The 57,671-nt window shown below is 36.8% G+C and carries 37 protein-coding genes (2 of these 37 only partly in view); 11 read left to right on the top strand and 26 right to left on the bottom strand.

All coding sequences use genetic code 11. The features are described 5' to 3' along the window. The 3 genes in view from FHR29_RS01440 to FHR29_RS01430 are tightly spaced (at most 34 nt apart) and all read left to right on the top strand, a layout consistent with a single transcriptional unit that may run on beyond the window. Positions 1 to 2,928, top strand: partial view of a TonB-dependent receptor gene (locus FHR29_RS01440; protein ID WP_183911956.1) — the 3' portion only. It extends 147 nt beyond the left edge of the window; the window shows 2,928 of its 3,075 coding nt (coding positions 148-3,075); its start codon lies off the left edge, out of view; the stop codon is at positions 2,926 to 2,928. A 19-nt stretch (positions 2,929 to 2,947) separates the two neighbouring features. Then, positions 2,948 to 4,870 carry a RagB/SusD family nutrient uptake outer membrane protein gene (locus tag FHR29_RS01435; RefSeq protein WP_183911954.1) on the top strand — a complete coding sequence of 641 codons (1,923 nt, stop codon included), beginning with the start codon at positions 2,948 to 2,950 and terminating at the stop codon, positions 4,868 to 4,870. Between the two features lie 34 nt (positions 4,871 to 4,904). Continuing rightward, the gene (locus FHR29_RS01430) at positions 4,905 to 5,747 is read left to right on the top strand and encodes a BT_3044 domain-containing protein (protein ID WP_183911952.1); all 843 of its coding nucleotides are present in this window, start codon (positions 4,905 to 4,907) and stop codon (positions 5,745 to 5,747) included. Between the two features lie 393 nt (positions 5,748 to 6,140). Here FHR29_RS01430 and FHR29_RS01425 read toward each other — a convergent pair whose 3' ends face one another. From FHR29_RS01425 to FHR29_RS01400, 6 genes are all read right to left on the bottom strand, one after another. Further along, positions 6,141 to 6,686 (bottom strand): DUF5018-related domain-containing protein, encoded by a 546-nt coding sequence (locus FHR29_RS01425; protein ID WP_183911951.1) that lies wholly within the window; start codon positions 6,684 to 6,686, stop codon positions 6,141 to 6,143. 24 nt (positions 6,687 to 6,710) lie between these two features. Beyond that, on the bottom strand, positions 6,711 to 8,573 hold the full coding sequence (locus FHR29_RS01420; RefSeq protein WP_183911949.1) for a RagB/SusD family nutrient uptake outer membrane protein: 1,863 nt from the start codon (positions 8,571 to 8,573) through the stop codon (positions 6,711 to 6,713). Positions 8,574 to 8,590: 17 nt separating this feature from the next. Then, positions 8,591 to 11,773 carry a TonB-dependent receptor gene (locus tag FHR29_RS01415; protein ID WP_183911947.1) on the bottom strand — a complete coding sequence of 1,061 codons (3,183 nt, stop codon included), beginning with the start codon at positions 11,771 to 11,773 and terminating at the stop codon, positions 8,591 to 8,593. 659 nt (positions 11,774 to 12,432) lie between these two features. Next, on the bottom strand, positions 12,433 to 15,348 hold the full coding sequence (locus tag FHR29_RS01410) for a glycoside hydrolase family 2 TIM barrel-domain containing protein (protein WP_183911945.1): 2,916 nt from the start codon (positions 15,346 to 15,348) through the stop codon (positions 12,433 to 12,435). Between the two features lie 427 nt (positions 15,349 to 15,775). Then, a complete protein-coding gene (locus FHR29_RS26790; RefSeq protein ID WP_183916473.1) occupies positions 15,776 to 16,156 on the bottom strand; it encodes a TlpA disulfide reductase family protein in 381 nt (126 codons plus the stop codon). Between the two features lie 18 nt (positions 16,157 to 16,174). Next, a complete protein-coding gene (locus FHR29_RS01400) occupies positions 16,175 to 17,257 on the bottom strand; it encodes a hypothetical protein (protein ID WP_183911944.1) in 1,083 nt (360 codons plus the stop codon). Between the two features lie 610 nt (positions 17,258 to 17,867). Between FHR29_RS01400 and FHR29_RS01395 the strand changes: the two genes are divergently transcribed. Next, positions 17,868 to 18,221 (top strand): DUF4372 domain-containing protein, encoded by a 354-nt coding sequence (locus FHR29_RS01395; RefSeq protein WP_409321883.1) that lies wholly within the window; start codon positions 17,868 to 17,870, stop codon positions 18,219 to 18,221. A 441-nt stretch (positions 18,222 to 18,662) separates the two neighbouring features. Here the strand turns inward: FHR29_RS01395 and FHR29_RS01390 are convergent, their stop codons facing one another. Further along, on the bottom strand, positions 18,663 to 19,286 hold the full coding sequence (locus tag FHR29_RS01390) for a hypothetical protein (protein WP_183911942.1): 624 nt from the start codon (positions 19,284 to 19,286) through the stop codon (positions 18,663 to 18,665). A gap of 223 nt (positions 19,287 to 19,509) precedes the next feature. Between FHR29_RS01390 and FHR29_RS01385 the strand changes: the two genes are divergently transcribed. The 4 genes from FHR29_RS01385 to FHR29_RS01370 are packed head-to-tail and all read left to right on the top strand — an operon-like array spanning position 19,510 to position 24,348. Continuing rightward, positions 19,510 to 20,052, top strand: a complete 543-nt coding sequence (locus tag FHR29_RS01385) for an RNA polymerase sigma-70 factor (protein WP_132842088.1) — start codon at positions 19,510 to 19,512, stop codon at positions 20,050 to 20,052. A 46-nt stretch (positions 20,053 to 20,098) separates the two neighbouring features. Beyond that, complete coding sequence (locus tag FHR29_RS01380) at positions 20,099 to 21,040, top strand: FecR family protein (protein ID WP_183911940.1); 942 nt, start codon at positions 20,099 to 20,101, stop codon at positions 21,038 to 21,040. Beyond that, on the top strand, positions 21,033 to 23,519 hold the full coding sequence (locus tag FHR29_RS01375) for a TonB-dependent receptor (RefSeq protein WP_183911938.1): 2,487 nt from the start codon (positions 21,033 to 21,035) through the stop codon (positions 23,517 to 23,519). The genes FHR29_RS01380 and FHR29_RS01375 overlap by 8 nt, the downstream gene beginning before the upstream one ends. A gap of 25 nt (positions 23,520 to 23,544) precedes the next feature. After that, positions 23,545 to 24,348: a hypothetical protein gene (locus tag FHR29_RS01370; protein ID WP_183911936.1), complete on the top strand. Its 804-nt coding sequence runs from the start codon at positions 23,545 to 23,547 to the stop codon at positions 24,346 to 24,348. A gap of 82 nt (positions 24,349 to 24,430) precedes the next feature. Here FHR29_RS01370 and FHR29_RS01365 read toward each other — a convergent pair whose 3' ends face one another. The 5 genes from FHR29_RS01365 to FHR29_RS01345 all read right to left on the bottom strand — a co-directional run bounded on the left by FHR29_RS01365 (position 24,431) and on the right by FHR29_RS01345 (position 29,552). Next, complete coding sequence (locus tag FHR29_RS01365; protein WP_183911934.1) at positions 24,431 to 25,192, bottom strand: HpcH/HpaI aldolase/citrate lyase family protein; 762 nt, start codon at positions 25,190 to 25,192, stop codon at positions 24,431 to 24,433. 18 nt (positions 25,193 to 25,210) lie between these two features. Beyond that, entirely contained in the window at positions 25,211 to 26,359 is a 1,149-nt protein-coding gene (gene dgoD, locus FHR29_RS01360) for a galactonate dehydratase (protein ID WP_183911932.1), read from the bottom strand. A gap of 3 nt (positions 26,360 to 26,362) precedes the next feature. Beyond that, complete coding sequence (locus FHR29_RS01355; RefSeq protein WP_183911930.1) at positions 26,363 to 27,151, bottom strand: SDR family NAD(P)-dependent oxidoreductase; 789 nt, start codon at positions 27,149 to 27,151, stop codon at positions 26,363 to 26,365. 115 nt (positions 27,152 to 27,266) lie between these two features. After that, the gene (locus tag FHR29_RS01350) at positions 27,267 to 28,577 is read right to left on the bottom strand and encodes a sugar porter family MFS transporter (RefSeq protein WP_183911928.1); all 1,311 of its coding nucleotides are present in this window, start codon (positions 28,575 to 28,577) and stop codon (positions 27,267 to 27,269) included. Between the two features lie 66 nt (positions 28,578 to 28,643). After that, on the bottom strand, positions 28,644 to 29,552 hold the full coding sequence (locus tag FHR29_RS01345) for an AraC family transcriptional regulator (RefSeq protein WP_168127411.1): 909 nt from the start codon (positions 29,550 to 29,552) through the stop codon (positions 28,644 to 28,646). Positions 29,553 to 29,843: 291 nt separating this feature from the next. Here FHR29_RS01345 and FHR29_RS01340 point away from each other — a divergent pair, with 291 nt between their 5' ends. Continuing rightward, on the top strand, positions 29,844 to 30,755 hold the full coding sequence (locus tag FHR29_RS01340) for an AraC family transcriptional regulator (RefSeq protein WP_168127410.1): 912 nt from the start codon (positions 29,844 to 29,846) through the stop codon (positions 30,753 to 30,755). Between the two features lie 70 nt (positions 30,756 to 30,825). Here FHR29_RS01340 and FHR29_RS01335 read toward each other — a convergent pair whose 3' ends face one another. From FHR29_RS01335 to FHR29_RS01305, 7 genes are all read right to left on the bottom strand, one after another. Then, positions 30,826 to 31,665 carry an SMP-30/gluconolactonase/LRE family protein gene (locus FHR29_RS01335; protein WP_183911926.1) on the bottom strand — a complete coding sequence of 280 codons (840 nt, stop codon included), beginning with the start codon at positions 31,663 to 31,665 and terminating at the stop codon, positions 30,826 to 30,828. Between the two features lie 179 nt (positions 31,666 to 31,844). Continuing rightward, on the bottom strand, positions 31,845 to 32,633 hold the full coding sequence (locus FHR29_RS01330) for an SDR family NAD(P)-dependent oxidoreductase (protein WP_183911924.1): 789 nt from the start codon (positions 32,631 to 32,633) through the stop codon (positions 31,845 to 31,847). A gap of 8 nt (positions 32,634 to 32,641) precedes the next feature. Next, on the bottom strand, positions 32,642 to 33,808 hold the full coding sequence (locus tag FHR29_RS01325; protein WP_132770210.1) for a mandelate racemase/muconate lactonizing enzyme family protein: 1,167 nt from the start codon (positions 33,806 to 33,808) through the stop codon (positions 32,642 to 32,644). A gap of 161 nt (positions 33,809 to 33,969) precedes the next feature. Next, the gene (locus tag FHR29_RS01320; RefSeq protein ID WP_183911922.1) at positions 33,970 to 36,870 is read right to left on the bottom strand and encodes a glycoside hydrolase family 2 protein; all 2,901 of its coding nucleotides are present in this window, start codon (positions 36,868 to 36,870) and stop codon (positions 33,970 to 33,972) included. Positions 36,871 to 36,956: 86 nt separating this feature from the next. After that, on the bottom strand, positions 36,957 to 37,664 hold the full coding sequence (locus FHR29_RS01315) for an RraA family protein (RefSeq protein ID WP_132770214.1): 708 nt from the start codon (positions 37,662 to 37,664) through the stop codon (positions 36,957 to 36,959). A gap of 32 nt (positions 37,665 to 37,696) precedes the next feature. Continuing rightward, on the bottom strand, positions 37,697 to 39,328 hold the full coding sequence (locus tag FHR29_RS01310; RefSeq protein WP_132770216.1) for a sodium:solute symporter family transporter: 1,632 nt from the start codon (positions 39,326 to 39,328) through the stop codon (positions 37,697 to 37,699). 18 nt (positions 39,329 to 39,346) lie between these two features. After that, the gene (locus FHR29_RS01305) at positions 39,347 to 42,310 is read right to left on the bottom strand and encodes a glycoside hydrolase family 2 TIM barrel-domain containing protein (RefSeq protein WP_221197780.1); all 2,964 of its coding nucleotides are present in this window, start codon (positions 42,308 to 42,310) and stop codon (positions 39,347 to 39,349) included. A 244-nt stretch (positions 42,311 to 42,554) separates the two neighbouring features. Here FHR29_RS01305 and FHR29_RS01300 point away from each other — a divergent pair, with 244 nt between their 5' ends. Together FHR29_RS01300 and FHR29_RS01295 are read left to right on the top strand one after the other, a co-directional pair. Beyond that, a complete protein-coding gene (locus FHR29_RS01300) occupies positions 42,555 to 43,421 on the top strand; it encodes an AraC family transcriptional regulator (RefSeq protein ID WP_132770220.1) in 867 nt (288 codons plus the stop codon). Positions 43,422 to 43,551: 130 nt separating this feature from the next. Beyond that, the gene (locus FHR29_RS01295; protein ID WP_183911918.1) at positions 43,552 to 45,795 is read left to right on the top strand and encodes a glycosyl hydrolase family 95 catalytic domain-containing protein; all 2,244 of its coding nucleotides are present in this window, start codon (positions 43,552 to 43,554) and stop codon (positions 45,793 to 45,795) included. A gap of 167 nt (positions 45,796 to 45,962) precedes the next feature. On the opposite strand, the gene FHR29_RS01290 is transcribed toward FHR29_RS01295, so the two are convergent. The 7 genes from FHR29_RS01290 to FHR29_RS01260 form a co-directional block, all read right to left on the bottom strand. Continuing rightward, positions 45,963 to 48,038: a GDSL-type esterase/lipase family protein gene (locus FHR29_RS01290; RefSeq protein WP_183911916.1), complete on the bottom strand. Its 2,076-nt coding sequence runs from the start codon at positions 48,036 to 48,038 to the stop codon at positions 45,963 to 45,965. Between the two features lie 336 nt (positions 48,039 to 48,374). Then, positions 48,375 to 49,349 (bottom strand): hypothetical protein, encoded by a 975-nt coding sequence (locus FHR29_RS01285; RefSeq protein WP_183911914.1) that lies wholly within the window; start codon positions 49,347 to 49,349, stop codon positions 48,375 to 48,377. Between the two features lie 54 nt (positions 49,350 to 49,403). Continuing rightward, on the bottom strand, positions 49,404 to 50,513 hold the full coding sequence (locus FHR29_RS01280; protein WP_183911912.1) for a DUF4998 domain-containing protein: 1,110 nt from the start codon (positions 50,511 to 50,513) through the stop codon (positions 49,404 to 49,406). 72 nt (positions 50,514 to 50,585) lie between these two features. Continuing rightward, positions 50,586 to 51,767, bottom strand: coding sequence for a DUF5000 domain-containing lipoprotein (locus tag FHR29_RS01275; RefSeq protein WP_183911910.1), 1,182 nt, complete (start codon positions 51,765 to 51,767; stop codon positions 50,586 to 50,588). A 14-nt stretch (positions 51,768 to 51,781) separates the two neighbouring features. Further along, positions 51,782 to 53,692: a RagB/SusD family nutrient uptake outer membrane protein gene (locus tag FHR29_RS01270; protein ID WP_183911908.1), complete on the bottom strand. Its 1,911-nt coding sequence runs from the start codon at positions 53,690 to 53,692 to the stop codon at positions 51,782 to 51,784. A 4-nt stretch (positions 53,693 to 53,696) separates the two neighbouring features. Continuing rightward, the gene (locus FHR29_RS01265) at positions 53,697 to 57,191 is read right to left on the bottom strand and encodes a TonB-dependent receptor (protein ID WP_183911906.1); all 3,495 of its coding nucleotides are present in this window, start codon (positions 57,189 to 57,191) and stop codon (positions 53,697 to 53,699) included. A 99-nt stretch (positions 57,192 to 57,290) separates the two neighbouring features. Further along, positions 57,291 to 57,671: the 3' end of a FecR family protein gene (locus FHR29_RS01260; protein ID WP_183911904.1), read on the bottom strand. The gene runs 741 nt beyond the window's last position; only the last 381 of its 1,122 coding nucleotides appear in the window; its start codon lies off the right edge, out of view — the gene reads right to left on this strand; the stop codon is at positions 57,291 to 57,293.

Here is a 57,671-nt window from a genome sequence, read left to right as displayed (position 1 = left end):
CCCGGCTTTGGTTCTACGTCGAATGACAAAGGAAACTATCAAATAGACCTATCTAAAAATGATATTTTGATATTTTCTTCTGTCGGATTTCAAACGAAAGAGGTTTTTTTTAGCGGAGATAGCACAGTCATCAACGTTACACTTAATAAATCCAGTGCTAGTGACTTAGATGAAGTGGTTGTCGTAGGTTTTGGAACACAAAAAAAACTAAGTCTTGTAGGCGCAGTAACCACTGTTACGCCAGAACAATTGAGGACACCGACTTCATCGATTACCAATGCCCTGGGAGGACAAGTTGCCGGTATTATTACCCAGCAACAATCTGGTGAACCAGGGTATAGTAATTCTAACTTCTGGATCAGAGGAATCAATACATTTGGAGCTAACCAAAGTGCCTTAGTACTCGTGGATGGTATTGACCGAGGAAGTATCAATGATATCAGTCCCGATGATATTGAATCCTTTACCATCCTAAAGGATGCCTCAGCCACCGCGGTGTATGGTGTACGAGGTGCCAACGGGGTTATCCTCATCACAACAAAAAAAGGAAAAGCAGGGATGCCTACATTTAATAGCCGCATAGAGAGAGGGTATCTTACTCCAGCACGTCTTCAAAAATTTGAAAATGCATACAATTATGCAAAATTAGCTAATGAAGCAAGAGCTGTACGAGAACTGACTTCTCTTTATAGTCCCGAAGAACTGGACATCATCAGATATGGTCTTGATCCGGATATTTATCCCGATATCAACTGGAGAGATTATACCATGCGTAAGTCTACCAGTAATACCAATTTTAACGTCAGTACAAGTGGTGGTGGTGAAACTGCAAGATATTATGTTTCCACAGCATACTACAATGAATCTGGTCTTTACAAATTTGATGATCTGAATAAATACAATACCAATGTCAATCTCCAACGTTACAGCTTCCGCTCTAATGTGGATATCAATATTACAAAATATACGATTGCCCAGGTTGGCGTAGGTGGCTATATATCAGACGTTAATTTCCCAGGAGTAGGTTCATCAAATATATGGGGTTCCTTGGCTAATCTAACCCCATTAACTGTCCCTGTACGTTATTCAACTGGTGAAATGGCTTCATATGGAACTGGAAATGCCGCAAATCCCTACGTCTTATTGTCCCAAACAGGTTTCATTAAAAACTGGACAAATAAAATCGAATCTAACCTTCGTATCAATCAAGATCTATCTATGCTTTTAAAAGGTCTAAAAGCACATGTGCTCTATTCTTTCGATGCCAATAATTATCATAACATGAACCGCACGAAATTTCCGGAACTATATCGTGCTTCTCGTGAAAGAGACCGCAACGGAAACTTGCAACTTCGAAAAGTAACTGAACAAACCCCCTTGGCATTTAGTAAAGATGCCTTTGGAAATCGTAGAAATTATCTTGAAACAGCCATCAACTATGCGAATACTTTTGGAGATCATAGTGTGTCAGGTTTAATCCTTTACAATCAATCTGATTTAATGAATAGCGGTGCTGCTAATGAAATCGCCTCTATACCATATCGCATGCAAGGATTAGCGGGTCGGACTACCTATGGATACAAATCAAAATATCTATTGGAATTAAACTTTGGGTACAATGGATCTGAAAATTTTGAAAAGAAAAGTCAATACGGTTTTTTCCCTTCTGTAGGTGCTGGATGGTTAATCTCGGAAGAGAACTTTGTAAAAAATCACTTTCCATTTGTCAACCTACTCAAGATCAGAGGATCATATGGTGAAGTAGGAAACGACAAAATCGGTCAGGATAAACGTTTCCCCTACATCACATTTGTCAATCTAAATGCTCCTAATGGTGGTTCATTTGGAGATTATGGAAATAATAATTTCGATGGGCTGGCAGAAGGAGAACTGGGAGCCGACAACTTAACGTGGGAAGTGGCGAAAAAGTCTAATTTGGGTATTGATATCGATCTATTTGACAGTAAATTTTCGACCCAGATCGATATTTTCAAAGAAAGAAGATCAGGTATATTTATGCAACGTACCACCCTTCCCGATATTGTCGGTGTCACAACAAGTCCTTGGGGTAATGTGGGTATTATGGCGAACAAGGGGATTGATGCATCAGCCACATTTAAACAACAATTGGGCAATCTTTTCATAACACTAAGAGGAAACTTTACGTACAATAAGGGTGAAATCATAAGTTTTGACGAACCAGAACCAAGATTTTCTTACCAAGGATCAAAAGGTCAGCGGTACGGTCAATTAAAAGGATTGGTATCATTAGGACTTTTCAGAGATTCATTAGATATTATCAGTAGTCCAAAACATTTCGGAGAAGTAAGACCAGGTGATATTAAATACAAGGACATCAATGCAGACGGAAAAATTGATGATGATGATATTGTTCCTATAGGAAAGAGCGCTGTACCGGGTATTATTTATGGATTTGGTTCTGAGTTACAATGGAAATCCATTTCCTTTGCCTTCCGTTTTCAAGGAGCTGGTGATGCAAATTTTTTCTTAGGCGGTCCGGGTATGTATCCTTTTGCCGGAGGTGAAACAGGGAATATTCTTAAAATTGTAAATGACCAAACAAATAGATGGACGCCGTCTTGGTATTCTGGAGATCCAAATACAGAAAATCCTAATGCTAAATTTCCACGTTTAGATTATGGAAACAATCTGAATAACAACAGAAATTCAACCTTTTGGCTTGCCAACTCACGTTATCTGCGACTTAAAGAAATACAATTGGGTTATACGTTACCACGTGAACTGACAAAAAGAATGCGCATGAGCCATTGCAGAATCTATGCTACAGGCTTCAACTTATGGGTTTGGGATGCTATCAAACTATGGGATCCTGAACAGGCAAACAGCAACGGAACAGCATATCCTATATCGCGAACCTTTAACCTAGGTTTAGAAGTCAGATTTTAACCGATTAACACATAAGAAAATGAAAAAAATTTTGCTTTTTATTATAACCTTCGTAGTTATACTATGGGGGAGCTCCTGTAAGAAATTTCTTGATGTAGATCCTTACATTAACGATATGTTCAACTTAGACACCGTTTTCTCAAAAAAAACGTTTGCAGAACGATATCTCTATACCATATACTCCACAATACCAGATGATGGGGATTACATGACCTCAGGAGGTGTCCCTTGGGTAGGTGCATCTGATGAAGCAGTATGGAAATGGACCCGCGGAGATATACCGGCGAATTATTATGCATCTGGTGATTATGATCCTTCTCTTCCATATTACAATAATTGGAAAAACCTTTACCAAGGGATCCGATCGACCAACGTTTTTTTAAGTCGAGTTGATGAAGTTAAAGACATGAACCAAAGTGAGAAACAACAATTGAAAACCCAAGCCCGATTTTTACGCGCATACTTCTATTTCTATCTTGTTCAACAATATGGTCCGGCAATCTTGCTTCCAGAAAAACCCTTAGAATTTGATAAAGAACTGGATGAACTATTGCTTCCTAGAAATACTTATGATGAGTGTGTCAATTATATTGTAGACGAACTAAGCGCTGTCGCACAAGAATTACCCCTTACACAAGATCCAAATTGGATTGGGAGACCGACAAAAGGTGCCGCATTAGCAGTTAAATCTAGATTATTGTTATATGCTGCAAGTCCCCTATTCAATGGCAACACGCAGTACGCTGACTTTGTCAACAAAGACGGATTGCCAATGATCAATCAACAGTATCAAGAAGAAAAATGGGCTAAAGCTGCTGCCGCGGCAAAAGAGGTCATAGACTTAGGTATTTATCAATTGTACACCGCACCAAAAACTGCACAAACAGCTTTACTACCTGCGAATGTTTCGTCATTAAGTTTTCCAGAAGGTGCTGGAGATATTGATCCCTTTAAATCTTACCGTGATATGTTCGCTGGTGGAACAGTGCTGACCAGTATGAATACAGAAGCGATCTTCGTTCGTTCGCAAACCAATCTAAATGGATCGTTGCGTTTCAGCATGCCTAAAAACATGGCAGGATGGAGTGGAGCAGGTGTAACACAAAAATTAATTGATGCCTATTTTACGAGAGATGGAAAAACGATCTTCAATTCAAGTTCATCATATCCCTACACCGAAACTGGATTTAGCACTGTAGGAGATGATTTCACGTCTTCCGGAACAGCAAAAATGTATGTCAATAGAGAGCCTCGTTTTTATGCTTCCATTGGTTACACGGGAACATTCTGGGAAGGCACTAGTGCAACAGTTACTTCCGCCAAGAATTTCACAGTAGAATACTACTTTGATGGCAATGAAGGTCGTGGCTCTGATGCTGAAAATTATCCATTAACAGGTTATGTCATTCGCAAATTTATTCACCCTGAAGACAACCTTGCATACGGCGGTGGCTCTGCTCAAACCAGAAAAACATATATGTTATTTCGGCTAGCAGAAATTTATCTGAACTATGCAGAGGCACTCAATGAGTTATCTACAAGTTACACCATATATGGCAAGACCATCACGAGAGACTTAAATGAGATAAAAAAATATCTTAACCCCATACGCTTCAGAGCTGGTCTACCAGGATACACAGACGAAGAACTCAGTAACCAGCTGGACACGCGTACAGCTTTACGCAGGGAACGACAAATTGAACTTGCTTTTGAAGGTCGCCGCTTTTTTGATACTAGAAGATGGAAAATCGCAGAAACTGAAGATAATCAATCTATCGTCGGTATGAATATGATGGCCACAAAAGCTAATAAGGAACAGTTTTTTACCCGTACACTTGTTAGAGATGTCAAGAGATCATTTAGTCGTAAACAATACATTTGGCCAATTCCGCGAACAGATATTGTTAAGAATAAGAACATAATACAAAATCCAGGTTGGTAAATCTCTAATAATACTGTTTAAAAATAAATAAATTATGAAGTACACAAAACATTCTAAAACAGCTTTGCTCTTTCTGATTGTATTCCTTACCTCTTCCTGCAAGGATGAAGGATTTGGTGAACTCTCCGAAAAACAAGTTTACTTAATTGGTAGCGGAGAGCCTATTGAAAAAGAAACATCATTTGATCAATCAATAAATAAAACGAGTATCAGTATTTACTGTTCTGGTATGGAACTGCCGACATCAGACATCCAGTTGCAACTTGGTATTGACGAAACTATTCTAGAGAAACACAATAGCACATTAGGAGATAATGATGAAAAATTCACTATGCTTCCTACTGAAACTTACACACAGAATGGATTAGTTGCTAAAATCCTAAGTGGAAACCCTTACGGCCTTTTTAACTTTGAAATCAACACAACAAATTTAGATGGTTACAAAACATATGCCATTCCTTTTCGGCTAATAAAAAGTGAGCCGTACCCATTAAACAATAAGATGAGCACACTGCTGTACAAACTCAACCTCGTCAACCGTTTTTCAGGAGATTACCGCATGATCGGCCAAATAGATGCAAACACGATAAGTAGTATAAAATCCATAAGGGCGGCCTCTGCCAATGAGGTCATTATCTTTACGGATAACAAAAGTGAAATCATGACAAATTATGATTATCGAATCACTTTAAAAGTTAATACTGATAATACGGTTAGCATAAGTTCCAAAACACTGAGTGTGCAACAGGAAGGTAGCAATACCTTCGATACTGCGACTGAAACTTTTTCGCTCAACTATAGCTACACCGACCCAAAAACAAAAACAATCAAAAAAATCAAAGAATCGCTTGTTAAAGAAAAAATAATAATCAAATAGCTTTCTTAAGAATTAGCTGGCGTGAAAAATTTCATGCTAGCTAATTCTTGAAATTTTTTCTGACCATAAAATTGCACTATCGTCCATAAGCAAAACAAAGCTGTCATATAAAGTCCAAATTTTATCGGGTTTTTCATAATCTTAAATGAAGTGAATATAGTCATATAAAAATACCTATGACCACTTTCATATTGCAAAGCCTATTTTACCAAGCTTTGATCCAATATTATCATCAAGCCTCTTTAAATCAAAAAGCATTAATTTAATATTATTAATTACTCATGTACTTAAAGACAATTATGAGATAATACAAAAAAATACCCGCTAGAAAAATTTTTCTGGCGGGTATATGTAATCAGTCAAAAGTATGAAAATTCTTACCTATTTCACTTTTTAAAATCCTTTAACCGTTTTTATCAAATACTCTTTAGATGAGCCATCTGCTGCCCTCACAGTATAGATATGATCTGTAGAAAAATTTCCAGGACTACCTAATTTGGGAGCATCCTTAACACCTGTTACGGTTGCCACATCCGAAATCGTCATATACACCCATAATTTATTCAATTGATCGACTTTAATTAATTTTTCAAATTCCTTAAAAAGCATAGCTTTGGTTACCGATCCAGTCGGACCAGCTTTTAGCACCGAGTTAGCATCATAGGAAATAGTTGTCTTAAATCCTTCCAATCCCCCCTCTTCAATTTTCTCTGTATTCTTTTTGAAAAGAACCTCACACATACGTCCTTCTAAAATTTGTTGTTTATCTGTTCCCTTTTGAATAGTATCATTATATAAAAATCGATACGTATAATCAATACTTGAAAGAACTTTATCACTGGAATTAGTCAATTCCTCCATACCACTTTTCAAACAACCTGTTAATGTAAGACATCCTACAACAACTGACAAACTTACTACTCTTATTATATTTTTCATATTTTTTTCATTTAACATTGATGATTATTCCCATCCCGGATTCTGTGCAACTCCTGACTGTAGACGGAATGATTCTCTAATTGGCAACAAATAACGCTTAGGAGTAAATCTAGCCTCGCCCACAGCATTGTTATCCTGAAAAAATGTATAACTCTTACCATCTCGAGAAATCCTAATTCCACGTAATGATCCCTGCAGTTCTGGGATAACATAACCACTATTGGCGTATTCGCCATTTTTCACACCTCCTGAAGATCTCATACCCCAGCGCATCAATGACCAGTAGTAATCATTATTTTCATAAACCATCTCCACATTTCTTTCACGTTTAAAAGCTTCAAATAAACTGTTATTCCAATTGTTTCCTGTTAAAGGAGCTAAATAAGATGCTACTCGATCAGCTTTAAAGCCACCATGTTTTATCATTGTAGGAGCCATATATTTTTTCGCATTTTCAAAATCACCTTTCATCAGATAAGCTTCAGCCATATTCATATAAGCTTCACCATAACGAAGCACTGAGTATAGATAATCCATTTTTTGATCACCGGGACTAGGAAGGCTGACAATGTGGGTATAGAAATACTTCAACATCGCATATCCTGTAGAAGAATTATAATTCTCTGTATTACCTGCACGGTATCCATATTCTTGCTCAGAGCCTTCATTTATTTTACTACTTGCATTACTTACATTTCCATCTCTTCTAAAAAATACCCTAACCTGATCATTGAAATATTTACAGCTGTCATATAAAACTGTTGCATAAAAACGTTGATCTCTTTTCTTCGTATTACTGAAATACATTTTTTCATCAACATTTTTCCCTGTTGTCACATAAGATGCATCTTCCCAGTATTTAATACTTCCATCCACATCCTCTACTAAGTAATCATCAACAAGATCTTGTGTTGGCCATGCACCACCATCCATGCCCCAAAAATTCATTGTCACATTGATTGGAAAATGCTGTTTTGCATAGTCAGAAAACTTACCATTTGCCCATAAACCCTGATACTGCATAGGGGTATCATACAATGAGGTGTTTGTTTTATTACGTTCCCTAGTTAAAATAAACTCTGAAGCAGTAACCGCAGTCTCATACGCACGGAACATATTAGCATAAGGGCTCAATTGTGATCCCGAATCATCTAAACCTAATGCCTGACCAGCCTGGATTACCTTATCATAATAAGAACTATTTGCTGTTCCACCATCTACATAAGCAGCAGCTTGTAATCCCACTCTCATTATTAAAGCATGAGCTGCTTTCGCATTAGCTCTTCCTCTTTCAGATGTTGCAGGAAGCGATTTTCCAGCTTCTTCAAGATCAGCCAAAATAAAATCATACGTTTCTTTTATAGATCCTCTAGGAATCTGCAAATTATCCTCTAAAGTTAGTTCTCTATCTATAATCTGTAATCCACCGAATAACTTAGCATATATAAAATAATGCGTAGCTCTCAAAAAATGCAACTCACCTAATGACCTCTTTTTAAATTCAGCTGAAAAAGTAGTACTTTCCTCAATATTTTTCATTGCCGTATGGATTCGCCATAAAAGACTATAATTAAGCCAACCATAATCGTCATTATTTGTCATCAATTCTGCGCGATCTTTCGACCAAAATGGGCCATTTAGGGTTCCTGTCATGGCATTTTTAGTTGAACTTTCAGAACGCGCTGAATTAGGGCTTGCATAAGATGCTAACCAAGAATCATTAGCAAGAACGTCAGCATATATTTGAAAAATAAAGGCTGTTGATAAGTTTTCACTACTCCAGGTTTGATCTCCTGTGATTTTATCGTAGGGTTTTGTATCTAAAAAATCTTTACAAGATGAAAAGATTGATAAACTCATTATCCCAATTACTATATATTTTTTCATTTTTATTTTACTAAAGTTTAGAAACCTAATTGAAATCCAAAAGAATAAGTTCTCATCATCGGGTAAGTGTATCCATCGAAGTTGTTTGCCTCTGGATCTCCATACTTAACAGATGGACCAACAGCAAATAAATTAACACCTGACGCATAAACAGAGAGATTACGAAGCCATTCTTGTTTAAGTAATGCCGCATACTTAAAGTCATAAGAAACTGTAAGTGATTTTAAACGTACATAGTTAGATTTTCTAGCCCAAAAATCTGATGAAGCATAATTATTATTGTCATTCAAACTCGCATTACCCGAACGTGGAAATGTTGCATCCGTATTTTCAGGAGTCCAGTTATCATTTTGAAATTCAAAATCTAAACGTCTTTCGCCCTCCGATCCCATTGCGATATTACTCATATAGGTCTCACGTATCCCAGTTCCCTGAATATTGGCCATTACATTTAATCCTTTATAACGTGCACCAATATCAAATCCGAAAACAAAAGTAGGCGTTGTATTATGACCAAAGCGTGATTGATCACGTCCATCAATTTTACCATCACCATTAACATCTTCGTACTGTAAATCCCCTGGTCTGAGATCTCTCGATGTTATACGTTTGGGATTATTGAGTATCTGATCAGGCGTAGTATAAAACTGTGCTCCTACATAACCTGTTGCAACATAAAACTTTTCATTACCTTGTTGTCTTAGACGCGGATTGATAAGTGTCAAACTATCCTCATTGGTCTTAAAAGCGATCGCTCTATAATAAGTAAAGTTAAACCCAGTCGTCAAGTCAACCTGTCCGACTTTTGTTTTATACTTCAAAGCTCCGTCAAAACCTTCTATGCGATCTTCCGCCTCAGATACGACAAGTGGAAGATCATAGCCAATAGGACCAGTATAGCGAAACTTATCTGCTGATAAGAATCCCTTAGTTTTTTCAAAGAACCAATCGACACTTCCTTCTATTTTATTATTGAATAAAAAGAAATCCAATCCAGCATCATATTTTGTCCGGGTATACCAGGTCATATTTGCACTAGGTGTTGGACCAGGAGTTACTGTATTGACCAATTTACCATCTACCACATATGCATTTGAGTTGTAATTATAAGTCGGTAAATAGGCATAATCTGCGTGTGTAACATCATTTAAACCAATTTCACCATAAGAAGCCCGTAACTTTAAATAATTCAATAGGTTACCTTTTTTAATATTACTGAAAAATTTCTCATCCGAAATCGTCCATCCACCGGATACCGACGGAAAGAAGCCCCAACGGGAGTCTTTCCCAAAATTATCAGATCCATCATAGCGTCCCGCAAACTCGATCATATATTTTCTTTCATAATCGTAGTGAAATTTACCGACATATCCCATCCATGCTTGCATTAATTCACCATTAGATGCTGTAATAGTACTCGCATCTCCTTTTTGTATCTGGTGAATCTCAGTTGTAGCAAATCCTCTAGATCCAGCGCTTAAATTATTATTATAATAATGCTGTCTGGTATGTACCACTGTTGCTTCCACATTATGCTTCTCTTTAAACGTCTTCGTATAGTCTAAACGAGCATTGAGATCATATCGACTGGTCATATAAGAAGATCGAGAAACACCTATGTTTGCAGGATCTTCCTTCGTTTCATTACCATCTTCATCATAATACGTTGCGGTTTGCACCCAATCTACCCGATCTTGAGTTTCAACATTGTAATTACCATTAAAGCCCAAAGTCAATCCATCCACACCGGGTATTTTCCATTTTAAAGCCCCCGCCAATTGATTATATATGGTATTCAACTTGATGTATCCTGGACTTTGCAACTGCAATGCTGGGTTATCAAATTGATTAGACACCTGGCCCGATGATGTAAAAGGGTTTTCAAAAGGATTTCTATCACGCAATCTAGAATAGATCACCCCTGCACCTGCGGGAGGGTATTTTTCTTTAGTTAATGTTCCATTGACATTGAAATCGATATTTAATCCAACTTTTTCAAAATAAGTGCTTACGTTGGAACGGTAGTTATAACGATTATACTCCAATGAGTTTCCTTTATAAATCCCTTGTTGATCCAGTGCATTTAAACTACCAAAAAATTTTAAACGTTCAGTTCCACCACTCAAAGAAATTGTCTGCTCTTTTTGAGGAGCAAAATCGCGTAAGAGCGCTTTCTCCCAATTGGTATACTGATCTAGATTTTTAGAAATTTCCTCCAGCTCCTGAGGTGTCTTAAATGCAAATGTCCCCTGCCCTAATGCTAAATTTAAATTATTGATCGCTGTGGCAAATTGGTATGCATTCATCCTTTTGGTTGGATATGATGGTGTATTATATGCAAAATTAGCCTGATAATCAACGCTTAATTTCCCTTCTTCTCCTTGCTTAGTTGTTACCACGATAACACCATTTGCTGCATTCATACCATATACTGCTGTAGAAGCAGCATCTTTTAATATGGTCATCGATTTAATATCAGTCTTGTTCAGGGTCAAAAATCTTGCTCCCGTTGAAATAAACCCATCAATAACATAAAGCGGTGTACCATTACCACGAATCGAAATATTAGCACCATTCTGCCCAGGTTCTGCAGATCCTTGTTGCACAATAACACCAGCTACTCGCCCTTGTAAAGCAGATCCCATATCACCAAAAGGTAATTCTTTAACGTTTTCAGCATTAAATGAAGCTACAGCTGTTGTATTTTTACGAATACTAGTTGTTCCGAAACCTACAACAACAATTTCTTCCAACTGCTGGGTTCCTTCTTCTAGTTGAATTTCTAGATTGGATACTTTTCCAGATATAACCACATCCTTGCTTAAATGGTTAATATGACTGATTTGCAAGGTTGAATTTAACGCGACAGAAATTTCAAATCGACCATCACTTCCAGTTACGGTACCACGTTGTCTGTTAGATTTATCCACGACAGAGGCTGACGCCAATGGCTGCTTGTTGGCATCATAAACAATCCCTTTAACGATGATTATGCTATCCACAGCATAATCACTTCGTGATAAGTGATAACTTAATAATGTTCTATTTATTGTTAAGGAATTATACTTTATCCCAGCATAAGCTTTTTCTGCCAATAGAATATCAGCAGAACAAAAAAGAACAGTAGAGATACTCAGTAATCCCGCTACTTTTTTAGATGAGCTCCAAAATAGAGCTGCTTGTGCACTTTTTCTTTTCATTTTGTACTAGTTAGATGTTTGGTTTTTGCTTTCTGAATAGGCACAGAAAGTTCGCTAGGCTTTCTTTTACGAAAACTTAGATTTAAAAATGGCAGAACAATTTTTGACACTTGCTTTAGAGAGTAACCTACTTTAGGGTTATCTAAGTTATAGCGTTTTTACAAATTCTCCATTGTTGATAATAATTGCGAAATAAATGGAATCGCCAACGCATCCATTTCTTAAGGGTGGTAAAAAGTCTTTTTCATAGCTTAATTTTTGGTTTTATAAATTAGTTTTCATTGGTAGTATCAACATGAGGTGCTAAATAATTTTAAACGATATATAAAGCTGATCCTCAATTGATATATAACAAAGATATAGGTGTGAACATATTCAAACTACAACTTAAAAAGCCTGTATTAAAACTATTTTACCCGAAAAAGACATGTCTTTTTTCAAAAAGTGTATATTTCCATTTAATACATCGTAAAAATTAAAACAAAAAAATAGCTGGATTCACGCAAGAAAAAATCAATATATATAAAATATAAAATCAAAAAAGCCTATTCAAAAAAATTGAATAGGCTGTAATATTTTTAAGTTTGCTTAAAAAGCATTACCGAAGTAAACACTGCATTAAACAAATCCACTTTTGCAAAAAGGCTAAATTATTCTTTTCACTTCAACTGTAAAAATACTGTTCCTGAAGATTTCTTGGTTTTATTGCGAGTACCTTGATAGTTACCCCAGCTAATTGTCCAATAATCCCATTTATCACTCACGAGCAATTGCTGGCCACCATCTTTATTAACATTCATTTTTGCGGCTTGCTTACCATCACTAATTACATTTAAGGCACCCCCATCTCCTGACACGGTATAACTATAGATATTTTCTTTCTTAGCTCGATAAATTCCCGATGCTGACATTTCGGCTTTGTACAATACCGCAGGATCTTTTTTAGTAAGAAAATAGTCCGACATCGAATGAGATACCTCAAAATTTGGTTTGATACCAAAAGATTCAGTGCTGTTATACACTTTTTTAGCCATGCCCTTTAAAGCGGACATATGTCCCTCAGGATAAGTTGTCCAATAACCCTTGCGATCCCAGCTAATTTTATCCAGATCAGAAGCTACAGGCACACCTACCCCTATATCCCAGGTATAGGCAGGAATACTGTCCGCGCTGTATGTTATTTTAATTTTCCCGTTAGGATATAAAGAGGTAACCATCTCAACCGGATACTTATCCACTTCACCTTTGCTATGTATTACAAATACCTCTTTATTCAATTGATCAAAACTAAAGTTAGCGATACGATAATCACCCGATAATATAGCATCTGTATTTTTGAGTACACCGGCATCTTTAGGTCTATTCACGACTAAAAGTGGATTACCTACAATTACAGCTACATCCTTTACAGATCCCTGATCAATAGCTCCTGTTTTCTTATTGATTTTAAAAGTAAAATCACCAGATTTTAGTGTGAACTGACTACTTTCATCAGCCACTGTCCAGACACCTGTTGATACGATTGCAGGGGCTTTATGTTCACCCTCCATACTGATCAACTCTTCATCAATCAATGCACCTGTTTTGTCTTTAAACTGAATCTTTACGGATGAAGTAGAAGTCGAGATCGGAATAATCATTTCACCTTTAGCATGGGGCGCCACGTCTGGCATAGCAATAGCAACTTCTTTACCATTAATGAAAGCTGTTGCTTTAATACTTTTCAAATTAGTATGATCATAGCGATTATGAAGTGGCAATATGATACTACCTGTTGCTTTTTTAACATCACCGACCAGCACTCTAATCGGTGAATAGGCTTTTTTAGTATTCCAGAATTCGGTTTTCTTCCTTCTCCACACATCAACAATTCCCCAAGGACCGTAACCCGTCATACCATCTTTCATTGTAAAAGTTTCATCAATCATTCCCCAGATAGCACCGCCAAGATAGCCTTTCACATCAAAACGATAGGTCCAGGTAGAGTCCATACTCACTCCCCAAAAATCCCTCACATTAGGATCATAAGTGCTCAAATCGGTATTATAACAGTTCACATGTACCCACTCATCGCCAATAATCGGCAAATCCCCTTTCATGTTTTTCTCGTACTTGCCTAGATCGCTATATTTACCATTATATGCCGGATAGTGCGATACCAGAATGTCAAAATTTCTTTTCCCTTGATCCAAAGCTGTTGCTGGAAAAGACCAAGAAACGGGTCTGCTCTTATCCACAGATTTTACAAACTCATACGATTTTTGAAAATTAGTACCCCAATTACTTTCATTCCCGATAGACCACATCACAATAGAAGCATGGTTTCTGTCCCGATCTATCATCTCACTTAACTGACCAAGGTAACGATCCGTATAAGCTGAATCACTCTGTGTCTCAAATTTATTATAAGGAGCAACTCGCCAATCCAACACAAAACAAACTGCAGTTTCTTCCTGTACATAGATGCCATATCGATCACAGAACTCAAGAAAGTCTTCAGTTGGAGGATAATGTGAAGTACGGATAAAATTCATATTCGATTCTTTGGTCAGTACAGCATCAATACTATCCTGTGCCCGATTGGTACTACGCCCAAGTGTAGGATGCATATCGTGTCGACAAGCCCCCCGTAGCTTTACAGTTTTGCCGTTCACCAACATTTCATTGTCTTTATTAATTTCGATACTCCGAAAACCAACCAACTGTTCGATCGTTTGTTGGATCTTACCATTTTTTATGACACTTAAGATCATCTTATATAAAAAAGGTGACTCCGCCGTCCAAGAACTTACTTTTGGAACACCAATACTGTCTTTCCAGATATTACCGATAGCTTTTAAAGATCTCGGTTTTGACCATACTTTTTTTCCAGAAGGATCAATTAACTCATAATGTGCAGTTAAGTTTTTACTTTGAGGTAACTCCATCTGTATACTTAATGTTCCATCCGTATAATTATTAGTAAGCCATGATTTAGCGTATAAATATTGAACAGGACTTTCTGGTAAGATAACGTAATCAACTTTTCGCGTGATCCCGCCTATATTATGATGTGCATAACCAGAGGCATAAGAAATATCATCCGCACGATCCGTGACTTCCACATGCAACCAGTTGTGCTGACCAGGTTTGATAAACTTCGTTATATCCGCATCCCACGCGGTAAACCCACCAAAATGCTCACGCACGAGGTTCCCATTAAAATAAACCTTTGCATGATTAAATACACCGTTGAAACGCACAGCATGACGTTTACCTTTAGTATTTTCGGTTATGTTTATTTTTTTACGGTATACAAAGGCGGTGTCATGCTTTATTTTAAATCCTTGCATCATGGCCTCACCTGGCACCATAATTTTATTCCAGTTGGCTGAAGCAGTCTTATCAGAAATAGACGTAGCAGATGGGGTAAGATTAATTTCCCATTCGCCATCCAGACTTTTCACGGGACTAGCTATACCTTCTACCCGAGTAGATTTAGGTGGTAAATGCTGTCGGCCACCTGCCATAAAGTTTTGGGCAACCACATGAGAAGCAAAAAATATCATTAAAATGAATACTGAACAATTTTTCACAATTTGCATTTTTAAGAAGATTATAATTAAAAAAACTTATAACTGCAAGATATATCAATGTAAGAGCTGATTCTAAAACAATATTGATCATTAAGTAAACTTTTTTACCATTTTAGAATCAATTGCATTGGTAAAATAGACAAGCATGATTCATCATAAACGCTAATATAATTTGTTAATAAGTTATATTTAGCATTTACTATTCTAAATTTTTCACAACTTTAAGTTTGCTCTTTACAATAAGATAAGATTGCATACTCAGGTGTTGGTTTATACAAACTGATATCACCCATTATGGTGATTTTATCTTGACCACATGATTTACTCAAATTCATAATGCTAAAAAGCATCAAGACTACTACTTAATAACATTCCATAATTTACTACAAGACTAAATGTTAAAGAAATAAAAACAATAAATATTTGATTATAATAGCTTTATTTTCAATTCCGTTTTAATCCGTTCTGTTAATATATCATTACCCATATATCCACCCAAGTATTTTTCCACAAGTTTACCATCCTTCCCAAAGATGAGATAGCTGGGAAGTGCCTCTATTAAAAACTCTTTATTAATAATTTTGGATTGATTATTATATAAATAATAGTGTTCACCACCAGTGAAGTTGGCAAACTCCTTCCATCTAGATTGTTCAGAAGTTTCATCCGTTAGGTAGACAAATACGACCTCATCTTCGGAAAACTTTTCTTTTACAGTCTTGATTTTACCGGAAGCTTCAATACATGGGCCACACCAGGTAGCCCAGAAATCTACAACAATGACTTTACCTTTATAACGAACTAAAATATCTTGAAATACTGATTCCTACGATTTATCATAAAATAAGTAATATTCCCTTGCTCTTCTTTCCGTCTTTTTTGAAATCAGATCATTGTGATGAATGATATAATTGCTTATTTTTTTATTTTTGAAAAATTTAAGTACTTCACTTCTTTGAGTTGCTGTAAGTGCATTGCCTAGGTTAATCTGATCCATATAGGCTCCGGCAATCATTAAATCATAAAAAACATTTTTAGTGTCTTTTACCTCAAAATCAAATAGATTCTTCAACTTACTTAGATAAGTCTCGGGATTGGTCTCATTAATATTGGGTAAATTCAAAAGAGAATCCTTGCGTACCATTTGATATAACCTATATGGGGAAATTATCAATCTTTCTATATTTGCATGACTTGATATGTCCATCCCGTGATAATAGGATATATCTCGCTCGAGGGGAACACGTACACTTCCTGAATCGGTTTCAACTTCATTATATGCGCGAGCTTTATAAGATTCAAATAGGAAAAGTTGCTTAGTCGCTACTTCCATATTAAATTTAAATTCTTCTTTTACACGGTTCGATGGGATACTTTTTGTTAGAGAAGTTATCATACGTTGGGTCTCTGCCAAGGTATAATCTCTGTATGTGTTTGCTGATCGTAAATCTTTAGAACTTTTATTTATAAAATAAGGTCCTGTAAATATTGCTTCTCTAATCATCTCACCAAATTCTTTAGAGTATTTGAAATTTTCCCGGAACAGCCCTTGATAATCCATAGTATATTGTGCTGAATCAATATAATTGATATTTAGGACATCATCATGATTAGGTAATAATATGGGTTTGCAGTAATTGTTTTTATACATGAAATATAATAACGATGGCCCTAAAGTATAATATGACATAAAGTATGTTGAGTCGTTTATTTGTTCAAACTTTACTGGCTTGTCGCTTAATAATAAATTTGATAGCATTGGAGTAGAGATTGGCTTATCATGAGGATATTTGCCAGAAAACTTAATAGTCAAAGATGTATAACCGCTGTTAGTATAATCAGCAAGTTGGCAGAATGTCGTAAGCGGAAAGACAAAAATTGACAAAAAAAATACAGTATTTTTGATCATAACACTTTTAGGTTATCGTCTTTAAATTAATATTTATAAACAAGTTATATTCATCACTAACTACATATTGAGTTCATCTCTATTATTTTATAGATGAGCAAATTTGACAATAGTACCTATCTAAAACTCTAAGTCATTTAGCACTACAGATCCATTCTTTAAATATACTTTTACCCAAAATATCATTCAGAAATTGACTGTCAACATCATCACTCGAACTTATATTTATATCTTCAGTATCTACATTGTTATATCACGTAAAAATAATGCTCATTTGTTTTTGAGTTATACTTGTATAGATAATTAACCATTATATAAATTTTCTCACACTCATTAGCTATAAATTTTAAAATAATTTATATTCACACCCTTAAGATATAAACTATTTAATTGGTTAACAGCAAACTGATAATTCAAATATAAATTTCCTTTCCCTGAAAAACTAAATCAATTATACCTTATCATCAAACTATTTTAACCAAAAAACACTTAAACACAGATTTATTCAAAGAAATAATAATCAAGGCAGTTTCGTAAACGTTTAAAAGTGGCGGTGTTTTGCTATAGCAAAGTTGCTATATTTAAATCGCCAAACTTAAACACACCGCCAATGGTAAATTTAAATATTTTTAGTCAGATTTTATCTCTTATCGACCGCGAATTAGTCAAAGATTTGGTCGCTAAACACAAGAGTGATAAAAATTGCAAAGGGATCAACAGTTGGACGCATCTTACGAGCATGTTATTCTGCCATTTTTCTTCTGCAGATTCAGTTCGGGATATCAGTAATGGCTTGCGCAGTACTACCGGTAATCTGAATCATTTTCTGACCAATAATACGGGGTGGAAGGCCTCACTGGTAGCAAACATTTACAAACAGCGATGGCAGATTGAGATCTTCTTCAAACATCTGAAACAACGCTTAAAAATATCATCATTTGTGGGTACTTCTGAAATGCGGTAATGATCCAGATATAGACTTCATTGATTGGCATATTACTACTCAAATACCTTCAAAAAAAAGCTAAATACAACTGGAATTTATCCAATCTCGTGGGATTTATAAGGATGAATATCTTTGTGAAAATAAATGTTTGGCAATAGATAGATGAACCTTTTATCAGGACGCCAGTTAAAGGGAAAATAAGCAGCTACACATCTTTTAAGACTAAAAACTAAGATCAAAATTATAATGATATAAAACAGATGTTTCTTTGAATGAAAATTCGTATCTAAACTTTATTAAGGACAAAAGTAAATTTATAAAAGAGAAAAGAAACTAAGGCAATTCAAGGTTACTATCAAAAAATTATAAAAACTGCACCCACTTAGAATTATCAATATCATACAAAAAATCACCAAGGTTCATGTCAGTAAACCTTGGTGATTCTTAAAGTTTACTAACTTAAAACTGGTAACTTATTCCGACGGTAGCGATACCTTTATGGCCAAATCCTAATTCCGCAAAACCACCTAATTGATTACCAATTCTCAATCCTAATGGATTTACTTGAAATGCAAATGACATATCTGTTCCTCCTTTTATTTTTTCTTTAGGTTGATCCGGAGTCGCGATCAGGATTCCTCCTGCACTAGCAGAACCATAAAAATTAATGAATGAAGTTTTAATGTAAGAAAACTCTGCTGTTGGCATGACCACGATTACATGCTGATTTGATTTATAAACAGCTGAATTGTCAGATTTATCTTTTTCTACCAAAGTTCTATCCATTTTTAAATATCCGGCATCCAAACCTGCTCTAAAACGATCAGAAAACTGATACGTATAACGCAAGCCTAGCATTCCAATTGCTTTGCTATCTTTTATTTTATAGCCAGTTCCACCAGTTAAGCCAGAGACAAGACTTGTTCCGAGTATATCTGCTATTTCTGATCCTAATTTTAGTGTAGTAGCATCGCTGTAAGTAATACGAAAATCATGTTTCCCTGTTGATGTCTGCGTTTGTGCTGAAGCTGTTGTAAACGAAAAGAAGAGCGCAATTGCTAAAATAATAAATGAATTTTTCATGTTTTAATTTTTTTTGTTTTGATTATTTTACACCAGAATATCTGGCTTTGCTATAAATACGCTGCTATTTTAAAAACCCCTATTTCAACTGCTTATTTTTTTAAAAAAAAATAAAAAAAACAGAATCACACATTATAGAACAGACAGTTATATGATCGTATTATTTTAATTGATCATATTTATTAAAATCAGAATTAGTATTTTTGAACGTTACTTCTATTATATGAATACAGAAAGCAGAGCATTTAAATCCCTTTTCTACACACACTATCAGTCGCTTTGCAACTATGCTTTCAAATATCTCTCTGATCACGATGAGAGCAAGGACGTTGTACAGGAGGTACTCATACGCTTTTGGGAGATAAAAAGAGATATGATTAGCGATCCAGCAGCAAAATATTATCTTTTCACTGCAGTAAGAAATCGCTGTATCACGATCCTACGAAAAAAAATATACAATATATCTACAGATGAACTGACATTAGAAGTGGCAGACGAACCGTACATAGAACAGCCAGAGCGTGACGTACAAAAATTAATTCAAGAAGCAATGGACGGACTTCCGCCAAAATGCAGAGAAGTCTTCACATTAAGTAGAGTCGAAAACCTAACTTACAAACAGATAGCAGAGAAATTAAATATATCGATTAAAACGGTCGAAAATCAAATGGGAAAAGCCATTAAGCACATGCGAGAATTTATAAAAAAACATGCAATTCTCATTCTTATTTTATTATTATATATCTGGAATAAAATTGGGGAATAGGGTTTTTAAAAAAAACGGCGTTTTATTAAATATTAATTAGAGAAAAATGGAATTTGAAGATATAAATATACTCTTAGCTAAGCACTTTGTTAATGAGACCAGTTCTGCCGAAGAAACTGAAGTACAGGCATGGATTAATCAAAACAAAGAAGAGTATTTAAAACTACGTATAGCATGGGCTGATGCCAACACAACAGCATTAGAGCATCCTTATAATCCTTCAAATGCTTGGGATACCATTAGTAATAAACTTCATCTTGAGAAAAAACCGATCTACCTGCGTAATTGGAATATTGCCGCTGCCGCAATATTAATCATCTCCTTTTGTGGAATATGGTATTATTTTCTAAATACGATTACTACACAAACCTTGACAGGAGAAGTTAAACACGTACAACTATATGATGGTTCATTAATAACACTTAATGAAAACTCGAGCATCGCGTACAAGCGTAGATATTTTGGGAAGCGGGAAATAAACCTAAAAGGAGAAGCATTCTTTGAGGTCAAACGCGAAGAAGAACACCCTTTTGTCGTAGACTCAGATTCTTTAAAAGTCACGGTTTTGGGTACATCATTTTATATTAAAAATAGCGATAAACAAAAAAATGTAACGGTAATAACCGGAAAAGTAAAGGTGGAAGTCCAGGACAAATCGCCCCTTATTTTACTCCCCGGTCAGGCTGTAGAAATAGAAAATGGTAATCCCATGAAAAAAGAAATTCAGGCTAATCAATTAGCATGGCAGACTAATACACTCATATTTAATAACACTTCGCTACAACAAGTTTTTAAAACATTAGAAAAGTACTACAACATACAGATAAAGATCACAAATCCACCAGCAACCTGGTGTACATTGACCTCGGAATATAAAGATCTTCCAATTGAAAAAGTACTGAAAGAGCTTGAATTATTATTTGGTCTTAAATATAGTATTGCAGGTAATGAAATTTTCATTACAGCTTTAACTTGTAAAAATGAATAGATATATCCTTTGTTGTCTTATTGTACTTTTCCAATGGAAAAGTGCTTTAACGCAACAACGTAGCATTCTCAACCAGAAGGTTCATATTAAATTGGCTGAGGGTACTGTTGGATCCTATCTATCAACAATAATAGATCAAGGAATATCACTGTCCTATAGCAATGATCAAATAAAACTATTACGTGTAGTTCAAATAAAACCAGGAACTTACATTATTAAAAAGCTCTTAGAGATCATCCTTAAGGACGAACAGATTCAGATAACAGATCAAGAAAACAAAATCTTACTCCATAGACCCACTAATGCGAAGATTAATAAAAATATCTTAAGTGGATATGTGTACTTAAAAAACAGCAGAGAGCCTATACCGTATGCGAATATTAATATCGTAGGCACATCTATTTCTGTTAGCAGCAATGATTATGGATTTTACAGTCTAGAATTACCCGATGGAAAGTATGTATTAAAGGTCAGCCACATCGGATACACCTCCCAATTGGATTCATTAAAAATCACATCCTCCTTTACACATCATTTTCAGTTAGGATCCGGAATAACACTAACAGAAATTAAAGTAGAAAAGAAAGATACTAGAACCTGGGACGGACATACAATCAGCCCTAATACCGCTAGCAGTATTCCGTTGCTACTAGGACAGGCCGATCCTTTACGAACTATTCAAATGTATTCAGGAGTTTCTGGAGGAACAAGTGGAAGTAATATGTCTGTTAGAGGAGGCAGTAATGATCAAAATTTAGTTTTGTTAGATGGAATACCGGTGTATAATTACAGCCATTTTGGAGACTTATTATCTATTTTCAACAACGATGCCATTAAGCACATCAGCTTTTACAAAGGCGCTTTCCCGTCCCGCTTTGAGGGGCGGCTCTCATCTGTCATTGATGTCAAGATGAAAGAAGGAAATATGGAGGAGTTTCATGGTGTAGCCAACGTCGGAGTAATTACAAGTTCAGCCATGGTAGAAGGCCCCATTGTTAAACACAAAGTGTCTTTCATGTCCAGTATAAGAAGAAGCTGGATTGATGCAATTACCCAAGTAATTGATAAAGATATTGACCTCAAGTACTATCTTTATGATGCAAACTTTAAAATTAATTACAAAATTGATTCCACAACACATCTGTATTTATCTACTTATTTAGGTAGTGATCGTATAAGTTTAGGTTTTAAAGAATCTGAAACTCCATTTCTACTGCAATGGGGAAATGCATTGGTATCGACTAGATTAAACAAAGTCATTAATAATCGATTGTTTTATAATACTTCCATGACCTTTAGTAGATTTACAAATAAACTAATCACTGACATAGACAACAACTCTTATAACCAGATCAGTGACCTAGCGTTAAATAACGAAATAAATTACAGGTGGAATAATAATGTGTCCAGTTATTGGGGAGTTCGATTTAATGATAGCAAATTTAAATCGCGCTACCAAAATGACGAAGAGGGTAGCATCCAACACACAACACAGATCAGTATCTATTCAGATAATGATATTTCTATCAGTGATCGACTGAAACTAAGAGCAGGATTACATTTGGTGACATTTTTAGTCAAACAAAAAACCTACGAATCTTTTCAACCACGCAGCTCATTAGTATTCAAGGTTGACGGTTCAAATTATTTTTCAGCCTCTTACGCCTACATGGCACAATTTTATCATCAAATAACACAGCCGGGCATAACCATTCCCAATGAATTTAGAGCACCCAGTTCAGCAAATTTACCACCTGAAGCATCCTCCACTTACGAATTAAGCTACAGATATATTTTCCCATCAGATGGCAATATAAATATTGGTATATATAGCAGAAATTTAAGAAACATATTGATGTCAAGACCTTTTCAATCATTATTTGATGAACCAGATGAAAATATAGCGTGGCAAAATCGGCTTCTCTCGGGAATAGGGAGAAGTAAAGGATTAGAAATTGATTATAATCAAAAATTTAATACCATCAACATTCAGGCATCGTATACCCTGAGTAAGGCTGAATCATCTTTTGCACAGATCAATAATGGCCAATATTTTATTTCACCAAGTGATATACGCAATCAGTTTAACTATTCGATGACCATAGACCTCAGTTCTAGATGGCAGACTTCGTTCCTCTTTACTTACCGGACAGGTAAAAGAATTACCGTTCCTTCTTATAACATTCCTGATTTAGACGAAATACTTGAAAACAGTCAAAATCCAGAAGAATACCAATTATATGCCGAAGATATACAAAACTACAAACTCAAAGATAATTACAGTCTGAACATTGGATTAGCGTATACCAAATTATACCATAATTCACGACGATCACACTTGAGGTTTGGTATTAATAATATTATCGGTAGACCGGCACCCATTATTACAACGACAAGTATTGAAGACAATCAAATAATAGTCAATCAAGTAGATCCTTTTAAATTTTTACCTTATGTGGGCTATACCTATGTTTTTTAAAATCCAAAATTTAAGATATCCTATCATGATCTTTTCATTCATGCTTTTAGGCTGTGAAAAAGAAAATAAAATTACTTTAACAGATCAGACCAAAATTGCAGTAAATGGTCTTTTAATTGTAAACGGAAAATCAATATTACACCTTTCAAGAACGGGTAATTTAAATCAACAGACAAAGCCTCAAGCAATACAGCAAGCATCAGTATCTCTAAAAAATGAAAGTAAAACAATTGTTTATCAACATGAGCAAAATGGTTATTGGGTCAATGATAAAATGGCACTGGAATATGGAATGAACTATACCCTCAATATCTCAGTAGCATCAGAAAAAATTCAAGCAAAAGTACAAGTCCCCTTTTCCTATAATACTCAAATTACAAGAAAAAACACAAAAACGTCAGACATGACACTAACGATTAAAAGCCCAAAACCTCAGTGTTTTATCCTAAAAATGATGTTGAGAAATTATACTATAGGGGCCAACAAAGAAAGAATATATTCAGATGACTGGCAGGAGGCTACAATAGCTACTAAAAGTATGCAGACAGACAATGTAAAATACAGAGAACTGCAAATACCTTACTCCAAACTTTTTATACCGAAAACCACTGAAGCAAGCATTGATTTTCAAATCTCCGCAGATAATAACAATACCGAATACAAAGGCATTGTTCAAGCTGTTGACCCCACATTTTATCAATATTATTATAATTATACAAATATCAAACAGGGTAATTCAGAAGAAGAAGTTCTTACGAACAAGGGAAATATCACTGGAGGTGTAGGCATATTGGGAACCGCAGTGGAGCGTATCGTTTATATCGATTAAAGCGATACAATAGATCTTAAAAAACGAAGAAAAAATCTCCTTTACTATAACAATCAGCTCATAGTAAAGGAAATTTCTATAACTATCCATTCTTGGAAGTCAGCTCTTGCAAAATCGCTTTCGAAGCTTCTTGAATAATACCGACATCTACCGAATAAGAAATATAATTGACACCTAATTGGATCCACGATTTAGCATCTTTCAAGTTATCCGTAAATACACCGGTTGCTAATCCCTTTGTCCGACATTTATCAATAATAACTTTCATCTTTTCCAGTACCAAAGGATGGTTGATCTGACCGCTCACACCCAAAGCCTGAGACAGATCATAGGGACCTATAAAAATTACATCAACACCTTCCACTTCAATAATTTCATCCACATTTTGAATAGCCTCAGCCCCTTCCAGTTGCAAAATCAAATAGTTATCATTTGCCGATTTAAAGTACTCAAATCGGTCTGTATTGGAATACGCTGCCGCACGTACAAAGCGGCACACACCCCGCATACCCAATGGTGCAAATTTAGCATACTGAACAGCTTGCTTTGCTTCATCAGCATTTGTAATCTGAGGAACTTGCACTCCCTTTGCACCAATATCGAGCGCTTTTCCAATCTCCGTTGGGCCATTTTCAGCAACACGGATAATAGGGAAAGTATGTGAAATCTCAGCCGCTCGAACCAAATTTTGCGCGTTTAAAACATCATTAGGTCCATGTTCCAAATCAATGATTATAAAATCAAAACCCGCATATCCCATCGCTTCAATCATCCCCGCATCAGAGGTCTTAGAAAAGGGTCCGATCACCACTTCCTTATTTTTCAATTTATCTTCAAAATTCATAATCTTAATCTTTATAAACTACCATTCGGCTATTGAACCATCCTCATTTCTCCATATTGGATTATGCCAGTCATGACCAATCAAGCTCATCTTTTTAACATAATCTTCATCAACCGTGATACCTAATCCGGGACCACTTGGTATCTTTACCATCCCTCTTTCATATGAAAAAACCTCACTATTCGAGACATAGTCGAGAAGATCGTTAGAAGTGTTGTAATGAATACCTAGACTCTGCTCCTGTATCGCAGCATTGTGAGCCACAGCATCCAATTGCAGACAGGCAGCAAGTGCTATAGGTCCTAGAGGACAATGAGGAGCCACTGCCACATCATAAGCCTCCGCCATAGACGCAATTTTACGGCATTCCGTAATCCCTCCAGCATGAGAAAGGTCAGGCTGGATAATATCAACAGCTCTACTCTCCAATACCCGCTTAAAATCCCAGCGTGAAAAAAGTCTCTCTCCTAGTGCAATAGGAATATGGGTCAATTTTGCCAATTGCTCTATGCCTTCCATATTTTCAGAAAGCAGTGGCTCTTCAATAAATATAGGATTGTACTCTTCCAATTTTTTAACCAATATCTTAGCCATAGGTTTGTGTACCCGACCATGAAAATCAATTCCGACATTGATCTGATTACCAAAGCGCTCTCTTATCAAAGCCATCCGCTCCAAAAGCGCATCGATTTCAGCATAAGAATCCAAATAGCGCATGCTATTGGTGCCATTTATTTTTATCGTCCGAAAACCGAGATCAACCACCTTTTGAATTTCCTCCAAAATAACCTGTGGTTCGTCGCCACCTACCCATGAGTAAACTTCAATCTCGGTACGGCATTTCCCTCCAAGTAATTCATAAATTGGTGCATTATAAAATTTACCTTTAATATCCCAAAGTGCTTGATCTATGCCTGCTATTGCACTCATGAGAATAGGCCCCCCACGGTAAAACCCACCTCGATACATCATATTCCAGTGGTCTTCAATATCCATCGGATTTTTACCGATAAGTGTATCCATAAGCTCACGCACGGCAGCACATACCGTGTCCGCTTTACCTTCTAAAACAGGTTCACCCCAACCGATTATCCCTTCGTCTGTGACGATTTTTAAAAACAACCATCTCGGTGGTACTTTAAAAAGCTCGTATGCTATTATTTTCATAGATTAAAATTTATCCGCATGATAAAGACCAGCAGTCAATCCTCCATCAACCATAAATTCACCACCTGTTATATTAGAACTTGCTTCACCAGCTAAAAACGCAACCATATGAGCAATATCTAATGGTGTCGAAATTTTACCAGTTGCATGCAATTTCACAACATCAGCCTCGACTTGTGATGGATTATCCTTATCAGCCAACCAGTTTTGATAGTGGTAAGTATCCGTAAACCCGGGACATACACAGTTAACCCTGATTCCATATTTCCCGAGACTTAGCGCCATACTTCTTGTCATGGCATTGACCCCGCCTTTAGCTGCTGCATACATTTCTGTATCGGGCAAAGTTCTGAAAGCATGATTAGAAGATATGTTAATAATTGATCCATGGCTAGCATGCTTTATCATACTCTGGGCAACATACTTAGTACACAAAAATACACCTCTCAAATCCGTATTAATAACGCTATCCCAGTCCTCTATTGTAGCCTCCAAAATTGATTTAAACAACGTAATACCCGCATTGTTGATCAATATATCGATCGATCCAAAAAATTGTTCTGTCTTTGCAATCATATTGATCACACTCTCTTCAGAACAAACATCAGTTTGTACAGCATAAGCCTGATAACCTTTATCAGTCAGTTTTTTTTGTAGATCTTCACCTTCCTGATTGTTAATGGTAGCGATGACGACTTTAGCACCACATGCAGCGAAGTATGTTGCAATACCCTCTCCAATACCTTTCCCTGCCCCCGTGACGATGACGACTTTATCTTTTACTTCGTTCATTAAAATAATGTGTGCTTGTTTATTAATATTTATATAATTCTTTAGCGTCTGAAGGCTAAATACATTTTCAACTCATGGAGTTTAAATTTTCACCAATTAAAACATCTCAATGATGTTAGACCCGATTATTTTTAGTTTCTGGCACATAAAGCCACAGGAATAAGAAATAGATCGCACATAAACCACCGAATATGGTAAATGTCTGAAATGTGGTCAATGTGGCAATCATGACTGGAAAAACATAAGTAATTCCGAAACATGCAACCCACAAAAAGGCAGAAGCAATGGACATGGCCTGTTCTCTTATTCTTAATGGAAAAATTTCAGCAATAATAACCCAGGTAACCGGTGCCAATGTCGCCGCATATGTTCCAATAAAAAGAAGAACAAGTACACTTACAAATTTTTGAGGAATGAAATCACCTTGGAAAGAAAGCCCAATCAAGAGCAATAAAATTGCCATGGTACCTGCACCTATCATCATCAGTTTTTTTCGTCCAACTTTATCGACTGTTCGAATAGCAACCAATGTGAACAACAGATTGACCGAACCAATCAAAATCTGTATTAACAATTGATTTTCAACGTCCATACCAACTTTTTCAAAAATAATTGGTGCATAAAACAAGACCGCATTAGCACCCGATATTTGCTGAAAAACAGCGATTACGATAGCTATCAGTAACAAAAAAGAATGTGGTTTTTGAAAGATGGAGCGATAGATCGCGCCGATAGAATCTTTTCCCTTCGTATTTTGACTCTGTAAATATTCCAGCTCATTAACCAATTCCTTCTCATCTACGGTATTTTCAAGAATACGTTTACCTTCGGCAAGTCTACCCTTATAAATCAGCCATTTTGGACTCTCCGGAAAGAAAAATGATGCGATCAAAAAAGCGGTTGCAGGAACTGCCCCACTTATAAACATCCATCGCCAATTCCCTTCTATTCCTGAAAGAAAATAATTGGACAGATATGCCAACAAAATTCCAATTACAATAGCCATCTGATTTAAGGAAACCATTTTACCACGGATCTTCTGCGGACTTATTTCCGCAATATAAAGTGGTGACAGAATAGAAGCTCCGCCGACACTAAACCCGGCCACAATACGCCAAAAGATAATACTATCAATGTTATTGGCTATTCCCATGAAAATAGAGGATACAATAAAAATGAGGGATACTAGAATTAAAGAAGGCTTTCTTCCTAATCGCTGTGCGATTCTTCCAAAGGCCATAGCCCCAAAGATACAACCAACGTACAAACAACTTGCCACCCAGCCCAACTGATCAGGTTCAAGGTTAAAATGTGGCACAATAAAAGGTATAGTCCCCGAAAAGATGGCAATATCAAAGCCAAACAGCAGGCCTCCTAAAGAGGCAATCAAACTATATAATAATACCTTACTTTCTCTAGCATTCATAAACTTGGTTTTAGAATGACTAAATTAGAAAGAGATACAAACTTAAGGATGTATAATTCGTGTGAATTAATGGATTATATTCTCATCCAATTTAACACTGTTACGATAGTGAGAAGGCGATACACCCATATGATCTTTAAAAAGTCTTGAAAAATAATATTGATCCTCAAAACCGAGATCGAATGAAATCTCCGATATCCTGCTATCCGAAAACTGCAACATATAACAGGCTTTCTGTACTTTAAGGTGATTTAGATATTCAATCGGAGAATAACCAGTACGCATTTTAAAGAGCTTTGAAAAATGTGAAACAGAAAGATTACTATTAGCAGCAATATCTTTTAAACTAATTTTTGTACTAAAATTAGTTTTAAGGTATAAGATGGAGCTATTTATAATATCCCCTTTATTCTCCAGTTGCCAATTACTAGAAATCTCACGATGAAGATATCCACTTAAAAAATAAGGTAAAGTCATCGTTAGACATTCCATAATCTCACGACCATATCCTTTTAAAAGTAATGTGTACATCTTCTCAAAAATAGATTTCATTTCTTCTCCAAAGACAAATGAATTTTTGTTAAGCAAAACATTCTTATATATACCATCCACAATATCTCCGGCATTTCTACCATTAAAATGTATCCAGTAAATTGTCCATGGATTATTATGATCCGCTTGATAGGTATGTGCAGTATTGGCCGGAATTAAAATATATTCATTCGCCTGGATATGGTATAAGTCGTTGCCAATAGAAACTTCTCCTCTCCCATCCACGCAATGGATCAGAATATGTTGCATACATCCTTCTTCTCGTTGGCGGTAATGAAACCTTGCTTTTGGAAAATAACCAATATCTGTAATGTAAAAATTACCAGAAATTTTTTCCAAACTATTCTGTTTAACAACAATTGGGGGAACGACAACGCACACCTCGCCATCAAAGCCATCTTTTTTATTTTCAAATTTCTTCATTTCAAATTTATAAAAGAAAATAATCCATGTAAATGAAAATTTACGCTATCTATTCATGTTAAACCAACATTATCTTTGGTAAAGCAAAACGATTATAAGCATATTACCAAAGGTAACAATAATCCCTAATAAATACACCTTTATAACTAGGGCCCCTATTATGATGAAAATATAGATTTAAGCGCTTCAAAATTGCATATTGAAGATTTGAAAATTATTCATAAAATAGCTTGTACCTCTAGTTTAAATTGTAAAGACATGTTATAACCATCGAAAACAATCCGACTAATTATGACTAAAAAAATTTCTATTTCTGAAGGATTTAAAGGAGAAGAAGCGATAGCATTACCATTGGATATTCTACAAATGCAGAAACTGCTACCAGCTAAAAAAAATCTATTTATTACCCATATTGGCTATTATCCTGAAGCTAGGTATCATCTTAGAAACAGAGATCAGGGATGCAACGAACATATTCTCATCTATTGTTCAGAGGGTATGGGATGGGTAACACATGAAAATAGAACAGTACATTTATCAGCGGATACCTATTACCTTATACCTGCAGGCGAGGCACATAGCTACGGAAGTAGAGATAGCAATCCATGGAGCATCTATTGGTTACATTTCAAAGGAGAAGATAGTGGATTAGTTCAATCCTTAAAAGGTAAACCACTTGCATTAAAAAATACAGGTCCACAGAGCAAAAAACACAGCCTAGATCTTTTTCATAATATTTATGAAAATTTGAAATTTGGTTATCATGCAGAGACATTGGATTATATTAGTTTTACACTTCTTTACTTCTTAGCATCCTTAAAGTATCAAGAGCAATATCTTCGTAATAGTCGTCTGAATAGCGAAAATATCATGAATAAGTGCATTGCAATTATGAAAGAAAATTTAGAAAAAAAGCTAACACTTCAGGAATTATCTAACTTGATAGGTTATTCGTCTTCACATCTTACACGACTTTTTACAGAAAAGATGAATAGCTCACCAATGACCTATTATAATCGGATCCGACTCGAACAAGCATGTCAATATCTAAAATATTCATCCTATAAAATAAAAGAAATCGCTTTTAAGTTAGGGTATTTTGATCCTTATCATTTTTCAAGAAGTTTTAACAAAGAAATGGGTATCACTCCCAAAATTTATCGTCAGCAATATTACATACCGACCGAGCAAATCAATCAATAAGCATTGATTGATAAAACGAAATACAACTTATCACACTTTCATAGAGTATGATAAGTCGCATTCAATTTTTTTACGATATTTTATAATGGAAAACCGAACCACTATTAGGGTATTTCAAAAGTTGCTGTTCGTCTAGTCCTACTTTTGCCGTTGAAATAAACAAATCCTGATTATTAGGTCCGCCAAAAACACAAGAAGTAACATGGGGTGCATCAACATATATTCTATCTAAAAGCTTGCCTGTATTTATATCCCAACAGTATACGCCGTACCCTCCCCAATGGGCAACCCACAAGTTTCCATCAGGACCTATACACATACCATCCGGAGAACCGTATTCCGATGGAATTTTAACCAACACATCATAATGAGCAGTTTCATTAGTATCTTTTGTAAAATCATACCGACGTATTTCATTAGTAAAAGTATCAATAAAATAAGTATAGGGTAATTTCCCGCTCCATACAATTCCATTAGGTATAGAGACCGCATCAAGCATGACATGCAGTTTTTGATCTTTATAACAATATAACTTTCCACGCCCAGAAATGGCATCCATATGCATTGTTCCGATCCAAAAATTACCGTCCGGATCCAGACCACCATCGTTTGTTCGGATCTGACCATTCTCGTGCGGAATATCAATAATAGGTTTTACTATATTTGTAGCTTCTTCCCAAGATGCCAACATCCCCTGCATGCCTAAGATAAAACCGAGACGATCATTCAATACAATTTTACTGACATAGTCATCCAAATTCCAGATACTCGTCTGTTCACCACCAAACTTATGTTTATAAATTTGTTTACCTAAGATGTCAACCCAATAGATACTAGCATTACGCTTATCCCATAAAATACTTTCTCCTAATTGACAGGTTGATTTGACCAATAATTGTGCATTTTTCATTAGAATATAATTATGTTTGAGTTTACTAAACTCAGTTTATCACTTAGATGGTGTTATCTTAAATCCGATTAAACGTAAAAGGATTGGATCAGAGGAGTAAAACTACCAACTTATCCAATCCTTTACCATATACTAAAATATCATAAAGATGTATAATCTTATGTATTTAACCGTTTCCCTTAGTCTTGCATCAAAGCACTTCTGCCACCATCAATAAGGTAGGTCGTTCCATTCGCAAACGCTGCATAATCGCTCGCTAAAAACACACACCAAGCACCGATTTCCTCAGGGGTTCCTAAACGTTTCACAGGATGAAGCGCCACGGTAGAAGCTCTTGCTTTGTCCGCATCATCAAAAGAATCAAACCATTTTTGATTTCCAGGTGTATCAATAAACCCCGGAGCAATACCTACAGTACGAATATGAGGAGCCCATTCAATAGCCATGGCCTTCACCATAGCCAATAACCCTGCTTTAGCTACATTGTATGGAAAACAACCTTTCATAGAAGAATAAGCATGATTAGATGTCATGATAATAAAAACACCTTGCTCAGCTTGATCTAGTAATGGTTTCATTTTTTTTCCCACCTGCCAGTGTGATTCAAGATTAAGATGTTGATTGAGATCCCATTTTTCCTGATCACAGTTTTCAACAGTATCAAACACATTCATTCCTGCATTAGAAACGACTACATCAAGTTTTCCATAACTTTGAAGCAACTCATCTGCGAACAGTTGAATCTCCATAGCCTTGGTTAAATCCACCTGATAATAAATTGCATCATCAGTATAGACCTTCATCTGTTGTCGATAGTATTGTACCTGCACTCCATCAGCAGGTTGCTCTGCGCATACAATAACGCGAGCTCCGGCTTGAGCAAATAAGATAGAAGTACCAAGTCCAATACCAGATATCCCTCCCGTGACTAATACAGTCTTCCCTTTTAAATCAATTGATAATGCCATCGTAACTATTAAACGTAAAATCCAGGTCTTGGTTCTAATATTCCTGGATGTTTTTCCATCTCCTCTTCTACCAGATCCACTCCTAATCCAGGTCTGTCACTTAATGAAAGAACACCATTTTGAACCATATCCGCAATTGGATGATCGATAACAGTATCTCTCCAAGCAACATCGTTAAACATAAATTCCTGTCTAAAGAAGTTCGGCACAGAAGCACATACATGTGCGCTAGCCAAAGTGGACAGTGGACCATTTGGATTATGTGGCGCTAACAAAACATTATAAGCCTCCATCATCGTTGCCATACGCTTCATTTCGGATGGTCCTCCACAACGGGTAATATCGGGCATCATAATATCACAGATATTTTTTTCTAAAACAGGTCGGATACCATGTCTTGTATAGTGACGTTCACCGACACAAATAGATACGTTTGAAGGAATCCGTTCACGCATAGCTCGTAAAGTATCCGCACTTTCCGGACCTGCAGGTTCTTCATACCAGGTAATATCTAATGCTGATAGGCGTTGTGCCATCTTCACTGCAACCCGATAATTCAACATCGCATGTGTCTCGATCATAATATCAAAATCAGGACCAACGGCATCACGTACAGCTTTACTCACATTAAATGCTAAATCCTGCTGCTCCGAAGTCAAGGTTAAATTAGGAGCAAGATCTTCTCCATATAAATAATTAGTATGCGCAAATGGATCAAATTTAAGGCCGGTAAAACCAGCTTCTTTTACTTTAAGCGCTTGTGCGGCATAATCTTCGCCATTATGTCCACCACCAGTGAACCAATAATTAGCATAAAGCAAAATATCTTTACGGAAAGCGCCTCCCAACAATTCGTAACAAGGCACTCCTAACACTTTAGCTTTTAAATCCAAGAGCGCCATATCTATTCCACTGATGGCACACATACTAGCACCGTAGGGACCAACCCAATTTAAATCGCGGTAGAGCTTTGTCCATATAAAGTCAGTCCGCATCGGATCTAAACCGATTATACGCTGACCTACATGTTTTGCTGCTTCAAACACCAAAGGACTTCCTGGCCAATTTGTTGCTTCCCCAACACCAGTATGACCTGTATCCGTATAAATTTTTAATAGTGTCCAGTTGTATTTTACTCCCTCTACCAACCAGACTTTTACATCAACTATTTTCATTTGAATATATTATTTATGAGTCTATTTTTTTTCAACGACATCCTCAGCTCGTTACACTTTTCTTAATTTTCAAGAACTATATAACTAGTCCATTTTCATTCATTTAGGCATAAACTCTTCTAAAGAGAGTTTATGCCTATTTTTCTATATAAAGTTACGTATTAATCAATCTGTAAAATCATACTTCCTTTTATCACATCACCTTTTTTAAGCGTAATCCGACCGTCTGTAAAGGGACTTCCATAAAAGGGCTCAGAACCGCTATTTGTATAATCAGCAACTAACCATTGAATATGTTCATCCTGTTTCCAGGTACGGGAAGCTTGCTTGCCTGTAGCTAATAGATTCACCTGTTTACGATCAACAGTCGTTAAAGAAGCGGTTATCACCCTAGCCTTTGTAGACCTAAAATCATTTGATCCCATCGTATTTGCATCATCTTTCCAAGCTTTCGCAACCGGCTCGCCATGCGCTTCAACCTCATATACGTTATTCGCATTTAACTTCGCTACACCATTATTACGACCAATATGATTTTCTGGATAATAAGAGAAATCTCCTTTTCTAGACCACTTAAGTTCATCATAGTGCAAAGGTAGTTCTAACATTAAACCATATTGATAAACAGAAACTTCACCAGCCTGATAATTCATCTCATAGTTTGTTTTAAACAGACCTTCTTTTGTAAAAATGAACTGTTGCTTACCTGTACCTTGTTGATACGTCAGATTCAAATCGACAACGATACTATCTTTATCATCCCGAGCCTGTACCTGTGTAGCAAACAAAGTGTATTGCTCATAATGCTTGATCGGGTATATATTATTTTGATACGTCTCCCCTGCTACATTTGGTTTTCCACCATCCTCAGCATTTGCAGCGATAATCGCCACAGATGGTCCTTTGGAAAGGACTTGTTCACCAGAAGTTCTAGCAGCAGTCATTAATCCATAAGTTTTGCTGATGGTATACACAACATCTCCTTGGGTAATATAAACAAATGCCGAATCCTGTTTCAAAGCTAACGCTTTAGCTGTTCCATTTACTGTTACTACTTTTGGCGTTTCAAAAATCTCATGTTCAACCTCAAAACCTCGATCATCATTGACGATAATTTCAACCTTATTGAATACACCCGAAGCATTTGGGACAACAAGTTTACCTGCTGAACGAGCTTGCAGATTAGAAGTTACCGGAATTAATTTACCATCAACCATCACTTTTATTTCCACATCTTTTAATGAACGGAAATCATAACGATTTTCAACATCGAAGGTGATATTATTGGAATTACTTTTCAAATTAGAAATACGTACTGGAGAATAGGCTTTTTTCATCCCAAAATATTCTGGTTTTTCTCTTCTCCAGCCATCAATTGGTCCCCAAGGTCCATAACCTACAATTCGTCCATCCGGCATATGGAAAGTATCATCAATACCACTCCAAATTGCTCCGCCTAAATTACCTTTATGAACATACATCGAGTCAAAATAAGTGACCATTGGTGCATTAAATGCATCTCTTACCCCTGGGTCCGTCAATAGTTCTCTTCTATTATAATCCGATAAATGCGCGTATTCACCAAACAAAGTAGGTCTGCTCATTGTATCTGTAGCCTTTGGTCCATTAATTCCGGGATAGTGATAATTAGCAATATCAGCTTTACTACCAGCATTGTTAAAACTTCCCCAAGTTTGATCATGAAATACAGTAGGTCGGGTTTTATCCAACGCTTTTACGGTCTTGTTTACCTCAGCCCATAAATCACTCCACCTAGATTCATTACCCAATGACCAGAAGATGATAGATGGATGCTTTCTATTACTCACGACATTATCCATATTTGCACGTAGCATTGTAGGCAAAAATTTCGGATCTTGATAATTCCAATGACGCCAGATAGGTGAAGCGTGGTGCTGTATCCAGTTTAGAGCCGATTCACTTTCTACATACAAGCCCAGTTCATCTGCCGCATTTAAAAACTCTTCCGAAGGTGGGTAGTGTGAAGTACGGATATAGTTGAGATTACCCGCTAAAAATACTTCAACATCTTTTCTATCCAAAACCGGATCAGATGCTCTACCCATTAACGGATGTACAGCATGACGGTTTACCCCTTTCAACTTAACCGGACGACCATTAACCAAAAGTTCATTACCTCGAATCTTAATGTCACGGAAACCAACTTTTTGTACATTCGATTGTACCACTTGAGTTCCATTCAACAATGAAGTAGTCAATTCATACAAATACGGACTTTCAGCAGTCCAATGCTTAGGCTTTGATACCTGAATATCCAAATCAAACGGTATTGTCTGATTTCCTATCGCCGATTTTTTAGCTGTTTTCTTTTCAAAAACAGTTTTACCACTTTTATCTTTTAGCGTATATTGAATAGCTAGATTTTGATTTCCGGATGTATTATTAGCCACAAGTGCTTGCAAATGAAGTTTAGCATCTTGATATTTAGGATCAAATTTAACCTTCACATCTAAATCAGCAACATGAGTCTCAGGAAGCGCAAATAAAGTCACTTTCCTCAAAATACCGCCAACCGTATGCGCTGCGTACTGGGACACACACGAAAGAATATCACTGATCGTATTGGCACGTACCTCAACAGTCAAGACGTTAGTACCAGACTTCACTGCTTTCGTAACATCCATTTCAAAAGCAACAAAACCTCCCTCATGTTCTCCTATATATTGCCCATTCATTTTCACCACAGCATTTGAACTAACAGCATCAAATTTTAGAGCAATACGTTTACCTTCCCAAGATTCGGGAATAGAAATCTGTTTTTCATAAACCGCTTTTTCACCCGCTTTAACCTCATATCCTTGCATTTCCCATTCACCAGGAACTTTTATAGTCGCCGGTTTTCCATTTTCAACCCGAAAGGACCATACTCCATTTAATGAGATCTGCGGTTGATCGATACCTTCCACCTTCGCAGGTAAAGGAGAAAGTATTTTTATGTTAGCACTTTGCTGCGCTAGACCCAAGTGTCCAAACCCCAGTAGCAGCACAACCATTACTGCGTTAATCTTTTTTATATTCATCGGAATAACATTACATCTTGAGCTCACACGCTCGGTTTATGTATAATTTTAGAAAAATCGATCTTTGATGAGTAACAAAAAGCTTATTACATGATACCATAGGTATCAAAAGCTTCCTTAGCACCCATACCCTCTAAAACCTTTTTCAGAACAACTTTTTCACTTCGAGCTTTTTCCAATGCCCGAGTAAAAACTTCGACTTCATGCTCCTTCGGCACCAAACAAACACCATCAATATCTCCGATTAAAATATCTCCATCTTGAATCATAATATTGTTGATGCATATTGGCACTCTCCAATCAATCACCTTACCACGAGGAGCTTGATCCTGTGCATAATTACCCATTGAGAAACAAGGGAAATCTAGTGCTAATATACCATTCGTATCTCTAGAATAGCCATTTACAATAGCACCTGCAGCACCCAGCATTTTTGCTCGTGCACTCATAATCTCGCCCCATAGTGCATAGCTCGGTGATGAACCACTACAAATATAGATTTCATCCTCTTTAAGATCATCCAAAGCTTCCAGCATATAACCAAAGGTTTTAGCTAGAACCGGATTTTTAGATGTTGACTCTCCCAATGAACTTACATCGGCTTCCAATACAGTCATTGCTCTTCCTACAACAAACATATCGTCACGAATGGAACGGATATTTGGTGGTAAAAACTGATGGTACATCCCCATCTTATCCATAATATCACCAATGACTGCTGTAAATAATTCTCTGCGGATCAGCGCGAATAATTCCTTATCATTGTTCCACTCTACTTGCAAATTTGTCTCCATTTTATATTTTTTATTATTGCTATTATTATTGATTACCAAAAAACGATATACAAGGCGGTCAACACGCCTATAATTAACAAACTAACCACTTTAAATAAATCTGACACCACAAACATTTCCTTCTCCAAGATCAATGCCTGCTGATTTTTTCTTTTCTTATCAAAAACACTAATGACCGTCATCGTGATCACTGTAAAGACAAAAACCACAAGAATACGATTCATAAAAGGCATCTGATCCAACCATACATTTTTAAACAAAATCGAATAAAAGAAAGTCGATAGCGCTCCACCAATAGCGGCGTTAGAAGTTGTCCATTTTGTTAAAATACCCATTAAGAAAATAGCCAGTACACCAGGTGTTATAAAGCCGGTAAATTCTTGAATAAATTGAAACCCTTGATCCAGATTACTTAATAATGGTGCTAATGCAGCTCCAATAAATAGCGAAACTACAACCGAGATTTTACCCAATTTGACTAAAAAAGACTCTTCAATCGGTTTGGTTTGCGTATTTTTATAAATATCCAGCGATACAATTGTAGCAATACTATTCACTTTCCCAGCCAATGAAGCCACAATAGCTGCCGTCAATGCGGCAAAAGCCATTCCTTTAAATCCAGTAGGCAAAATCGATAACAGTAATGGATACGCTTTATCAGGCTTAACGATATCTCCGTCCATCATACCGTTTTGAAATAGCGGATTATTCCCACTCTGATATAGATAAAATGCAGCAATACCTGGTAAAACGACAATCAAAGGCATCAGTAATTTCATAAATGCGGCAAACAACATACCCTGTTGCGCAGTGGCTAGATTTTTAGCTCCTAATGCCCGTTGCGTTATATACTGATTACAACCCCAATAAGAAAGATTCATAATCCACATACCACCTATAAGTACCGACCACCCCGGTAGATCCATGTAAGCATCACCACCATCAGGTTTAGTCAATTGTCCTTTTTCAATAAACAGATGAAAATGAGAAGGCACCTCTGCTTTCAATACTTTCAAGCCATTCCACCATCCTGACAATCCTTCGGCATCAGCGACCAAGCTCAGTGCAATATAAGTTGTTGTCAAGCCACCGATAATTAACAGTACGACCTGTACTACATCCGTATAACCAATGACCTTCATGCCACCTAATGCTATAAATCCTGCCAGTATAGCTAATATCCAAATACACCAGACAAATGGAACATCCGCAATTGCATGTATTGCCAAAGCTCCCAAATATAGGATCGAAGTGAGATTAACAAAAACATATACCAGCACCCAAAACACAGCCATGATCATACTCACCCGATTATCAAACCGCTTCCTCAGAAATTCAGGCATCGTATAAATCTTGTTCCTCAGATAAATGGGCAAGAAGAATATCGCGACAATGATCAATCCTAGGGCTGCCATCCATTCGTAAGAAGCAATTGCAATACCCAAGGCAAATCCGGAGCCGGACATCCCAATAAACTGTTCTGCAGATATATTAGAAGCAATGATGGACGCTCCAATCGCCCACCATGCTAATGATCCCTCTGCGAGGAAAAAATCATGACTTAAAGAGCCAGACGTCTCCTTTTTCTTATAGATATAATATCCATATCCACCCACAAGAATGAAGTACAGAACATAAATCAATTGATCAATCCAAGTTAACATATGTAGTTAATTTTATAATTAAAATCTTAAGGTTATAGCACCGTTACATGGAGACGCTTCTAACGTTTTGCAATAGTTCCCCCAGGCGATTTCAGGATAATCCCATTTATTATTGACAAACAGTATAACTTGCTCACCCTCCATACGGTCTATTCGACAAGCAACATCACCCTTTGGTGCTATCACAGAAACCCGGGTTGATTTACCAGAAGAAAGTGTATAATAAAAAGCATTCTCTTTCATACTTTTTGCTTTGTTGGTTAAAGGATGCTCACTTCGAGCGCCCTTATCCGACCAGTAATAGTAATTGTGTGTATCCTGGTCCCACCCTTGAGTAGGTTTCTCACCATATGCAGCCTGTTTACTTTTATAAAGATCAGCACTCCCTTCATTTCCGGCAAATTCTCCTTCAGGATAGTAATTCCAATATCCATCTCTTTTCCAATTCAAACGGTCCAGATCATTTGGCATATAATATTTTATACCAACCTCTCTTAGATAGCCGTTAGGTTCTCCAGCAGTACGGTAATTAGTCGTCATTTCTCCTCCAGACTTGATCACAATATCAAAATACACTTGTAATCCTTGATAAGTTCCAGCAATAGCAAGTAACGCAACACCATCTTTAATTTCACATTTCACAGAGGTCTTCTTCCAATCTTTATCGTAAATCAAATATTTGTTCGCGCTTTTTCTAACCTCTGCTCCCGTTAAATGATTCAGGTTTACATCCATATTCAAGAAAGGCCCCTTTTCAATAAACACCTTCCCATTAGTAGTTGCACCTTCAATCAACCCTGTTTCCTTCGAAATAGGTATTTCAAAATTATGTCCCTTGATGATAAAATTTTCTTTAGTTTCCACAAGTTTAAGTTTACCCTTATGTGAAGCTTCAGGCATATCGATAGGTCGTTCACCAAAATAATACTCATAAGTATCCACGACACGACCATCCTGATCAATAAAGTTTAAGCGTACCGATCTCCCCTCTTTCCATTCTTCCGCCGGTAATTCAAATTGTCCTTTAGCATGGGGTTCAATGGAAGGCAATCCAATTGTCTTCGTACGTCCTTCATAAGTATATGCTAATTTTACTTCATTAAGATTGGTGTGATCATATCTATTGTATACATCAAATTTTATTTGCTGTTGTGCTGCAAAATTTTTCACAACCTTTCCCTCGTTCAAGATCCGAATAGGAGACTGTGCTTTCTTCGTCGACCAGAATTCAGGTTTGGGCCTTCTCCAGACATCTACAATACCCCATTCTCCATATCCTACAGCATGACCTTGATATCCTTCCGGCTTTGCAGATTTTGCAAATTCATTCCAAAATGGTGTACCTTTTTTCAAGGTTTGAGGAATATTAAAGGTATCATCTACATATCCCCAAATTGCACCACCCAATCCACCTTTGGTCGGAAATAATCTTCCCCACATCATATCCATCGAGATTCCCCAAAATTCTCTGATATTCGGATCATCTCGTAAGGTCTGATACGTGTAACAAGCAGGATGTGCCCATTCATCAAACAAAGCTGGTATACCATGTCCTTCATATCCTTTAGTTGTCTTTCCAAACTGTGTCAGATTACCATTAACATCCTGATAGTGCATACTTAATATTTCATAAATCTTCGCATCACTAGATTGCGATCCTGGATAACTCCAGATAACAGGCCTGGTTTGATCAGCATTTTTAACCAAATCCCAACTTTTTCTGAAATTACTTCCGTAGATAGATTCATTTCCAATAGACCAGATAATAACCGATGGATGTGTTCTAAAAGTATTGACCATTTCGCGACATTGGCTCAGATATTGATCCGTATGATTAGCATCATTTTGAGTAGCGCCAGGTGCATAATTCTTTTGTCTATAAGTATCAACAAAACAAACAGCTGTTTCTACTTCTACATAAATTCCATAGCGGTTACAGAACTCAACAAATCGTTCTGATGGCGGATAATGTGAAGTTCTTACAAAATTAATATGAGAATCTTTAAACAATTTAACATCCAAACTATCGTAGTAAGGTACACTAACACGACCTAAAGTAGGATGAACATCATGACGATTAGCCCCTCTTAATTTAACAGGTTTCCCATTCACAAACATCTGGTCTTCAATAATCTTAACTTCACGAAATCCGATCGCTTTACTAAACGCATACGTATCATTACCGTCTTTTTTAATTTTAACATCAAGACGATAAAGATTAGGATGTTCAGCATCCCATTTCAAAGGATTAGCTATTGGAAAACTATTGCTATTGTGACCTTTGTTTACCACAAATTGTTGTTCAGACTCGGGAACGAGTTTATTCTTACTATCATATAACGCATAATGAACAGTAACACCTTGCGCCTCTTGCAACGTATAATTTAATTTTAAGACAGCATCTTTAAAATGCTGATCCAAATCTGTTTCAACACCAAAATCATGTATGCTATTTACAGCAGTTGCAAATAGGGTAACATCTCTTAATATCCCTCCAATCGGATGATGTGCATACCCCGAAGCGTAAGATATATCATCCAGTTTATCTTGAACTTCCAGAAAAACTTCATTTTCCTTATCAAAATTAACATAAGGAGTGATATCGGTTTCCCAGCGTGTAAATCCTCCTTTATGCGTTCTGATCACTTTACCATTAATACTTAATGTCGCTTGACTATAGACACCATCAAACCGCAAGACGATCTTTTTCCCTTTAAAGTCTTTGGGCAGTGTAAACTTTCTTTTATAAAAAAATGATTTATCATGTTCTATTCCATACCCTTGCATCACGGCTTCCCCAGGTACTTGTATTGGTGCCCAATCGGATTGCTTATCAAATTGAAACTGCCACTCTCCGTTGAGCGATAGTACAGGACTTTTAACCTGGTTTGTTTTCTTTGGTAACTCATAAGCTAACTCCTGTCCCAAAACACCGAGATGAGAAACAGCCAAAAACAAAAATATCACTACTAATTTCAACATCTTCATTTTAAAAATTGGTTATTATACACATAAAATATTTACTATAAAGGTATATGAAGCGAACACGCGAACATAGAACTCAAAGTTATCGCTCCTGAAGACAACAAACTAAAACTTGATACACATGAAATAAAACTTTTTACACCCATCTTCATAATTTAACATGACAAAATAATCAGTATTGTTTTATTCGAAAAATTATTACTTATATTTGTTTGACAATTATTAATCATCATATCCTATTATGAAAGCACAATTTATTGAACTGTCTCCCCCTAACGAGAAGACAATCCTCATCAAGCAGGTCGATCAGGAGTTTTTGAGTAACCCCTTACATTTCCATGAGTTATGTGAACTCGTCCTAATTTTAGAGAGTTATGGAAAACGTGTCGTTGGCAATCATGTCGATAGCTTTAGTGCTGGAGATCTTGTGCTAATGGGACCAAATATCCCTCACATCTGGCGTAATGACGATATTTTTCTTAATCCCCAACATGATGAACGTGCAAGAGCAATCGTACTCTATTTTCCAGCGGATTTCTTACTACGACTTACAGATGATCAAGCAACCATTAGTGCTATGCAGCAATTCATCAAAAGATCAAAACGAGGATTGAGATTTCATGGACAAACCTTAGAACAAGCTACCGAACTAATTAAAAGTCTAGCACAGAAAAAGAGTTTTTCTAGAATCACAGGATTTCTAAATCTTATTGAATTGCTCCATCAGGCAGAAGAATGCGAAAATTTAGCCTCAGAAGGCTATAAACCTACTTTTGGAGAACAAGAAACCAATCGCATTAATAATGTATACATTTATGTTATGCAAAATTTCCGAGAAGAAGTTTCATTAGGAATAGCCGCAGAGTTGGTTAATATGACACCCAATGCCTTTTGTCGTTTTTTCAAACGCCATACCCAAAAATCATTCTCTAAATTTGTTAATGAAATGCGTATCGGACATGCGTGCAAATTGCTGATGAATAAACAACTGTCAATTTCTGAAATCTGCTACCAAAGTGGCTATCAAAATCTAACCAACTTCAATAAATTCTTTAAAACTATTATGAGAAAAAGTCCACGGGAATATCGTAAAGAAATGGACATGTAATTCCCTAATACAGGTATTAATACACGTTGATAAATTATAAAAGGTTAACTTTGCATCAATAATTGATAATAAACATCCAAACAAACTTTAGTGAATTCTTTAACTTTGGCAAGAACCATTAGAGCTTTCAATGAAATCATATTTATTATCATTAATAGCGATAGCTACGCTAACCTGTCCGCTATACGCACAACCTTCTAAGCAGGACAATCTTCAATCCGAACATTTAGCAACCCGTTGGGACGAAGCCATCCCTTTAGGAAATGGTATGCTTGGCGCATTAATCTGGCAAAAAGATAATACCTTAAGACTATCTTTAGATCGTGCCGATTTATGGGACGAGCGTAAGGCATTTCAACTTGAACAACATGACTTCAAATGGGTACAGCAAAAACTTCATTCGGGGCAATATACCGAAGTACAAAAATGGGGTGACAATCCTTATGGGGATTATCCCTACCCAACCAAACTTCCTGCCGCAGCCATGTCTTTTGATCTCGCTTCTTTAGGCAAGGTAGTCTCCAATGTACTGGATATAAAAACTGCAACAAACACCGTCCGCTTTGACAACGGAAACACATTTACTTGCTTTATTCATGCAGATAAACCAGTGGGTTATTTTGAGATTACAGGTCAAAATATACAAAATGCCCTTCCCAAATTACTTCCACATCAATATGCGTTGGCTTCTGATAATAGTAACGAAGTGTCCGTAGTCGATGGACAAAGTCTATCGCGGCTAGGCTATACACAAGGGAAGTTGACCACATCAACACACAGCCAGCTTATTCACCAGCCGACCTATGAAAATAGGTTTTATGAAGTATTATTGGAGTGGAAAGAAGTCTCGCCCAATAAGCTTATTGGTATGTGGACTGTAGCCAATAATGAAAAAGCAAACTTAAATAAAGAGATCCAATCAAAAACCACCAACAAATTTACAGAAACTCATCTCTCCTGGTGGAATGCTTACTGGAAGCAATCAGCGATAAACATACCTGATGCTTTATTACAAAGACAGTACTATTTGGAAATGTATAAAATCGGCGCTGCAGCAAGAAAAGGAGCACCGGCCATTACACTTCAAGCAGTTTGGACTGCAGATAATGGTGGATTACCGCCATGGAAAGGAGATTTTCACAATGATCTGAATACACAGCTCAGCTATTGGCCCACCTATACAGGAAATAGACTTGCTGAAGCCGAAACTTTCACAGACTGGTTATGGAAAATCAGACCAGCCAATTTAGCTTACACCAAACAGTATTTTGGTGTTGAAGGTCTTAACATTCCCGGCGTTCTGACATTAAGTGGAATCCCCATGGGCGGCTGGGTTCAATATGCCCTTTCACCAACAGTAAGCGCTTGGACCGCACACCATTTCTATATGCAATGGAAGTACAGTATGGATAAGAAATTTCTTAAGGAAAGAGCATTACCGTACATTATCGAATCGGCCACTTACCTTCGCAACATTACAGAGGTACGCAATGGAAAACGTTATCTTCCACTTAGCGCAAGTCCTGAATATAATGATAATAGCACAAATGCCTGGTTTAAAGATTGGACCAATTTTGATCTCGCCCTTGCCCATTTTCTATTTGAAGCTGCTGCAGAAGTAAGCGAAGCTAGCGGACAAATAAACGATGCCAAAGCATGGAGAGCTGTAGGAACACAACTACCCGGTTATGCAAAAAATGAAACAGGATTAATGGTTGCGGTCGATGTTCCTATGGAGCATTCCCACCGTCATATGTCACCCTATTTATCCATCTATCCACTAGGTCTTTTGGATATCAATAAAGCAGAAGATAAAGATCAGATCACAAAATCAATGCGCCATTTAGAAAAATTAGGCACTCGTGCTTGGGTTGGTTACTCCTTCAGCTGGATGGCTTGTTTACATGCCCGTGCAAAAGAGGGCGATCAGGCAGTTCTTAATCTCCAAAAATTTGCTAACAATTTTTGTTCGACCAATTCCTTCCATGTCAACGGAGACCAGAAAGGTGGACAATATTCAGGTTTTACTTATCGACCATTTACATTAGAAGGCAACTTTGCATTTGCACAGGGAATCCACGAATTGCTAATACAGAGCAAACAAGGTTATGTGGAGCTATTTCCAGCAATCCCGATAAGTTGGAAAAACATTTCCTTTACTGATCTCAGAGCTGAAGGTGGCTTCTTAATTAGCGCTTCTAAAACAAACGGTCAACTTGATAAATTGATCATTAAAGCAGAACAAACCGGTACTTTAAGATTACGCTATGAGCAACCATTAAAATCAAAAACAAATAAAATGATCAGTAAAGAAGGAGATACGTATAACATCTCTTTAAAAGCAGGCGAAAAAATAGAACTTCAAAAAATCTAATTAAATATAAAGCTTCCTTAGTATGATATAAACAGAAAAAATTGGAAGTTTTTAAAAAATAAGAGGAGCCCAATAAATATTGGGCTCCTCTTATAAAAAAATGTCCTGTTTAATATTCTATCCCTTAATAGAAATTATATTTTTATAGAACATTAGAGTTCAAAAAATTATTCACCTAATGCCTTTTGAATTATTTTTGACAAACTTTGCGCCCATTTCGTATACCCTCCAGAAAGATGGATGCCGTCAGTGCTATAATCATCCAACGATAAATTACCGTCAGCTTTTATAAACGTATCAGATAGCGGGGCATAGATCCAACATTGATCTTTAGCCTGAATCGCTAAAAGACGGTGTATATCCTCATATTTTCGTCTTCGGGGATCCGTACTTTCCACGCCTACAGGCAATGGCCCCGTTAAGATCAATTTAGAATTCTTCATATTCGTGCGTATCCATTTTTTTATTTCAAGGATACCTGCTACAATTTCTTCAGCCGTATCACCATCTAAGAAATTATTGACACCTATTGTTACGACAACAACTTTAGGAGCTGCCTCCTTATATTTACCATTGATCAACCTCCAAAGTACATGTTGTGTTCGGTCGCCCGCTATTCCTGCACAATCCCATTTGTATGATGAAAAAACGGATTCAAATGCAGTGTAACCTGGTTTATAAGGAAGATGTGACCTTGTACCTCCAATACCCTGTGTAATGGAATTACCGACAAATAAAATGTCCAACTGTTGTTTCTTACTGTCCAAAATACGGTTAATATCATCATTTTCTCCCCACCAGCCCATATTTGGACTCCAACCCGCTCCACTCCTATATTCTGAGCCAGCTGCGGCAATAGCTGCAAAGTTTAGCTTACGCCCATCTGCTCTTAGCAGAAAATCTACCAGTGGCGTTGGATCAGCTAAACTGTGCGGATGATGACCCACTGTCGGTTTATGTATAATTTCCAATTTTCCGCCAGCGGCAATATAAGCTTTGGCAAAAGGAAGTGTATTTTCATCCGGCGGTACTATATCATCCACATCACCGACAACATGAATCGAAGGAATTTTTAACGCACCGATTTCAGAAGCTCTATCCACAGGTGCATCTTTAAAATTAAGAGCCTGTTGTTCTGTCAGTTTATAAACCTGTTTAAAGATTTCCCAATTCTCTGGACTTCCTTTTCCCTTTCCTTGTCCTCCCGGCCAACTTTTAAAATTTAACACAGGTGCGTCAGCATAAATGGCACTAACACGATCCGGATAACGTAGAGCCCAATTGTATATATATACCCCACCTCGACTCATACCTTCCATAACTGCTTTTTTATTCAGTCCGAATTGCTGTAAGAATTTATAAAAATTATTCCAGATTTGTAGTGACTCCTCATTGCCAAAAAGTTCGGATACATCACAGTAAACGATATGATATCCTCGCTCCAACATCGCAATATCCAATTGAGGTTCATGTCCCCAGAAACGTGCGCGCCATATCCATGGGCTTCCTTTAGCTACGATTTTAGGTTTCACAACTCTCGCTTCTTTACCTTCAAAATCGAACGTTTCAGAAGAAAATCCATAAAAAGACTCACGCTTTCCATTCTTTATTTTAATTCTTGAAGCACCGGTTACTGGTGTTTTTATAAGTTCATATAATCGCTTTGCAACAAAACTAGCACCGATAGACGTTAGCCTTTTCTCTTTATCCAGATAAGCGTCACCTCCATATAAAGCAGGGGATAAATCCACGATTTCGCAGTTACTCTTAAAAGCAAGCGTCTGTAATTGTATTCTCGCAGATAATTGTTGCTTTTCATACGAGTTACTAGGAGTATGCAGCAATACCACTCGAGCACCTTTATTGATTGATGAAGTGATATTTTTCAATAATTTGCTATCATCTCCTTGTGAAAAATCAACATCATGATTCAGATCAAGAATCAGAAAATCTCCTTTCTTAATATTCAGATCATCCAAATGTTTTAATACATGATTATCAATAGATATCGGAGCGTTTGTTACGACATCCTTTCCATTTAAAAATACTTGATAATCTTTGCCGAACATCCCTCCCAACTGTGCAGGAAAGTTATTTTTTTCAGGCATAAACATCGCAGATCCTGTCGTGAATTCCTGTCCGATACAATAAATTTTACCCTTAGATTGAGCAAAAAGTATCGTAATAGTGCTCAGCATAATAAGGATCCATTTGATACAAATAGACAATAGATTTTTAATCATCGGTTTTAGGTTTAGATATCATATAAAGATAAAAAAAATCATTACACCAAGAGAGTCCTAAACAGCAAAAGTTTAGCCGGAATAAACATTCCGACTAAACATTCAATTTGAATATAAAATTTTAGAAGTGCTCAATTAAAAGTTACGATAAAGCGTCACTTTACGAACCCGCCAATATTGATCGCCAGTCATATTTGCAATAAATACTATTATTCCTAACAAAGAGGTCGTAGCTAAAACGTGTATTTTGTTAATTTAATATATGCAGTAAACAAATTCCAATATTCAAAAACCAAAGACATTGGTTTACATAATTTTTGCAATTATATGCTGCTATTAAAAAAAATATTCAATTTGAGCATCAAGTATACGATTTAAAAAATTAGATCTTGTGGTAATATAAGCACTATTTATATCAAGATAGCTTTCATTGAGACCAGGTGCATCTGGATCCAGAGTAGTTGCCCCGGAATTCATACAAACGTCAATTATATTACATTTATTTAAACCCGGAACTTGACTCGTAAGATGAAACAAGCTATAATCTTTACTAGTGAAAAATACTTTGATATGATCAGAATTGACACCATATATTCCCATTAAAACGTCAGTCAGGTATAATTGATGGTATCCAAAGCTTGTATTACTAGCTGGACTTAAAGGATATCGACCAATGAACATAGCTTTATCAGTTTTAATATTCCCTTCAGGTGTATAATAGTCAGGTGAAATATAATATACATACATTGTCACATTTTCAGTACCATTGAAAATATGTTGAATTTCTAGAGTTTTTCTCCCTAAAACATCGACAGTTATTTTGGGTATAGAAAATGTAATCTCTTTTTGTATTTGTGCCACTCCATGAGACCAATTTAAAACTATTGAACTTGCATTTGAAGCTAATAAAACGCCATTTCTATAAAGGCTAGCTTTTAACATTGTAGTTGTCGTTCCAATAGGATTAGAAGGAGGAGGAACCCTAAAAGTATAAGATCCTGTTCCAACGAGATCTGAACTTTGTCCAGAAACTTCAATTTTTAACATAAGATTTAATGTACTTGCTCCAGAAGGTGGTAGTAAATCAAAATTAGCTACCACTTCACCATTACCGGCTGAAGTTTCATTCAAACGAACAAACAGTTGCCAAGCATCTGATACGCTGGCTTTTGGCGATGTAGTTTTTTCGCTACTATCAAAAACTATTTCATCTTGCTTACAGGAGTTAAAGCTTAAAGCTAAAGTCAAAATAAATAGTAATTTGACCAATATACAAGTCCATTGTTTCCCTTTAAATATTTTTAATTTCATAATTTATGTTATTTGTTAAAATAAATATAACGCCTCTTACAATACAGATATAAACTAATTGTATCGGTAAAGGGTTACTTTCCGCACCCGCCAATATTGGTCGCCAATCATATTTGCAATAAATCCTATCGTAACCGGACCATCATTTGATACTGTAAAATCAAAACCTTTAAGTTCCAAACTTATACTTCCATAAGCCCCTGGCACTTGCTTATTACTATCAAAATCAGGTATCACCTGTCCGGGAATAGCAACAATTTTAACAGTCGAGCTACCTAAACCAAATGCTCCCAATTCAACTTGTAACCTATATTCTCCTTTAGGTAACATAGTTGTTTGATACATTTTTCCATTAACAATATTAGTTGAGCCCCACCCCGACTCCATATTCAGTACCGTATTGTCATCCGTACTCCAGCCCCCCATTTCGCCATGATTCTGTACAGTAGCATTAACGATCCAGTTTAACGGATCCCGAAACCGGTTAGCTTGTTGAACAGGTAAAAAAGGTTGTTGAAAATTTTTAAGATATTGCGCAGAGATATCTTTTGTTATCTTCATAGTCTCCTCCTCTTTTACGTAAAAAGTATCGATAGCATTTGCTTTTGGTTTATAAGAAGATCGATATAAAACAGGAGTTCCTATTTTCCAATCTGCAATAACAATCTCATTTTGCAAGCGGTTCACATTTACTTTTTTCTGTTTATTCAAGATATCCGTGTAAACAATTTCCGTTCCTACGTTTGCTTCCTCAGCATTTGCAAATACAGCTATTAATTGATCATTTACATCAATCTTAGCGCTCAATAAGATCCTATTTAAAAGTGTTGCCTCGTAGCGCTCGCCATAGACATTGACAGAAGTTAAGGTTTTAATAGACCGATTCCCTTCCTTATCATAAGAGTATATATCAAATAAATAAGTTGCCTCCTGCAGATCCTTGATTTCTGCATCATAAAGTTTCCCTTTAACAGGTTTAAATAGCAATTCTACAGAATCCTGGTCTTTATTCCAAAAAGCAAACACTTTATGAGCAGAGTGATTCGCAGGAAGTTCCCAGGTCAATCCAACTCTATTACGTCCCGAAAAACTTTTTAAAGAATCCACCTTTGTAGCATAACTGATTTCTCCTCCTTCAATAAATGGCGCAATAGTATCGTTCATTTTAGAGCAACTTATTACAGTCAATAATATGCTCGACAAATACCATAATTTTATTATATTTTTCATGTTTTATTATTCTTTATACTGTCCCCAAAACTGCATTTCTGATATTTGTCCTCCATCTAAACCAGACCAACTTTCTAACATTTTAACACGGATATAACGCACTTCTGGTGCTGATGTTAAAACACCGTACTCCTCTCCGGCACGTGCATAGGCAATATCATCATTAGTCCATTGCCCTGTTGGCAAACCTGAAGGTTTTTTAGATTCGTAGGTGCCAATCAACTGCCAACTGGCCCAATCACTAGAAGGATTATTAGAACCCCATATTTCAAATCGTTTTAAGTTATAGTGATCAAATATGAAACTATTGCTTGACGTTCTTTGAAAATATTTAAAGCGGCTTAATTTCACTTTTTTACCCAGATCAAAAGAAACAGACATCGGCATCTTTCCATTACCTGAATGCCAAGCATCGTCTCCAAATATATTGTTCCAAATGGCGGGGATATCGCGACCTGAACCTAAAGGTGGCGTGTCATTATCATACTTAATGGCCCGGTAAAGATTCCGATCCAAAAGCAATTCCTCAATAGGTAGAATATTCTTAACAATAGGTGAAGAAGTATTCCCAAATTTATCTTTGATGACTACAACAAAAGTTACAGGCTCAGGTTCATAACCTCTAATATTAAAAGAGATATTTTTCACCTTTGTATAAAAAGTACTAATAGGTCTTTCCATATTTGAACTTGGCACTTTTTGTGAAACTAAAATTCTGAAATCTGATTCAGACGGATTATTGACGATGATTCCCATTCCTCCAAAATCATCAATCAATCCAATAGTATTAGCTAACGATATAATCGGGGGCGTTGTCGGCTTGACCTCGATAACTGTGGGTAAAGAACTATTTTCACCTTTATCAAAAGCCGTCAATTCAACTTTATACGTCTTTTCCTCTCCAAATCCATCTACCACTAACGAATCATTATTTTTCGAAGATTTAGTCTCTCTAAAGACTCCGGGTCGGATCTCATACCTCGCTTTCACATAGGACAAATCCACATCAGTCGGGACTTTATAATGTAACACAGCACGTCCGGGACCATTTTCTATGTTAACGTTATTGACAGTTCCTGGACCTTTTCCATCCGATGACAGCGGTTCTGTTGTACCTAGATCTTCTTTACATGCATTGGTCCAAAACATCGAACCGAGCAAGATCAACCTTAATATTTTAATTTTCATAATAGATCTTTTAATTACCATCCAAGATTTTGAACCAAATTTTTATTGACCAGTATATTGTTATCCTTAATAGGCCAGAAATAATCCTTTATTTCAAATTGAGGAGTAAACAACACCCTTTCTCTATAAAATCCTTCCATACTTTCCTGATTGATATCCCAACCTTTAATCGTTTGACTCATTTCTTCAGGTGCAGTTTTCCATCTTCTTAAATCCCAGAATCGGCTACCTTCAAAAGCCATCTCAATTAACCGCTCTTGTCTGATAATATCCCGAAGACCTTCTTTCGTCGCAGGCTTATTTGGATTAGATGAATAATTTGTCCAAGACTCCTTTACACCTTTCAAACCAGCGCGTGCCCGGACTTTATCCAGATATACAAGCGCATCATCACCAGGACCATTCGATTCATTAGCAGCCTCAGCAAACATCAGATATAAATCTGCCAAACGTACATTCGGCCAGGTATAACGCTGGATACTGTAATCACTTCCTTCGTACATCGTATTCAAGTAATTAACTAATTTCTTAGGCCAATAACCTGTTGCAGAAAAATTACGGATATTCGTCTTTCCTGCGGTCTCTTTAAATCTGGCTTTGACGTAATTCGTATTAACAGTTCCATCTTCATATTTTCCGAGCCCATACCAGATTCCGCGATCAAATCCCATATCCGCATAAAATCGAGGTTCGCGATCAAAGTGCAGTTGTACTGTAGACTGCCCTTCTTTTACATAGTATTTATGGTCAACCTCTCCCACGCGATAGACAAATCGATCAGCGAAAGGATAAGTTTTATCTTCCTTTATCGGCACCCCATTTTTTGAATAAAACAGCTCTGTCATTTTCATAGTAGGTGAAATACACGATAAAATGCTATAATTCCCAACTACACGAGCCATAGAGGCATCTTGCAAAGTGGATGTATTGCTGTTTGTCAATCCCCAGATAATTTCAGGATTCCATTTTTCAGTTATTGCCCCCTGTATTGACAATAAAGTACGTGTTTCAGTTGAAAGCGTTCCTGTTCCTGCTGTAGGTAAAAAATCATACAGTTTGGAACCACTGGCTTCTGCCGAAGCAATCGCTTCTTTCGCCGCATCCATCGCAATCGTCCATTTTTCTTTCTTTTCTACCTGATTGAATAACTGCTTTCCAGTATTATCCATCAATGAAGCCATTTCTGTATTCCCATTAAATAATGGACTCGCGGCGAGTAATAATACACGAGCCTTAATGGCCAGTGCAATTGGTTTTGTAATTCTTCCCAGGTCATTAATGGGGCTTTCTACTTTATCCGGAAGATTTGGAATAGCCTTATCTAAAGTTTCCACAATATAATCCACTGTTTCATCAACTGTGGCCCGATACACTCTTACTTCTTCAGGTGTTGATGAAATAGGTAGATTCTCCTTTACCAAAACAATAGGACCATACATCCTAAATAAATAAAAGTGATAGTATGCCTTCAAAAAATTCACTTCCGCGATCCACTGATCGCGTTCAAATGAATTAAGATCGCGTGGAATAGTTATGTTTTCTAGAAAAATATTACAATCCCGAATTCCCTGATAAAGATCTTTACCTCCATATTCCCCATCCCAGTAATTCAGTACCGGATCGGTGATTCCCATCTCTCCACGACCAATAAGCCATGCTCTGTAATCAATAATAGGATTTTGATCGATCCCTTCATACAGCCATATTTCATCGCCACCAAGAAATGCAGGGTTTGTCGTTGGATCACCATCAACGGGTAAATAAGAATAACAGGTATACAAATATCGTTCAGCCATTGCTTTACTTACGAAAGCATCCTGTATCGTCGCAATATTATCTGGCACCACATCCAGAAACTTTTTACAAGAGCTGACCATTATAACAATTGTTATCAAAATACCTGATAGTATATTTTTTGTTTTCATAAGTTTAAAAAGTTAGATTGATACCAAAATTGTAAACACGCTGAATCGGATAATTAAACGCATTTCCACCCAACTCAACATCCCATAGCTTGAACTTGCTAAACGTCAGCAAGTTATTTCCAAGAACATATACCCGTAATTTTGATATTTTAAGTTTAGAAAGCCAATGTTCAGGAAGTGTATATCCCAACTCCACCTGTTTCAATCGCAGGAACGAACCATCCCGCATAAACCAGGTACTTTGTTGTGCATTGTTATTGTTCACTGCAGAACTTAATCTTGGCCAAAGGGCATACAAATTTTTATTCTCTTCAGACCAATGATCGTCAGCATATGCCTTCAGGAATGCCCGTTGGTCGCCGATAAATGGACTTGTAGCCCCATAGTTTATCCAAAAAGACCTTCTTCCTAATCCAGAGAAAAAGGATGAAAAGTCGAGACCTTTATATCCCATGGAAAAACCGAAACCCACAGTTACCTCCGGAGAAGTTGGGAAACCTAACGGAACACGATCTGCATCTGTTATCCGGCCATCTCTATTGATATCCCGAAATTTTATATCGCCAGGCATATATTCACCATAGGTTTGCAAAGGCGAATTACGGATATCCTCTTCATCGATAAACAGACGTTCGGCAATTAAGCCATAGCCTTGACTAAGTGGATTACCGACAACACTTCGGTATTCTTCTCCTTTGGGATACTCGGACTCCTCGTAGACCAGGTATCGATTAGTTGCATACGTAAAATTCGCACGCAATCCCAACCAGTAACCTGAAGCGAAACCTTTATTATAATCTACCGAAGCCTCGAAAGCCTCAGATTTGGCCTTACCTACATTTGCCCTCACCGCAGCAGCTAAGCCCATCGTGCTTGGAATAAATGCCCGGTTCATTAAGATATTTGTACGGTGATCGGTTGAATAATCCGCAACAATTGTAAAATCTTTAATATTCAGATCCATACCAAGGTTTAAGCGTCTTGATTTCTCCCAGGTAATGAAAATATTATCATATCTATTGATTGATACACCTGGTCGGTTTCGAGTAAAATTTTCCCCAAATGAGTAACTCATTGCTGGATTATTCAGTTGAACGTCCGATAAATAGAAAAAACGGTCTTCTGGTCCACCAATAGCATCATTACCGATAAAACCATAGGTAGCACGAAGTTTAAATTGTTTGACAATATCAGACATCGGTTTCCAAAAACTTTCATTTGCAATATTCCATGCTACCCCAGCAGAGGGGAAAAAACCGTAACGGCTATCTTTATGGAAACGTTCAGAACCATTTAGCCCAAAATTGACCTCAATCATATAACGGCTGTCATAACCATAACTCGCTCTTCCTGAAACGCCTAGATTTCGGTAAGGTAAAGAAGTCTGCAATGAAGTTGTCTTTGCAGAAGACTCAATACTATTTCTTAAAATCCCAACCAACAAAGCACTTACGGAATGTTTGTCTGCAAATACTTGATCATAATTTAGTGCTAACTCTCCATATGAAGAAGTTGCGACTTCTTTAGGAGACTGTGTATAGTCAAGCGTATTACTACCTGTTAGTTCATTCAGTTGAATGAGATTATAAACACCGTTCATCAAGCTCCCTTCATCCAGCATATAGTAGTACGGATTGTATTTTCTATTAATAGAAAAATACGAACGTCGCTGTGTGCTCGCCATAAACCTAAGCTTCAATCCTTGCAGCAAAATCTCAGACAAATCTTGTTTTAACTCCAGTTGTGAAAGCATCAAGGATCTTGAATAATCCTGATACCCTCTAACCATTTCTGCATACGGATTGTTGTAAAAACCAGCACCTTCACTTGATTGATAGTTTCCAAACAAAATATGCTCGGTAAATTCATTTGCCTCATCTGGCTTATAGTATGCCGGAAAACGAACTGGATTGGTGTTTACAATACTGGAATAAACAGCACTTCCCCCATTCAAGGGACCATTATAATCGTCAAAATTGCCGTACATCCTGACAGCCAAGTCTGTCGAAGATGTTAATTTCATATCCACATTTGATCGCAGGGAGTACGAATTCAATTTGATATTATTATTAAAATTATTACGCTTATCAACATTTAAAATACCGTTGTCCGTATTCATTGATCCCGTCACAAAATACGAAGCCACCTTTCCGCCCCCTCTTATACTCATATTGGCTTTGGTATTGGTTGTACTTTTCTTGAGCAACATACCCATCCAGTCATTAGCCGGATAGAGATTAGGATCCATTCCCGCAATTGTTGCATCGATCTTACTTTGAAAGTAAGGCGTTACAGCCTCGGGACTACGGTTTATCGCCGCCTCATTGGCCTTAATCATATACGTAATAGGATCGGCTAATTCTAAATTTCTGGTAGGTGCAGAGGTATTACGATCCAGTTGAAAGTTTAAGATTGCCTTTCCTTCTCGACCTCTCTTAGTCGTTACTAAAATCACACCATTAGCACCTCGAGCACCATACACTGCGGCAGACGTAGCATCTTTCAAAATCGAAAAACTTTCAATATCATTTGGCTGTAAGCGCGCTAAATCGGTAGAATTCAGCTCTAGACCATCAATCAGTATTAATGGTTCTGTCTTATATCCAAAACTTGCTGCTCCACGGATAAAAAACTGCGCATTATCCTGCCCCGGTTCTCCCGAAGTTTGATAAGCAATCATACCGGCTACCCGCCCCTGCAAAGCTGTTGTAAGATTACTCGATGAAGTCTTCAATTCCTTAGGGCTGATCGTCGTCACAGCTCCCACCAGACTTTCCTTCTTTTGTGTTGTACCAAATCCCGTTACGACCACTTCTTCTATACCTTGATTGACACTCGTCAGCATTACATCAAGAGTAGGTTTTTCAACATTCGGAATCTCAAGCGCTGCATATCCCACAGAACGGAAAATAAGTGTTTCTCCTTTATTGATGTCCAAGATATAACGCCCATTTTGGTCCGTGGTCGTACCTATCCCTGATCGCCCCTTCACAGTGACGGAAACACTAGATATCACGGTACCTAAAGAATCTTTCACTGTACCCGACACCGCTATCTTCTCTTGTTGATTAATGGGTACTGCAATCTGTACAGGCATATAATTCACTTTGGTAACCACACTCATCTTACGGGTATCTTCTTTTTTCTCGATGATGATAATGGCTTTTTTCTCCATAATATATTGAAGATCCAGCGGAAATAACACCTGTTGTAAAGCCTCTTCTAAAGGAGTATTTACTAATTTTACATTTTTGAGCACTTTCCCCTTTAACAGGTTTCCTTTCGCGATTATATTATAATTGGTCTTTGATTTAACGACTTTTAAAAAGTCTGTTAAAGAAACATTTGATTTGGAATATGAAATAGTCTGACTAAATGTATTTGCATTTACATGTAAGACCATTAGGAATACGAACGTAAATACAAGCTTCAGTTTTTTCCACCTGCATACGCCCGGATACTTTTCAAAGCACCGATAGCAGTTCTCTACATTATTCATTATCTTTGGTTAGATTTAAAAATTAACTAGTACGTTTTAATTGGTTATTTTTATCAATTAGCTAGAGAGTTGCCCCTCTCTAGCTTCATAATAAGTAGATCATTTTATCACCATCACCCTCCTTCCTTTAATTTCAAATTTTGCACTCTGTGTCTTTTGCAGCGCAAGCAGATTTTCTTCCAATTTTTCAGACTTAGACAATGTTCCCCAGATTTCTACCGACCGCAATTCAGCATCAGCAAATTCAAATTCAACATCATACCATCTCGAAAGAGCCTCCGTAACGTCCTCCAGACGAGCTTGGTTAAACATGAATTCTCCATTTTTCCAGGCAAGCACTTCATTAACATCAAAATTTTGAATATTAACCTTATTTCCAGATCGTACTGACTGCTGGCCAGGTTTTAAAATAACAGCTTTTTCCACTTTGTCTTTTGAACCAACCTGCACACTACCTTCTGTAAGAGAAGTAATTGATTT

The organism is Sphingobacterium sp. JUb56 (genome assembly GCF_014191365.1).
Taxonomy (GTDB): Bacteria; Bacteroidota; Bacteroidia; order Sphingobacteriales; family Sphingobacteriaceae; genus Sphingobacterium; species Sphingobacterium anhuiense.
The sequence above is the reverse complement of the archived record's forward strand: the minus strand, read 5'-3'. Positions and strand labels throughout refer to the sequence as shown.

What these genes read in the sequence shown, in the direction of transcription:
- FHR29_RS01435 (WP_183911954.1), top strand. Translation starts at nt 2,948, where the DNA reads ATGAAAAAAATTTTGCTTTTTATTATAACCTTCGTAGTTATACTATGG.
- FHR29_RS01430 (WP_183911952.1), top strand. Translation starts at nt 4,905, where the DNA reads ATGAAGTACACAAAACATTCTAAAACAGCTTTGCTCTTTCTGATTGTA.
- FHR29_RS01425 (WP_183911951.1), bottom strand. Translation starts at nt 6,686, where the DNA reads ATGAAAAATATAATAAGAGTAGTAAGTTTGTCAGTTGTTGTAGGATGT.
- FHR29_RS01420 (WP_183911949.1), bottom strand. Translation starts at nt 8,573, where the DNA reads ATGAAAAAATATATAGTAATTGGGATAATGAGTTTATCAATCTTTTCA.
- FHR29_RS01415 (WP_183911947.1), bottom strand. Translation starts at nt 11,773, where the DNA reads ATGAAAAGAAAAAGTGCACAAGCAGCTCTATTTTGGAGCTCATCTAAA.
- FHR29_RS01400 (WP_183911944.1), bottom strand. Translation starts at nt 17,257, where the DNA reads ATGATCAAAAATACTGTATTTTTTTTGTCAATTTTTGTCTTTCCGCTT.
- FHR29_RS01395 (WP_409321883.1), top strand. Translation starts at nt 17,868, where the DNA reads ATGGTAAATTTAAATATTTTTAGTCAGATTTTATCTCTTATCGACCGC.
- FHR29_RS01390 (WP_183911942.1), bottom strand. Translation starts at nt 19,286, where the DNA reads ATGAAAAATTCATTTATTATTTTAGCAATTGCGCTCTTCTTTTCGTTT.
- FHR29_RS01385 (WP_132842088.1), top strand. Translation starts at nt 19,510, where the DNA reads ATGAATACAGAAAGCAGAGCATTTAAATCCCTTTTCTACACACACTAT.
- FHR29_RS01380 (WP_183911940.1), top strand. Translation starts at nt 20,099, where the DNA reads ATGGAATTTGAAGATATAAATATACTCTTAGCTAAGCACTTTGTTAAT.
- FHR29_RS01375 (WP_183911938.1), top strand. Translation starts at nt 21,033, where the DNA reads ATGAATAGATATATCCTTTGTTGTCTTATTGTACTTTTCCAATGGAAA.
- FHR29_RS01370 (WP_183911936.1), top strand. Translation starts at nt 23,545, where the DNA reads ATGATCTTTTCATTCATGCTTTTAGGCTGTGAAAAAGAAAATAAAATT.
- FHR29_RS01365 (WP_183911934.1), bottom strand. Translation starts at nt 25,192, where the DNA reads ATGAATTTTGAAGATAAATTGAAAAATAAGGAAGTGGTGATCGGACCC.
- dgoD (WP_183911932.1), bottom strand. Translation starts at nt 26,359, where the DNA reads ATGAAAATAATAGCATACGAGCTTTTTAAAGTACCACCGAGATGGTTG.
- FHR29_RS01355 (WP_183911930.1), bottom strand. Translation starts at nt 27,151, where the DNA reads ATGAACGAAGTAAAAGATAAAGTCGTCATCGTCACGGGGGCAGGGAAA.
- FHR29_RS01350 (WP_183911928.1), bottom strand. Translation starts at nt 28,577, where the DNA reads ATGAATGCTAGAGAAAGTAAGGTATTATTATATAGTTTGATTGCCTCT.
- FHR29_RS01345 (WP_168127411.1), bottom strand. Translation starts at nt 29,552, where the DNA reads ATGAAGAAATTTGAAAATAAAAAAGATGGCTTTGATGGCGAGGTGTGC.
- FHR29_RS01340 (WP_168127410.1), top strand. Translation starts at nt 29,844, where the DNA reads ATGACTAAAAAAATTTCTATTTCTGAAGGATTTAAAGGAGAAGAAGCG.
- FHR29_RS01335 (WP_183911926.1), bottom strand. Translation starts at nt 31,665, where the DNA reads ATGAAAAATGCACAATTATTGGTCAAATCAACCTGTCAATTAGGAGAA.
- FHR29_RS01330 (WP_183911924.1), bottom strand. Translation starts at nt 32,633, where the DNA reads ATGGCATTATCAATTGATTTAAAAGGGAAGACTGTATTAGTCACGGGA.
- FHR29_RS01325 (WP_132770210.1), bottom strand. Translation starts at nt 33,808, where the DNA reads ATGAAAATAGTTGATGTAAAAGTCTGGTTGGTAGAGGGAGTAAAATAC.
- FHR29_RS01320 (WP_183911922.1), bottom strand. Translation starts at nt 36,870, where the DNA reads ATGAATATAAAAAAGATTAACGCAGTAATGGTTGTGCTGCTACTGGGG.
- FHR29_RS01315 (WP_132770214.1), bottom strand. Translation starts at nt 37,664, where the DNA reads ATGGAGACAAATTTGCAAGTAGAGTGGAACAATGATAAGGAATTATTC.
- FHR29_RS01310 (WP_132770216.1), bottom strand. Translation starts at nt 39,328, where the DNA reads ATGTTAACTTGGATTGATCAATTGATTTATGTTCTGTACTTCATTCTT.
- FHR29_RS01305 (WP_221197780.1), bottom strand. Translation starts at nt 42,310, where the DNA reads ATGTTGAAATTAGTAGTGATATTTTTGTTTTTGGCTGTTTCTCATCTC.
- FHR29_RS01300 (WP_132770220.1), top strand. Translation starts at nt 42,555, where the DNA reads ATGAAAGCACAATTTATTGAACTGTCTCCCCCTAACGAGAAGACAATC.
- FHR29_RS01295 (WP_183911918.1), top strand. Translation starts at nt 43,552, where the DNA reads ATGAAATCATATTTATTATCATTAATAGCGATAGCTACGCTAACCTGT.
- FHR29_RS01290 (WP_183911916.1), bottom strand. Translation starts at nt 48,038, where the DNA reads ATGATTAAAAATCTATTGTCTATTTGTATCAAATGGATCCTTATTATG.
- FHR29_RS01285 (WP_183911914.1), bottom strand. Translation starts at nt 49,349, where the DNA reads ATGAAATTAAAAATATTTAAAGGGAAACAATGGACTTGTATATTGGTC.
- FHR29_RS01280 (WP_183911912.1), bottom strand. Translation starts at nt 50,513, where the DNA reads ATGAACGATACTATTGCGCCATTTATTGAAGGAGGAGAAATCAGTTAT.
- FHR29_RS01275 (WP_183911910.1), bottom strand. Translation starts at nt 51,767, where the DNA reads ATGAAAATTAAAATATTAAGGTTGATCTTGCTCGGTTCGATGTTTTGG.
- FHR29_RS01270 (WP_183911908.1), bottom strand. Translation starts at nt 53,692, where the DNA reads ATGAAAACAAAAAATATACTATCAGGTATTTTGATAACAATTGTTATA.
- FHR29_RS01265 (WP_183911906.1), bottom strand. Translation starts at nt 57,191, where the DNA reads ATGAATAATGTAGAGAACTGCTATCGGTGCTTTGAAAAGTATCCGGGC.